Raw genomic sequence first — 57,671 nt, forward strand, 5'->3', positions numbered from 1 at the left:
CGCCCCGTCGACGGCCCCCCGGGGCGATGATCGTCGCGGGTGGTCGGCGGGCCCTCCGCGAGCGGAGTGCCAGGGTGCGTTGCCTAGACTGTGACCCGCACCCGGTGCCTCTCGACCCCGTGGTGCTCGTCCGCCTCAGCTGTCTCGCGGCGTCTCCGTCGACGCCGTGCCGGGTTGTGTTCCTGAACCCGTCGATTCTACAGGGCGGAGTCCTGAAATCGACGAAAGGCAGGAGACTGTGAGCAAGGCAGACCAGACCACCCAGGGCGTGCTGTCGAGAGCCTGGGCGTGGCTGCCCACGACGGTCGACTCGCGGGTGCGCTTCATCGCCTGGGCGTCGCTCGTCTGCCAGGTCCTGCTGATCGGCACCGGAGGCGCGGTGCGGCTCACCGGGTCCGGCCTGGGCTGCCCGACGTGGCCGCGCTGCACCGACGACTCCTTCGTATCGACGCCCGAGATGGGCATCCACGGCGTCATCGAGTTCGGCAACCGGCTGCTGACCTTCGTGCTCACGCTCGTCGTCATCCTCGCCTTCCTCGCCGTGCTGCGCATCCGCAGGGTGCGCCCTGAGCTCTTCCGCATCACCCTCGTCCAGGGACTCAGCATCCCGTTCCAGGCGGTCCTCGGCGGCATCACCGTCCTGACGGGCCTGAACCCGTACATCGTGGGGGCGCACTTCGTGGTGTCCGTCGTGCTGGTCGCCCTGACGACGGTGCTGGTGTACCGGGTGCTGCACGGTCCTCGCGGCACCCGCGCCGCGACTCCCCGGGGCTACGCCCTCCTGGCGCGGGCGGCGGCCGTCGTCGTGGCCGTCACTGTCGTCGTCGGCATCCTCACGACCGGCGCCGGGCCGCACGCCGGCGACGCCGCGACCCCCCGCAACGGCCTCGCTCCCGAGGTCATGGAGCACGTGCACAGCTGGCCCGCCTACGCGACCCTGCTGCTCACCGTCGCGCTCGTCGCCTGGACCCTCCGCGCGGGCCTCCCCCGGCGCTTCCCGCTCCTGCTGCTCGCCGTGGAGGTCGTGCAGATCGCCGTCGGGCTGCTCCAGGCCCGCACGGGGCTGCCGCCCGTGCTCGTCGGCAGCCACATGGTGCTGGCCGCGCTCCTCGTCGCCGCGATGACGGCCGTGCTGCTCTCCCTGACGAACGACCAGCAGCCCGACGAGGTCGAGGCGCCCGTCCGTGAGGCCGAGCTCCGCGTCTGACGCTCGCACCGCCTCCTCGGCGCCCTGCCCTGGTCTCGGGGCGGGGCGCCGTCGTCGTCAGCGGCGCAGGTCCAGCCGCATGATCGTGTCGACCCCGTCGTCTGAGACCGGGACGAATCCCAGGCGGCGGTAGAGCGACTCGACGCGGCTCCCCGTCAGCACGTCGAGGGTGACCGTGGGCGTGGTGACGGCGGCGACGGCCTCGGTGACGAGACGGGTGCCGAGGCCCCGGCCGCGCGCCTCCTCACGGAGGTAGAAGTGGCGCAGCCAGGTCGTCCCGCCCTCGGGGTGGACGGCGAGGCAGCCGACGACACGGCCCTCGGCGTCGACGACGACGGTGGTCTCGGACGGGACGAACTCGCGGACGAACCGGGCGCGGTTGTACGACGGGCGCCAGACGCCCGCCCGCTCGAGGTCGTCGCGGAGGGCGTGGAGCTTCAGGTCGGCCAGGGCGTCGACGTCGCCGGGGCGCGCCGGACGCGTGGACCAGCCGGGGGCGGGCACGGGCCTAGAAGGGCAGGAGCGGGTCGACGCCCACGGCCAGGAAGAGCAGCGTCAGGTAGGTGATGGAGCTGTGGAAGACGCGCATGGGACGGACCTCGGCGACCTGCTGGATGGCACGGCTGTAGAGACGGTGGGACTCCCAGATGAACCAGGCGCCGCTCGCGGCGGCGACCACGGTGTAGAGCACGCCCATGCCGGCCACCGGGACGAGGAGCAGCGAGCAGGCGACCGTGGCCCAGGCGTAGAGGATAACCTGCAGTCCGACCAGCGAGCGACCCCGCACGACGGCGAGCATCGGGACGTCGGCGGCGGCGTAGTCGTCGCGGTACTTCATCGACAGCGGCCAGTAGTGCGGCGGTGTCCAGAGGAAGATCACCATGAAGAGGATGACGGGGGGCCAGCTCAGGTCGTTCGTCACGGCCGCCCAGCCGATCAGGACGGGCATGCAGCCGGCGATGCCGCCCCAGACGATGTTCTGCGGGGTGCGGCGCTTGAGCCAGAGGGTGTAGACGACGACGTAGAAGAGGATCGCGCCGAGCGAGAGGGCCGCCGACAGCAGGTTGACGGTGAGGGCCAGCCAGACGATGGAGGCGACGCCCACCACGTACGAGAAGACGAGCGCCTCGCGGTCGGTCACCTCGCCGGTGACGAGGGGGCGGCCCTGGGTCCGCTTCATGATGCGGTCGATGTCGCGGTCGATGTAGCAGTTGAACGCGGAGGCCGAGCCGGCGCTGAGCGCCCCGCCGACGAGGGTGGCGAGCACGAGCCAGAGATTCGGGACGCCGCCCTGGGCCAGGAACATCGTCGGGGCCGTCGTGACGAGCAGGAGCTCCATCACGCGGGGCTTGGTGAGGGCCACGTACGCTCGAGCCTTGCGACGGAAGCCCCGGGGTGCGGTGTCGGGGCGGGTGTCGATGGCTGCGGTCATGAGTCCTCTAACGAGACGAACGGGGTGCCAGGAGAGTATAGGCGATGAACGTCCGCGTTGACACGGCACCGGGCGTCACCTGCGGGCACGCGACCTCGGTACGTCCCTATACTGGCAGGTGCTTGCCAGTTGCACGTCTGCTCCGCGCTGGATTCCCGACACCGGAACGAACACCTCCCTGTCCTGATCTCCACATCGTTGTGAACGTGCGGCCGCAGCCGACGACGTCTCGGCAGGCGCATGTCCGCGCGGGTCCGCATCGACCCCGCGCAGTTCGCAACAAGAAGGGTCAACTTCCAGTGGCAGATCTGCAATGGGAATCCATCGACAACAAGGCCGTCGACACCGTCCGCGTGCTCGCGGCCGACGCCGTGGAGAAGGTCGGCAACGGCCACCCCGGCACGGCGATGAGCCTCGCGCCCGCCGCGTACCTCCTCTTCCAGAAGGTCATGCGTCGTGACCCGAGCGACAGCGAGTGGATCGGTCGCGACCGCTTCGTGCTCTCGGTGGGCCACAGCTCGCTGACCCAGTACGTGCAGTTCTACCTGGGCGGCTACGGCCTCGAGCTCGACGACCTCAAGGCGCTCCGCACCTGGGGCAGCAAGACCCCCGGCCACCCCGAGTACGGCCACACCGACGGCGTCGAGATCACGACCGGTCCCCTGGGCCAGGGCCTCGCCTCCGCCGTGGGCATGGCGTACGCCGCCCGCTTCGAGCGCGGCCTCTTCGACCCCGAGGCCGCCGTCGGCACCTCGCCGTTCGACCACTTCGTCTACGTCATCGCCGGTGACGGCGACCTGCAGGAGGGCGTCACCAGCGAGGCCTCCTCGCTCGCCGGCCACCAGCAGCTCGGCAACCTCGTCGTGATCTACGACAGCAACCAGATCTCCATCGAGGACGACACGAACATCGCCTTCACGGAGGACGTCCAGAAGCGCTACGAGGCCTACGACTGGCAGGTCCAGGTCGTCGACTGGAAGAAGACCGGCGAGTACGTCGAGGACGTCGCCGCCCTCTTCGAGGCGATCGAGGCCGCCAAGGCCGAGACGAGCAAGCCCTCGCTGATCGTCCTCAAGACCATCATCGGCTGGCCCTCGCCCAAGAAGCAGAACTCCGGCAAGATCCACGGCTCGGCGCTCGGCGCCGAGGAGCTCGCGGGCCTGAAGGAGGTCCTGGGCTTCGACCCGGAGAAGACCTTCGACGTCGACCCCGCCGTGCTCGAGCACACCCGCGGCGCCGTCGAGCGCGGCCAGGCGCAGCACGCCGAGTGGCGCACCTCCTTCGACGCGTGGGCCACGGCCAACCCCGAGAAGAAGGTCCTCCTCGACCGCGTCCTCACGGGCGAGCTGCCCGAGGGGCTCGACGAGGCCCTCCCGGTCTTCCCCGCCGACAAGGAGGTGTCGACGCGTGCCGCCTCCGGCAAGGTGATCAACGCCATCGCCGGCGTCGTCCCCGAGTTCTGGGGCGGCTCGGCCGACCTCGCCGAGTCGAACCTGACGACCATCGCGGGCGGCGGCTCGTTCGTCCCCACCGAGTGGTCCACCCACGAGTGGCAGGGCAACCCCTACGGCCGCGTCCTGCACTTCGGCATCCGCGAGCACGCCATGGGCTCGATCATGAACGGCATCGCCCTGCACGGCAACACGCGCGTGTTCGGCGGCACCTTCCTCATCTTCAGCGACTACATGCGCCCCGCCGTGCGTCTCGCCGCGCTGATGAAGTCGCCCGTCACCTACGTCTGGACCCACGACTCCGTGGCCCTCGGCGAGGACGGCCCGACCCACCAGCCGATCGAGCAGCTCGCCGCCCTCCGCGCGATCCCCGACTTCGACGTGGTCCGCCCCGCCGACGCCAACGAGACCGCGTGGGCCTGGAAGACCATCCTCGACCGCCACAGCGGCCCCGCCGGCCTGGCGCTGAGCCGTCAGAACCTGCCGGTCTTCGAGCGCGGCACCGGCGACGCGGAGGGCGAGACCTTCGCCTCCGCCGCCAACGTCGCCAAGGGCGCCTACGTGCTCGCCGAGGCCCCGGGCGGCACGCCCGACGTGATCCTCATCGCGACCGGCTCCGAGGTCCAGATCGCCGTCGAGGCCCGTGAGGTCCTCCGTGGCGAGGGCGTGAACGCCCGCGTCGTCTCGGCTCCGAGCCTCGAGTGGTTCGACGAGCAGGACGCCGCGTACAAGGAGGCCGTGCTCCCCGCGGCCGTCAAGGCCCGCGTCTCGATCGAGGCCGGTGTGGCCATGCCGTGGCGCGGCATCGTCGGCGACGCCGGTCGCAGCGTGTCGATCGAGCACTTCGGTGCCTCGGCCGACTACAAGACGCTCTACCGCGAGTTCGGCATCACCACCGAAGCCGCCGTCGCCGCCGCCAAGGACTCGCTGGCCGCTCTCTGAGCGCCGGCAGAAAAGAGAAGAACGACATGACCGATTCGAACACCGCACAGCTCTCCGCCGCCGGCGTCAGCATCTGGCTCGACGACCTCTCGCGTGAGCGCATCAACTCGGGCGGGCTGCAGAAGCTCATCGCCGAGCGCAACGTCGTGGGCGTCACGACCAACCCGACGATCTTCGCCTCGGCCCTCGCCAAGGGCGAGGCCTACGACGACCAGGTCGCCCTCCTCGCCAAGACCGGCGTCAGCGTGACCGACGCCGTCTTCGAGATCACGACGGACGACGTCACCCGCGCGAGCGACATCTTCCGCGAGATCTACGACACGACGAACGGCTTCGACGGCCGCGTGTCGATCGAGGTCGAGCCGGGCCTGGCCCACGACGCGAAGGGCACCGTCGACCAGGCGATCAAGCTCGCCGCCAAGGTCGGTCGCCCCAACGCGCTCATCAAGATCCCGGCGACCGTCGAGGGCCTCGAGGCCATCACCGCCGTCATCGCGCAGGGCATCAGCGTCAACGTCACGCTGATCTTCAGCCTCGAGCGCTACCGCGCCGTCATCAACGCCTACCTCACCGGTCTCGAGCAGGCCAAGGCCGCCGGCATCGACATCAGCGAGATCCACTCGGTGGCGTCCTTCTTCGTGTCGCGTGTCGACACCGAGATCGACAAGCGCCTCGACGCCGTCGGCACCGACGAGGCCACGGCCCTCAAGGGCAAGGCGGGCGTCGCGAACGCCCAGCTGGCCTACGAGGTGTACACCCAGGCCTTCGCGACCGAGCGTGCCGCGGGCCTGCTCGCCGCCGGCGCCAACAAGCAGCGTCCGCTCTGGGCGTCGACCGGCGTCAAGGACCCGGCCGTCCTCGACACCACCTACGTCGTCGAGCTCGTCGCGCAGGACGTCGTCAACACCATGCCGGAGAAGACGCTCGAGGCGACGTTCGACCACGGCGAGATCCGTGGCGACACGATCTCGTCGTCGTACGCCTCGGCGAACGAGGTCATGGACGCGATCGCGGCCCAGGGCGTCTCGTACGACGAGGTCACCGAGCTGCTCGAGAAGGAGGGCGTCGAGAAGTTCATCGTCTCCTGGAACGAGCTGCTCGACACCGTCAGCGCTGCCCTCGAGGCAGCCGTCCCGACGGCCGGCTCCGCCGAGTGACCATCTCGATCGCTGTCCGCGGCGACGCCGCGGCCGCGGTCGAGCGGGTCGTCCCGCAGCTGGTCGGCGACCTCGTCGCCTCGGGCATCACGGCTCAGGTCCCCACCCTGTGGGGGCCCGAGGCGGAGCCCGAGGCGGCGCGGCGCCTCGGCTGGACCGAGGCCGTCGCCGTCTCGACGCCGCTCCTGGCCGAGATCGAGTCGCTCCGTGAGGAGCTCCGCACTCGTGGTCTCGACCATGTCGTCCTCTCGGGCATGGGTGGCTCCTCCCTCGCTCCCGAGGTGATCGCCCGGACCGCGGGCGTCGAGCTCACGGTGGTCGACGCCACGGAACCGGGGCAGGTACGACGGGCCCTGGGCGATCGTCTCGACCGCACCGTCCTCGTGGTGTCGTCGAAGTCCGGCTCGACGGTGGAGACCGACGCGCACCTCCGTGCCTGGACCGCCGCGTTCGACGCGGCAGGCCTCGACGCTGCCGAGCGCATCGTCGTCGTCACCGACCCGGGGTCTCCCCTGGAGGCCCGGGCTCGCGAGGCCGGGCACCGCGTGTTCCTGGCCGACCCCACGGTGGGCGGTCGCTTCTCCGCCCTCACGGCCTTCGGCCTCGTCCCGGCCGGTCTCGCCGGCGCCGACGTCCGGTCGCTGCTGTCCGAGGCCGGTGCGGTCTCGGTCGAGCTGGCGCAGGACGACGAGACCAACCCGGGCCTCGTGCTCGGCGCGGTGCTCGCCGGCACCTCTCCCCTCCGCGACAAGATCGCGCTTGTCGCCGACGGGACGCACATCGTCGGGCTCGCCGACTGGGCCGAGCAGCTCCTCGCCGAGTCGACGGGCAAGCGCGGGCGCGGCCTCCTCCCCGTCGTCGTCGGCCCTGGTGGTCGCGAGGTCCGGGGCGATCTCGCCGACGTCCAGATCATCCGCCTCGTGGCGGACGAGCTGGAGACCTTCGACGTGGCCGAGGGCGAGGTCGAGGTCTCCGCGTCGCTGGGCGGCCACTTCCTGCTCTGGCAGTACGCCGTCGCCGTCGCGGGTCGTCTCCTGGGCATCGACCCCTTCGACCAGCCCGACGTCGAGTCGGCGAAGGAGGCCACCCGGGAGCTGCTCACCGCTCGGCCCGAGACCGTGCCCCCCGCGTTCGTCTCGGGCGGCGTCGCCGTGCGTGCCTCGTCGGGGCTCGTCGTCGGTGGCTCGCTCGAGTCCGCCGTCGCCGCCCTGCTCGCGGAGCTGCCGGCGGACGGCTACGTCGCGATCCAGGCCTACGTCGACCGCCACGCGCACGCTGACCTGCTCGCGCTCCGCGAGTGGACCGCCGAGCGCGCCGAGCGGCCGACGACCTTCGGCTGGGGGCCCCGCTTCCTCCACTCGACGGGCCAGTACCACAAGGGCGGTCCGGCGACGGGGGTGTTCCTCCAGATCGTCCAGGGCACCGACGACGACCTCGCCGTGCCCGGCGCGCCCTTCACCTTCGGCGAGCTCCTCCACGCGCAGGCGGCGGGGGACGCGGAGGTGCTGGCCGCCCACGGACGGCCGGTGCTCACCCTCACGGTCGACGACCCGTCGGCCCTGCTCCCCGCGCTGCGGGGCGCCCTCCGCTGACGGTGGGCGGGCGCCGCGGCGCCCGCCCACCGTCAGCGGCACGCACACCACGATCACCAAGGAACGAGAGACAGATGTCACCGGTGGAGATCACGCCGGAGTCCAACCCGCTGAGGTTGCCCTCCGACCGCCGTCTGGCTCGCATCGCGGGCCCCAGCGGACTCATCATCTTCGGGGTCACGGGAGACCTCTCCCGCAAGAAGCTGATGCCCGCCGTCTACGACCTCGCCAACCGGGGCCTCCTGCCCCCGGGCTTCGCGCTGGTCGGCTTCGCCCGTCGCGAATGGGAGGGCCAGGACTTCGAGCAGGTCGTCTACGAGGCTGTGAAGCAGTACGCGCGCACCCCCTTCGACGAGGACGTCTGGCGTCAGCTCAAGGAGGGGTTCCGCTTCGTCCAGGGCGTCTTCGACGACGCCGAGGCCTTCACGCGGCTCAAGGACACCATCGAGGAGCTCGACCGTGAGCGGGGCACGATGGGCAACCACGCGTTCTACCTGTCGATCCCGCCCAAGGCCTTCCCGATGGTCACGGAGCAGCTGCGCAACTCCGGCCTGGCGGAGGAGAAGGACGGTGCCTGGCGCCGTGTCGTCATCGAGAAGCCCTTCGGCAGCGACCTCAGGACCGCCCGCGAGCTGAACGCCGTCGTCGAGAGCGTCTTCGACCCCGACTCGGTCTTCAGGATCGACCACTACCTGGGCAAGGAGACGGTGCAGAACCTCCTGACCCTGCGCTTCGCCAACCAGATGTACGAGCCCCTCTGGAACTCGAACTACGTCGACCACGTGCAGATCACCATGGCCGAGGACATCGGCGTCGGCGGTCGGGCCGGCTACTACGACGGCATCGGCGCCGCGCGCGACGTCATCCAGAACCACCTCCTGCAGCTCCTCGCGCTCACCGCGATGGAGGAGCCCGTCACGTTCGAGGCCTCGCACCTCCGTGCCGAGAAGGAGAAGGTCCTCTCGGCCGTCCGCATCCCGGAGGACATCGCGGCCGGCACAGCGCGGGGCCAGTACTCCGGCGGATGGCAGGGCGGTGAGAAGGTCCTCGGCTTCCTCGACGAGGAGGGCATGAACCCCGAGAGCGTCACCGAGACCTTCGCGGCGGTCAAGCTCGAGATCGCGACCCGGCGGTGGGCGGGCGTGCCGTTCTACCTCCGGGCCGGGAAGCGCCTCGGCCGTCGCGTCACCGAGATCGCCGTCGTCTTCAAGCAGGTCCCCGAGAACATCTTCGGGACGCAGACCTCGCTCGGCCAGAACGCCCTCGTCATCCGCGTCCAGCCCGACGAGGGAGTGACCCTCCGCTTCGGCTCGAAGGTGCCCGGCATCGGGACCCAGGTACGCGACGTCACGATGGACTTCGGCTACGGCCACGCGTTCACCGAGGCGAGCCCCGAAGCGTACGAGCGACTCATCCTCGACGTGCTGCTCGGCGATCCCCCGCTCTTCCCCCGTCACGAGGAGGTCGAGCTCTCCTGGCGCATCCTCGACCCGATCGAGGAGTTCTGGGCGACCCAGGGCCAGCCCGAGCAGTACCGCCCCGGCACCTGGGGCCCCCAGTCCGCCGATGACCTGATGGCCCGTGACGGCCGAACCTGGAGGCGTCCGTGATCGTCGACCTGCCCGACAGCACCATCAGCCGCGTCCAGAAGAAGCTGGTCAAGATCCGCGAGGAGGGCGGTGCGGTCGCTCTCGGCCGTGTGCTGACCCTCATCATCTCGACCCACCTCGGCGAGGAGGAAGAGGCCATCGAGGCGGCCAACGAGGCCTCCCGCGAGCACCCGATGCGCGTCATCGTCATCTCCACGTCCCGCGAGGAGACCACCGACGACGCGCGCCTCGACGCGCAGATCCGCGTGGGCGGCGACGCCGGGGCCAGCGAGGTCATCCTCCTGCGCGCCTACGGCGACACCGCGAGCGACGAGGAGGGCCTCGTGACGGGCCTCCTCCTGCCCGACGCGCCCGTCGTGGTGTGGTGGCCCCGTGAGCACCCGGACGTCGTGTCGGAGTCGGCGCTGGGGCGCATCGCGCAGCGGCGCATCACCGACGCGGCCAGCCAGCCCGACCCTCGACGGTCGATCATCGACCTCGGCGGCTCCTACGCCCCCGGCGACACGGACTTCGCCTGGACGCGGCTCACGCTGTGGCGCGCTCAGCTCGCCGCCGTGCTGGACCAGCCGCCCTACGAGCCCGTCATCGGAGTCCAGGTGAGCGGCGCGCCCGACTCCCCCTCGACCGTGCTGCTCGCGGCGTGGCTGCGCCTGCAGCTCCAGGTGACCGTCGAGGGCGACGAGACGATCGGCGCCACCGGCTCGAGCGGCATCCACGGCGTGCGTCTCGTCCGCGACTCCGGCGTCATCGAGCTGGAGCGCTCCGTCGTCGACGTGGCGACGCTGACACAGCCCGGCCAGCCGACGCACGACCTCTCGCTGCCACGCCGGTCGCTCCGTGACTGCCTCGCCGAGGAACTCCGTAGACTCGACGCCGACGACCTCTTCGGGAACGTCGTGAGGAACGGGGTCCGTCTGCTGGACGTCCCCGTCGAGAGCAACTAGGGCAGACTGACACTGTGACGAACGAACGCCGGGTGCTGGTTCACCCTGACAAGGAATCGCTGGGCGCCTCGGTGGCCGCGCGGTTCATCACCAAGATCATCGACGTGATCGAAGAGCAGAACTACGCCTCGGTCGTGGTCAGCGGAGGTTCGGTGAGCACCCTCGTGCTCGCCGCCATCAACGCCTCGCCGGCCCGCGACAGCGTCGACTGGTCGAAGGTCTCGATCTGGTGGGCCGACGAGCGGTGGGTCGAGGCGGGGCACCCCGACCGCAACGACCACCAGGCCGGCATCGACCTGCTCGACCACATCGGGCTGCTGCCCGAGAACGTGCACCGGTTCGCCGCCGTCGGCGACGCAGCCGACGTCGAGGCCGCCGCGGAGCTGTACCGCCGAGAGCTGCACGAGCACGCTCAGGCTGACGACCTCGCTCCGCGCTTCGACATCACCCTGCTCGGCGTCGGCCCCGACGGCCACGTCGCGTCGCTCTTCCCCGACGCACCGCAGGTGCGGATGACGGAGCCCACGGTCCTGGTCGTCGAGGACTCCCCCAAGCCCCCGCCCGTGCGGCTCACGCTGAGCCTGCCGGTCATCAACGAGTCGCAGCGCGTCTGGATGATCCTCGCCGGGGCCGAGAAGGCCTCGTCGCTGGGGCTCGCCCTCGCCGGCGCCGGCGCAGACCAGGTGCCCGTCGCCGGGGTCAAGGGCCGGAAGCGCACGGTCTTCTTCGTCGACCGCGACGCCGCCGCCGAGGTGCCCGAGAACCTCATCGCCTCCACGTACTGACACGGAACACGGCCGACGCCCCGTCCCTCCTCGCGGGGGGCGGGGCGTCGTCGCGTCCGCTCCTCGTCGGGGCGTGGCGCCCGCCGCCGGGGAGGCGCGGACCACGACGAAGCCCCCTGTCCGACCGGACAGGGGGCTTCGTCGTGGTGTCGCTGGTGGGTCAGGCCTTGCCGCGGCGGACGCGCAGCTGCTGCAGCGCCTCCTCGAGGAGCTGAGCGGCTTCCTCCTCGGTGCGACGCTCCTTCACGTAGGCGAGGTGCGTCTTGTAGGGCTCGAGCTTGGCGACGGTCGGCGGGTTCTCCTTGTCGCGACCGGCGGGGAGGCCCGTGGACGGCGAGTCGACGGTCTCGGGGATCTCGTCGTCGGGAACGTTGGCCGCGAAGTGACGGACGACCTCGTTGCCGAGGGCGTCCCAGTAGGAGATGGTGACTCGCTCGGCGTGGAAGCCGCGGTCCTGTTCGCCCATGGGGCCCGCACCGACGCGGGAGCCACGGATCGCGCTGCCGCCGGAGGCCATCAGCTCACCGCCGAGAACTTGGTGATGAGGCCGAGGACGACGATGCAGGTGATCCACACCAGGCCGAGGAACACGGTGATCCTGTTCAGGTTGCGCTCGGCGACGCCGGACGCCCCGAGGTTGCTCGTGACACCGCCGCCGAACATGTCGGAGAGACCGCCGCCGCGACCGCGGTGCAGCAGGATGAGCAGGGTCAGCAGGAGGCTCGTGATGCCGAGCAACACCTGCAGGATGACCTGGAGAATTTCCACGGAACGCCTTTCGATGCGGTGAGACCGTAGACGAGTATAACCGGAGCGTCGGGTCCGGCGGCTCGCCCGCGCGGGCGGGCTGCCGAACCCGACGTCCCGTCAGACGCCGACGTGCGAGCGGAAGCGGACGATGCTCGTGAACTCCGAGACGTCGAGGCTGGCTCCGCCGACCAGGGCGCCGTCGACGTCGGGCTCCCGCAGGAACGACGCGATGTTGGTCGACTTCACGGAGCCGCCGTAGAGGACGCGCGTCGAGGCGGCCCGGTCGGGGCCGGCGATCTCGACGAGCGCCTGGCGCAGGGCGGCGCAGACCTGCTGCGCCTGCTCGGGCGTCGCAGCCTGACCGGAGCCGATGGCCCAGACCGGCTCGTAGGCGACGACGATCTCGGCGTCGGCGGGGACCTCCGCCAGGGAGGCGCGGAGCTGGGCCACGGGGACCGCGCTCGGACCGTGCTCCTCCAGGTCGGCCGCGGTCTCGCCGACGCAGATCATCGGCACGAGGCCGTGGCGGTGGGCCGCCGCGACCTTGCTCGCGACGACGTCGTCGCCCTCGGCGTGGAGGGTGCGACGCTCCGAGTGCCCCACGAGCACGTACTGCACGTCGAGGGCCCGCAGGAACGCCCCGGAGATCTCGCCGGTGTAGGCGCCGGAGTCGTGGCTCGAGAGGTCCTGGGCGCCGAGGCCCAGCTCGAGCTTGTCGGCGTCGAGCAGCGTCTGCACGCTGCGGAGGTCGGTCGCGGGCGGGAAGACGACCGCCTCGACCGAGGAGAAGTCGTGCTTGGCGTCCTTGAGGCTCCAGGCGAGCTTCTGGACGAAGGCGATCGCCTGCAGGTGATCGAGGTTCATCTTCCAGTTGCCGGCGATCAGGGGCGTGCGCGTGGTCACCATCCGAGGACCTCCAGTCCGGGGAGCGTCTTGCCCTCGAGGAACTCGAGGCTGGCTCCACCACCGGTGGAGATGTGTCCGAACTGGTCGTCCGTGAAGCCGAGGGAGCGCACCGCGGAGGCGGAGTCGCCTCCGCCGACGACGGCCAGCCCGTCCACCTCCGTCAGCGCCTGCGCGACGACGCGGGTGCCCGTGGCGAAGGCGTCGAACTCGAAGACGCCCATGGGGCCGTTCCAGAAGACCGTCGACGACGAGGAGATGATCTCCGCGAAGGCCGCCGCGGTGTCGGGCCCGATGTCGAGCCCGAGGGCCTCCGGGCCGAGCTCGGACGACTCGATGCCGTCCACGGCGACCGTGGTGTGCTCGGCGTCGGCGGCGAAGGCCGAGGCGACGACGACGTCGGTGGGCAGCACGAGGCGGACCCCGCGCTCCTGCGCCTCGGCGACGTAGCCGCGGACGCGGTCGAGCTGGTCGGCCTCCAGGAGGCTCTTGCCGACCGGGTGCCCCTGGGCGGCCAGGAAGGTGAAGAGCATGCCGCCACCGATGAGGAGCGAGTCGACGCGCGGCAGGAGGTGCTCGATCACGCCGAGCTTGTCGCTGACCTTCGAGCCTCCGAGGACGACGGCGTAGGGGCGTTCGGGCTTCTCGGTCAGGCGCTCCAGGACCTCGAGCTCGGCGGAGATGAGCGTGCCCGCGGCGCTCGGCAGCAGCTGCGGGAGCTCATAGACGCTGGCCTGCTCGCGGTGCACGACGCCGAAGCCGTCGGAGACGAAGACGTCGCCCAGCTGTGCGAGCTGCTCCGCGAACGCGCGGCGCTCCCCCGCGTCCTTCGACGTCTCGGCGGCGCTGAAGCGGAGGTTCTCAAGGACGGTCACCTGACCGTCCTCGAGCTGGTCGACCGCGGCGGTGGCGTCGTCGCCGACCGTCTGGGCGACGAAGCCGACGCTCTTGCCGAGCAGCTCGCTGAGCCGCTGGGCCACGGGCCGGAGGCTGTACTTCTCGACCGGCTGACCGTCGGGTCGGCCCAGGTGGGAGATGACGACGACTCGTGCTCCCTGGTCGAGGAGCTGGTTCAGGGTCTGCAGCGACGCGCGGACGCGGCCGTCGTCGGTGATCTCGCCGTCCGCGAGGGGGACGTTGAGGTCGCACCGGACGATGACGCGCCTCCCGCCCAGGTCTCCGAGCTGATCGAGGGTACGGAGGGTCATTCTCGTTCTCTTCTCTGCGACGGAGGCGGTCAGGCTCGTGCCTGACCGCCTCCGGGGGGTTCGTGCTGGGGGGTGTTCGCTGACCGGCTAGAGGCGGTCGGCCACGTACTCGGTGAGGTCGACGAGGCGGTTCGAGTAGCCCCACTCGTTGTCGTACCACGACGTGATCTTCACCATGTTGCCGATGACCTTCGTCAGGCCCGAGTCGTAGATCGACGAGTGCGGGTCGGTGGTGATGTCGCTGGAGACCAGCGGGTCCTCCGAGTAGGCCAGGATGCCCTTCAGCTCGCCCTCGGCAGCGGCCTTGTAGGCGGCGTTGATCTGCTCGACCGTGACGGGGGTCGAGGTCTCGAGGGTGACGTCGGTGATCGAGCCGGTCGGCACCGGGACCCGCAGCGCGTAGCCGTCGAGCTTGCCGGCGAGCTCGGGGATGACCAGGCCGATGGCCTTGGCCGCACCCGTCGAGGTGGGGACGATGTTGACGGCCGCGGCGCGGGCGCGACGCGGGTCCTTGTGGGGGCCGTCCTGGAGGTTCTGGTCGGCGGTGTACGCGTGCACAGTCGTCATCAGGCCGCGCTCGACGCCGAAGTTGTCGAGGAACACCTTCATCAGGGGCGCCAGGCTGTTCGTGGTGCAGGAGGCGTTCGAGATGATGTGGTGCGAGGCGGGGTCGTAGATGCCCTCGTTGACGCCCAGCACGATGGTCGCGTCGTCGCCCGTGGCGGGCGCGGAGATCAGGACCTTCTTGGCACCGGCGGTGATGTGCTTGCGCGCGTCCTCTGCCTTGGTGAAGAAACCGGTCGACTCGATGACGATGTCGACGCCCAGCTCGCCCCAGGGGAGGTTCGCGGGGTCGCGCTCGGCGAGGACCTTGATCGGCTTGCCGTCGACGACGATCGAGTCGCCGTCGAGCTCGACCGTGGCGTCGAGGCGGCCCGTGATCGAGTCGAACTTGAGGAGGTGCGCGAGGGCCGCGTTGTCGGTGAGGTCGTTGACGGCGACGATCTCGATGTCGGCGCCCTTGGCGAGCGCTGCGCGGAAGTAGTTGCGGCCGATGCGACCGAAGCCGTTGATGCCGATCTTGACGGTCAAGGGAACTCCTGTTGATCAGGCGTCACGGGGACGCGTGGAGGGGGCGGGCGACCAGGCCCTCGGAGGGCTCTCAGACCAGTGCGGTCGGGGAGCCGGACCGTTTGTCACAGTACCAGCCGGGGGTGCGTGTGCGTCGTGATGAGACGTGCCCCGGCCGTGCCCCTAGCGGAGGTCGAGGTCGGAGGGCAGGCTGGCCTCCGTGCCGGCGACCCCGAGGTCGGAGGCCTTCTTGTCGGCCATGGCCAGGAGGCGACGGATGCGGCCGGCGACGGCGTCCTTCGTCATCGGCGGGTCGGCGTGGTGGCCGAGCTCGTCGAGGCTGGCGTCGCGGTGGGCGAGGCGCAGGCGGCCCGCGTAGGCGAGGTGCTCGGGGATGTCGTCACCGAGGAGCTGCATGGCGCGCTCGACGCGGGCGCAGGCGGCCACGGCGGCCTCGGCGGAGCGCCGCAGGTTGGCGTCGTCGAAGTTGACCAGGCGGTTGGCGGTGGCACGCACCTCGCGGCGCTGGCGCATCTCCTCCCACTCCCCCACGCTCTTGTGGGCTCCCATGACGGCGAGCATGGCGCTGATCGCCTCGCCGTCACGGACGAGGACGCGGTGCACGCCCCGGACCTCGCGGGCCTTCGCGGGCACGCCGAGCCGACCCGCCGCGCCGACGAGGGCCATCGCGGCCTCGTTGCCGGGGCAGACCACCTCGAGCGAGGCGGAGCGCCCGGGGTCGGTCAACGACCCCTGAGCGAGGAAGGCTCCGCGCCAGATCGCGGCCAGGTCGTCGCGCGACCCCGTCGTCAGCCGGTTCGGCAGCCCGCGGACGGGACGACGACGCTGGTCCATCAGGCCGGTCTGCCGGGCGAGCGTCTCGCCCGCCTCGTGGACCCGCACGAGGTAGTGCGCCGTGCGCCGGGCACCGGAGGCCCCGATCATCGAGACGTCGCTCCGGGCGCCGTAGAGCTCGGCGAGGTCCTTCCGGACCCGACGGGCGATGGCGGGGCTGTCGAGCTCGGCCTCCACCGCGATGCGCCCCGAGATGACGTGCAGCCCGCCGGCGAACCGCAGTATCGTCGCCACCTCGGCGGCGCGCACGGTCGTGCGGGTCACCTCGACCTTGGCGAGCTCTTCTTTGACGTCGGCGGTCTGTGCCACAGGTGCGGGTCCTTGTCTCTGTCGATGGTCGACGAGGCCACGGGGGCGTGCCTCCGGGGCTCGGTCGTCGAGGGGTGTCGGGCTGGTGGCGACGCCGTCAGGTCGGACGGACGGCCGGTGCCCGTCGGTGCGGACCCCGGCTCACTCACGACCGAGGTCGCGGTGCTTCACGCTGACGGCGACGCCGGGGAGGTCACGCAGGATCGCGGCCAGTTCGCCCACGAGGGTGACCGATCGGTGCTTGCCGCCCGTGCAGCCAATGGCGATCGTAGCGTGTCTCTTGTTCTCGCGCTGATAGCCGGCGAGCACCGGGCGGAGGGCCGCCGCGAAGGAGTCGACGAACTCGCGGGCGCCGTCCTGCGCCATCACGTAGCTCGTGACCGGCTCGTCGAGACCGTTCTGCGAGCGGAGCTCGGGCACCCAGAACGGGTTGGGGAGGAACCGCGCGTCGCCCACGCTGTCGGCGTCCGCGGGCAGGCCGTACTTGAAGCCGAAGCTGAGGACGGTCACCTGCACGCCGGGCCGCTCGGACTCGGCGAAACGCTCCGTCACGGCCGTCGCGAGCTGGTGGATGTTGAGCTCGGACGTGTCGATGATCACGTCGCTCGTCTCCCGCAGCTCCTCCATCCGGGCCCGCTCGGCGAGGATCCCGTCCAGCAGCGTGCCGTCGCCCTGGAGCGGGTGCGGCCGGCGGACCTGCTCGAACCGACGCACGAGCACGGCGTCGGTCGCGTCGAGGAAGAGGACCCGCACCTTGCTGGGCATGCTCTCGCGGAGCGTGCGCACCGCCTCCTGGGCCTCGGAGAAGAGGCGCCCGCCCCGGACGTCGACGACGGCGGCGATCTTCGGGAGGGAGTCCCCCGCACGCTCGGCGAGGTCGAGCAGCGGTCGGAGCATCTGGGCGGGCAGGTTGTCGACGACGTACCAGCCCAGGTCCTCCAGGGCGTTGCCGACGGTCGAGCGACCGGCCCCGGACATGCCGGAGACGATGAGGACCTCTTGCTGTTCTGACGCGTCGCTCATGGGGAGGTGACCTTCGATCGTGTCGGCACGGGGTGGGTGTGATCCTAGACGGCCGAGGTGGCCTGGTCCGGCTCGGGGCGGGCCTCGTCGGCCTCGGCGACCTCGGCGTCGCTCGTCGACCCGAGCCGCGCGACGACGGCCGCCGCGAGGGTCGGACCGATCCCCCGGATGGACGAGATCTCGTCCACGTCGGCCTGCTTGAGTCGCTTGACGGAGCCGAAGTGCTTGAGCAGCCCCGCCACGCGGGCGGGCCCGAGGCCGGGGATCTCCGCGAGCTGCGTCGCCACGTCGCGCTTCCGGCGCTGGCGCTGGAACGTGATGGCGAACCGGTGCGCCTCGTCTCGGATGCGCTGGATGAGGAACAGGGCGTCGGAGTTGCGGGGCAGGATGACGGGGAAGTCGTCGTCGGGCAGCCAGATCTCCTCGAGCCGCTTCGCGATGCCGCAGAGGGCGATGTCGGTCACGCCGGCGTCGTCCAGGGCACGGCGAGCGGCGGCCACCTGGGGCTGGCCACCGTCGACGATGAGGAGGTTCGGACGGTAGGCGAAGCGCTTGCGCTGCTCGCCGACCTCCTCGACCGGGGCGAGCTCGTCGTCGAGGCGGGCCAGCCGGCGGCTGAGCGTCTGGTAGATCGACTCGGTGTCGTCGGTGGACTGCGGGATGCTGAAGCGGCGGTACTGGTCCTTCCGCGGGAGGCCGTCCTCGAAGACCACCATCGACGCGACGATGTTGGTGCCCGAGAGGTGCGAGACGTCGTAGCACTCCATCCGCAGCGGCGCCTCGGTCATGCCCAGCGCCTCCTGGATGTCCGCCAGGGCGGTCGACCTCGTGGCGAAGTCGGCGCTCCGTCGCGTCTTGTACAGCATCAGCGACTGCTGCGCGTTGAGCATGGCCGTCTGCATGAGCGCGGCCTTCTCCCCCCGCTGGGCCGACCGCACCTGCACGCGCCCTCGGCCACGGACGTCGCCCAGCACGGCCTCGAGGGCCTCGACGTCGTCGGGCACGGCGCTGACGACGATCTCGCGGGGCACCTCGGCCCCGGCCGGGTAGCTGCCCTGGAGGACCTGCTCGACGAGGTCGCCGGAGGAGATGTCGATCTCCTTGTCGACGACCCAGCCCCGCGAGCCCCGGATGCGGCCGCCGCGGACGGTGAAGAGCTGGACGGCGGCGGCGAGCTCGTCCTCCGCCAGGGCGTACAGGTCGAGGTCGGCGGAGTCGCGGAGAACGACGGCGGACTTGTCGAGCACGGCCTCGAGGGCCTGCACCTGGTCGCGGTACCGGGCGGCGTCCTCGTAGCGCTGCTCGAGGGCCGCGGTCTTCATGGCCTTCTGCTTGTCGGCGATGACGCGCTTGTCGTAGCTGCCCATGAACTTGACGAACTCGTCGACGATGACGCGGTGCTCCTCGATCGAGACCCGGTGCGAGCACGGCCCGCCGCAGCGCCCGATCTGGCCCGGGAAGCAGGGCTTGCCGGTCTGCATCGCCTTCTTGTAGCTGCTGTCGGAGCAGGTGCGGATCGGGAAGACCTTGATCATCTGGTCGATGGTGTCGTGGACGGCCCAGATCTTGGGGTAGGGGCCGAAGTACTTCGCGCCCCTGATCTTCGGGTTGCGCGTCACCATGACCCGCGGCGCCTCGTCGCCCAGGGTCACCGCCATGAACGGGTACGTCTTGTCGTCGCGGAACTTGACGTTGAACGGCGGGTCGAACTCCTTGATCCACGTGTACTCGAGCTGCAGCGCCTCGATGTCGCTGCCGACGACCGTCCACTCCACCGACCGCGCGGTGAGCACCATGCGCCGGGTGCGCTCGTGCAGGGTCGGCAGCGGAGCGAAGTAGTTGCTGAGACGAGCACGGAGGTTCTTGGCCTTCCCCACGTACAGGACGCGGCCGCGCTCGTCCCGCCACCGGTAGACCCCGGGGTCGGTCGGGATCTCGCCCGCCGGGGGGCGCCAGGAGACGGTGTTGCTCATCGGGCCTCGACGGCCTCCCGGCGACGTGCGGCCGCTCCCTGGCGCCGCTTGGCGGCGGCGGGGCCGGGTGCGGCGTGGCCCTGCTCGAGGATCTCGGCGAGGAACACCCCCGTGTGGCTCTCCGGCACCGTCGCGAGGTGCTCCGGCGTGCCGGTGGCCAGCACGGAGCCGCCGCCCGCCCCGCCCTCGGGGCCCATGTCGATGAGCCAGTCGGCCGACTTGATCACGTCGAGGTTGTGCTCGATCGTGATGACGGTGTTGCCCTTCTCGACCAGGCCGTTGAGCACGAGGAGCAGCTTGCGGACGTCCTCGAAGTGGAGGCCGGTCGTCGGCTCGTCGAGCACGTAGACGCTGCGGCCGTTGGAGCGCTTCTGCAGCTCGGTGGCGAGCTTCACGCGCTGTGCCTCGCCGCCGCTGAGGGTCGTCGCGCTCTGGCCGAGGCGGACGTAGCCTAGGCCGACGTCGACGAGGGTCTTCATGTAGCGCGAGATCGCCGAGATGGGGTCGAAGAAGACCGCCGCCTCGCTGATCGGCATGTCGAGCACCTCGGAGATGTTCTTGCCCTTGTAGTGGACGGCGAGCGTGTCGCGGTTGTAGCGGGCACCGCCGCAGACCTCGCACGCGACGTACACGTCGGGCAGGAAGTTCATCTCGATCTTGATCGTGCCGTCGCCGGCGCAGTTCTCGCAGCGGCCGCCCTTGACGTTGAAGCTGAAGCGGCCCGGCAGGTAGCCCCGCGTCTTGGCCTCGACCGTCTCGGCGAACAGGTTGCGGATGCGGTCGAAGACACCCGTGTAGGTGGCCGGGTTCGACCGGGGGGTGCGACCGATGGGCGCCTGGTCGACGTGCACGACCTTGTCGAGGGCCTCGAGGCCCGTGACCCGGAGGTGCTTGCCGGGGATCTGGCGGGCGCCGTTGAGCTTGTTGGCCATGACCTTGTAGAGGATGTCGTTGACGAGCGTCGACTTGCCGGAGCCGCTGACGCCGGTGACCGCGACGAACGCGCCGAGCGGGAACTCGACGGTCACGTTCTTGAGGTTGTTCGCCTTGGCGCCCACGACCGTGATGACCCGGTCGGGGTCGACGGGGCGACGGCTCGTCGGCGTCTCGATCGAGCGGCGGCCGGAGAGGTAGTCGCCGGTGTAGGACTCGCGGTTCTCGAGGAGGTCCTCGTAGCTGCCGGAGTGGACCACGTGGCCGCCGTTGACCCCGGCGCCCGGCCCGATGTCGACCACCCAGTCGGCGGTCTTGATGGTGTCTTCGTCGTGCTCGACGACGATCAGCGTGTTGCCGAGGTCCTTCAGCTTGACGAGCGTGTCGATGAGCCGCCGGTTGTCGCGCTGGTGGAGGCCGATGCTGGGCTCGTCGAGGACGTAGAGCACGCCGGTGAGGCCTGAGCCGATCTGCGTCGCGAGCCGGATGCGCTGCGCTTCACCGCCCGAGAGGGAGCCCGCCGAGCGGGCGAGGGAGAGGTACGTGAGGCCGACCTCGAGGAGGAACTCGAGCCGCACGCGGATCTCGCGGAGCACCTGGGCCGCGATCCGTGCCTCGCGCGGAGTCAGGGTCAGGCCGTTCATGAAGGCGAAGGCGTCGGCGAGGCTGAGGTCGGCGACGTCGGCGATGCTCTGGTCGGCCACGGTGACCGCCAGCACCTCCGGCTTGAGGCGCTTGCCGCCACAGACGGTGCACGGGATCTCGCGGAGGTACTCGGAGTAGCGCTGGCGCTGGCTGTCCGTCTCCGCCTCGGCGTACTTGCGCTCGATGTAGGGCATCACGCCCTCGAAGCCCGTCGAGTACTTCATCTCACGGCCGAAGCGGTTCTTCCACTTCACGGTGACCTCGAAGTCGTTGCCCTGGAGCACGGCCTCGCGGATGCGCTCGGGCAGGTCCTTCCAGGGCGTGCGCAGGCTGAAGTCGAGGTCGATCGCCAGGCCCTCGAGGAGCTTCTGGAAGTAGTTGTAGAGGCCCTTGCCCGAGTTGGTCCAGGGCAGGATGACGCCCTCGGCCAGGCTCAGCTCGGGGTCGCCCAGCACGAGGTCGGTGTCGACCGACATGCGGGTGCCGATGCCCGAGCACTCCGGGCAGGCCCCGAAGGGAGCGTTGAACGAGAAGGTGCGCGGCTCCACCTCGGTCAGCTGCACGGGGTGGCCGTTCGGGCAGGAGAGCTTCTCCGAGAAGGTGCGGTACTTGCCCGCCGCGCCCGCGTCGGTGTCGACGAAGTCGACCGTGACCAGGCCGTCGGTGAGGCGGAGGGCCGTCTCGAGCGAGTCGGTGAGGCGCGTCAGACCCTCGGGCGAGGCGACGAGCCGGTCGACCACGACGGAGATGTCGTGCTTGACCTGCTTCTTGAGGGCGGGGGGCGCGGACAGCTGGACCTGCTCCCCGTCGACGATCGCGCGGGAGTAGCCCGCGGCCGCGAGCTCGGCGAAGAGGTCGACGAACTCGCCCTTCTTCTTCGAGACGACGGGGCTCAGGACCTGGAAGCGCGTGCCCGTCTCGAGGGTCATCAGCTGGTCGGCGATCTGCTGGACGGTCTGCCGGCTGATCTTCTCGCCGCAGACCGCGCAGTGCGCGATGCCGATCCGGGCCCAGAGCAGGCGCATGTAGTCGTAGATCTCGGTGATCGTGCCGACCGTGGACCTCGGGTTGCGGTTCGTCGACTTCTGGTCGATGGACACCGCGGGGCTGAGGCCCTCGATGAAGTCGACGTCGGGGCGGTCGACCTGGCCGAGGAACTGCCGGGCGTACGCCGAGAGGGACTCGACGTAGCGGCGCTGGCCCTCGGCGAAGATCGTGTCGAACGCGAGCGACGACTTGCCTGAGCCGGAGAGGCCGGTGAAGACCACGAGGCTGTCTCTCGGGATCTCGAGGTCGACGTTGTCGAGGTTGTGGACTCGGGCGCCGCGCACGCTGAGCACGGAGGAACCATCTACGGGAGAGATTGACACTCTTACCATTCTACGGAGACCACCGACACTGCCGGTCGGCCTGCTCCGTGGGAGGACGTGCCCTGCGTCACAGGGCGGGGTGGGTCTTGGTGAGGCCGGCGGAGACGGCCCAGAGCCGCTCGGCCGCCTGGTGGTCGCGGGCGTGCCGCTTCGCGGGGACCCTGGCCGGCGCCCCGGTCAGCTGGAACCAGCCGGCCGGACCCCAGTATTCCCCTCCGACGACGTCGGGGGCCGTGGCGGCGTGGACGAGCGGCTCGGCCCCCACCTCCTTGCCCTGCGAGAAGGTGTGCATCATGGAGGTGACCACGGCCGGCGGGCGGCGGGGCTCGACGACGGGCGGGCGGGGATCGCTGAGGCTCTCCCAGGCGAAGCCCGGGTGCGCCACGACGCTCGTGACGCTCGACCCCGCGGCACGGAGCCGACGGTCGAGCTCGAAGCCGAACGACATGACGGCGAGCTTCGACCGCGCGTAGGCCACGTAGCTCGAGTAGCTCGACACCATCATCGGGTCGTCGAGGTCGAGTCGCACCCACCGGTGGCTGATGCTGCCGAGGTGGACGACGCGGCCGGCCTGAGCTGCGTCGAGCGCGGGCATCAGGTGCGAGACGAGGGCGAAGTGGCCGAGGTGGTTCGTGCCGAACTGCAGCTCGAAGCCGTCGGCCGTCGTCTGGCGACGCCGCTGGCCCACGACGCCCGCGTTGGCGAGCAGGACGTCCACGGGGCCGCCTGCGGCGAGGGCGTCCGCCCCCGAGCGCACGGAGGAGAGGTCGGCGAGGTCGAGGTCGACCGTCTCGACGTCCGCCCCCGCGACGCGCTCACGGACGGCGTCCGCCGCGCGGACGGCGCGTTCCGGGTCACGGGCGGCGAGGACGACCCGGTGCCCCTGGGCGGCCAGGCGCTCGGCGGCGAAGTAGCCCAGCCCCGCGGTCGCACCCGTGACGACGACTCGGAGGCGGTCAGCGGACATGGCCCGCCGCCTCCATCTGTCGCAGGTCCTTCTTGAGGTCGGCGACCTCGTCGCGGAGCCGCCCGGCCAGCTCGAACTTCAGCTCGGCCGCGGCCTGGAGCATCTGCTCGTTGAGGTCGGCGATGATCGACTCGATGCCGTTGGCCGCCGCCGCGCCCTTGCCCTCGCGCCTGAGGTTCGGGGTGGGAGACCGCTTCTTGCCGTCGCGCCCGGCGAGGAGGGCCGCCGTGTCGGCGCCCTCCCGAGCCAGCGCCGCCGTGATGTCCGCGATCTTCTTGCGGAGCGGCTGCGGGTCGATGCCGTGCTCGGTGTTGTACGCGATCTGCTTGTCGCGACGTCGATCGGTCTCTTCGAGGGCCTGCTTCATGGAGGCGGTCATGACGTCGGCGTACATGTGCACCTGGCCGGAGACGTTGCGGGCTGCACGGCCGATGGTCTGGATCAACGAGGTCGACGACCGGAGGAACCCCTCCTTGTCGGCGTCGAGGATCGCGACCAGGGAGACCTCGGGCAGGTCGAGCCCCTCACGGAGCAGGTTGATGCCGACGAGGACGTCGTAGACGCCCTGACGCAGCTCGGTGAGGAGCTCGACGCGACGCAGGGTGTCGACGTCGGAGTGGAGGTACCGGACCCGGACCCCGGCCTCGGTGAGGAAGTCGGTGAGCTCCTCCGCCATCTTCTTCGTCAGCGTGGTGACGAGGACGCGCTCGTCGCGCTCCGTCCGGGTGCGGATCTCCTCCAGGAGGTCGTCGATCTGGCCCTCGGACGGCTTGACGACGATCTCGGGGTCGATGAGGCCGGTCGGGCGGATGATCTGCTCGACGACGCTGTCGGTGATGCCGAGCTCGTACTTGCCGGGCGTCGCGGAGAGGTACACCTTCTGGCCGACCCGGTCGAGGAACTCCTCGAACTTCAGGGGTCGGTTGTCGAGAGCGCTGGGCAGGCGGAAGCCGTGGTCGACCAGCGTGCGCTTGCGCGAGGCGTCGCCCTCGTACATGGCACCGATCTGCGGCACGGTGACGTGCGACTCGTCGATGACGACCAGGAGGTCGTCCGGGAAGTAGTCGAGGAGGCAGTGGGGCGCCTCCCCCGGACCGCGACCGTCGATGTGCGCTGAGTAGTTCTCGATGCCGTTGCAGAAGCCGATCTGCTCCATCATCTCGAGGTCGAACGTCGTCCGCATCCGCAGGCGCTGGGACTCGAGCAGCTTGCCCTGCTGGTCGAGCTCGGCGAGCCGACCCGCCAGCTCCTCCTTGATGGTGCCGATCGCCCGGTGCATGACGTCGGTGCCCGCGACGTAGTGCGAGCCGGGGAACACCGAGACGGCGTCGAGGGTCTTGACGACGTCACCGGTGAGCGGGTGCAGGGCGTACAGCGCCTCGATCTCGTCGCCGAACATCTCGATGCGGATGGCGAGCTCCTCGTACATCGGGATGATCTCGATGGTGTCGCCGCGCACGCGGAAGTTGCCCCGCGAGAAGTCGATGTCGTTGCGCTGGTACTGCATCGAGACGAAGCGGCGGATCAGCGTCTCACGGTCGATGCGCTGGCCCACCTGGAGCGCGATCATGGCCTCGAGGTAGCCCTCCGGGGTGCCGAGGCCGTAGATGCACGACACGGTGCTGACGACGATGACGTCGCGGCGGCTGAGCAGGGAGTTCGTGGTCGAGTGGCGGAGCCGCTCGACCTCGGCGTTGATCGAGCTGTCCTTCTCGATGAAGGTGTCGGTCTGCGGGACGTAGGCCTCGGGCTGGTAGTAGTCGTAGTACGAGACGAAGTACTCGACCGCGTTGTGCGGGAACATCTCGCGGAACTCGTTGGCGAGCTGGGCCGCGAGGGTCTTGTTGTGGGCGAGCACGAGCGTCGGACGCTGCACCTGCTCGACGAGCCACGCGGTGGTGGCGGACTTGCCCGTGCCGGTCGCGCCGAGCAGGACGACGTCGGTCTCACCGGCGTTGATGCGACCCGCCAGCTCGGCGATGGCCGCGGGCTGGTCGCCGCTCGGTTCGTACTCGCTGACGACCTCGAACGGGCGGACACTTCGGGTCGGTTCCATGCCTCCGAGTCTACGAGTCGCCACCGACAGACGGCCCGGGGGCGGCCCCCGCCTTCGCCGCTGACAGCGAACGGAGCCGGTCGAGCACGGCGTCGGCCTGCTGCAGGGTCTGCTCCAGCGACCCCGAGGAGTCGACGACCAGGTCGGCGACGGCGAGCCTCTCGTCGTCGCCCGCCTGCGCCGCCACCCGGCGCCGCGCCTCCTGCTCGGGCATCCCGCGGAGCTGCACGAGCCGGGCGACGCGGTCCTCGGCAGGGGCGTGGACCACGACGACGACGTCGAACTCCCCTGCTCCCCGCGTCTCGACGAGCAGGGGGACGTCGTAGACGACGACTCGGGCGGGGTCGTCGGCCACCGCCTCGGCCATGCGCCGGCGAGAGAGCTCCCGGACGGCGGGGTGGGTGATCGCCTCGAGGTCACGGCGGGCCCCCGGGTCCGAGAACACCAGGGCCCCGAGGGCCGGACGGTCCAGGCTGCCGTCGGCAGCCAGGACGCCGCCGCCGAACCTCTCCGCGATCGCGGCGAGGCCGGGGGTGCCGGGCTCGACCACCTCGCGGGCGAGGAGGTCGGCGTCGACCACGGCCGCGCCCCGCTCCGCGAGACGACGGGACACGACGCTCTTGCCGGCGGCGATGCCCCCGGTCAGCCCACAGACGAACATCCGCCGAGGCTACCCGGTGAGGCACCGGCGAGCCCGGGAACGCCGCGAGGCGGCCCCCTCTCGGGGACCGCCTCGTGGTCAGGTCTGCTGCACCGTCAGGTGCGGCGTGACTAGTTGTTGTTCGACAGCTTCTCGCGCAGAGCGGCGAGCGACTCGTCGTCGGCGAGCGTGCCGGCGCCGGCCGACTCGCTCGAGAACGTCGAACCGGACGGCACGTCGAAGGTGGTCTCCTCGGCGAGCGACGCCGCGACCTGCTTCTTGTGGGCCTCCCAGCGAGCCTGGGCGGCAGCGTAGTCCTGCTCCCACTTCTCGCGCTGGGTCTCGAAGCCCTCGCGCCACTCGTTGGTCTCCGGGTCGAAGCCCTCGGGGTACTTGTAGTTGCCCTGCTCGTCGTACTCGGTGAGCATGCCGTAGAGCGCCGGGTCGAACTCGGTGCCCTCGGGGTCGACGCCCTCGTTGGCCTGCTTGAGGCTCAGCGAGATGCGACGGCGGTCGAGGTCGATGTCGATGACCTTGACGAACACCTCGTCGCCGACGGCGACGACCTGCTCGGCCAGCTCGACGTGCTTCGCCGACAGCTCGGAGATGTGCACGAGGCCCTCGATGCCGTCGGCCACGCGGACGAACGCACCGAACGGCACGAGCTTCGTGACCTTGCCGGGCGCGACCTGGCCGATGGCGTGCGTGCGGGCGAAGACCTGCCACGGGTCCTCCTGCGTCGCCTTGAGCGAGAGCGACACGCGCTCACGGTCGAGGTCGACCTCGAGGATCTCGACGGTGACTTCCTGACCGACCTCGACGACCTCGCTGGCGTGCTCGATGTGCTTCCAGCTGAGCTCGGAGACGTGCACGAGGCCGTCCACGCCGCCCAGGTCGACGAAGGCGCCGAAGTTGACGATCGACGAGACGACGCCCTTGCGGACCTGGCCCTTGTGGAGGTTGTTGAGGAAGGTGGTGCGGCTCTCGGACTGCGTCTGCTCGAGGAGCGCACGGCGCGACAGGACCACGTTGTTGCGGTTCTTGTCGAGCTCGAGGATCTTCGCCTCGATCTCCTGGCCCAGGTAGGGCGTGAGGTCGCGGACGCGGCGCAGCTCGATGAGCGACGCGGGGAGGAAGCCCCGGAGTCCGATGTCGACGATGAGGCCGCCCTTGACGACCTCGATGACCGTTCCGGTGACGACGCCGTCGGCGTCCTTGATCTTCTCGACGTCGCCCCAGGCACGCTCGTACTGAGCGCGCTTCTTGGACAGGATCAGACGGCCTTCCTTGTCCTCCTTCTGGAGGACGAGGGCCTCGACGGTGTCGCCGACCTCGACGACCTCCGTGGGGTCGACGTCGTGCTTGATCGAGAGTTCGCGCGAGGGGATGACGCCCTCGGTCTTGTAGCCGACGTCGAGGAGGACCTCGTCGCGGTCGATCTTCACGACGGTGCCCTCGATGAGGTCGCCGTCGTTGAAGAACTTCAGAGTCTTCTCGACCGCGGCCAGGAAGTCATCAGCGGATCCGATGTCGTTGATGGCGACCTGCTTGGGTGCCTTGGTCGTTACGGTTGTCATGTAGTTAGTGCTCCAGTGAAAGCATGGATCGGGCCGCGGTCGTCCCGAGGAGTGTCTCGTCGGGGGGAGTCGGCCACGGCGGGCGGACAGATCGGCGCAGGAAGCGCCTCCACATCATAGCTCCGTGCCCGGGCACGCGGCAACGACCGAGGCCCCGCGCGCCGCGCCTCCCCCGGGTGGCCGACACCTGTCAGCGCAGGAGGGCGCGTCGGAGCGTGTCGAGGCCCACTCCCCCGAGCTGGAGCGCCTCGCGGTGGAAGGCGACGACGTCGAGGGAGCCCCCGGCGCGGCGCGTCCGCTCGGCCCGCAGCTCCTCCCAGATGCGCTGCCCGACCTTGTACGAGGGCGCCTGCCCGGGCCAGCCGAGGTACCGGTCGACCTCGAACCTCACGAACGACTCGTCGAGCGAGACGTTCTCGGTGAGGAACCGCAGGGCGTGGGCGTGGTCCCACCGCTGCGTCGTGCCCGGGACGGTCTTGCCCAGGTGCACGCCGATGTCGATGACGACGCGCGCCGCCCGCATCCGCTGCCCGTCGAGCATGCCGAGGCGGTCGCCCGGGTCGGCGAGGTGGCCGAGCTCGTCCATCAGCCGCTCCGCGTAGAGGGCCCAGCCCTCGGCGTGGCCGGAGGTGCCGGCGAGCTGACGGCGCCAGGTGTTGAGCGTGCCCCGGGCCCAGACGGCCTGCCCGATCTGGAGGTGGTGGCCCGGGACGCCCTCGTGGAAGACCGTGGTGGTCTCACGCCAGGTGCTGAACCGCGTGACGCCCTCGGGCACCGACCACCACATGCGGCCCGGCCGGGAGAAGTCGTCGCTCGGACCCGTGTAGTAGATGCCGCCGTCCTTCGTCGGCGCGATGCGGCACTCCAGCCGGCGCAGGGGCTCCGGGACGTCGAAGTGGGTGCCCGCCAGCTCGGCCACCGCACGGTCGCTGAGGCCCTGCATCCACTGCTGGAGCGCGTCGGTGCCCTCGAGCTGCCGCGAGGGGTCCTCGTCGAGGACGGCGATGGCCCGGGCCACCGAGGCACCCGGCTCGATCTGCCCGGCCACCGCCTCCTGCTCGGCCGCCGTCCGCGCGAGCTCGTCGAGCCCCCACTCGTAGGTCTCGTCGAGGTCGATCGTCGCGCCGAGGAAGCGCCGCGAGTGCAGGGCGTAGGCGTCCCGGCCCACGGCGTCGTCGACGCCCGCGGCGGGCAGCAGCTCGTCGAGCAGGAACGACCGCAGGCCGAGGTAGGCCGCGCCCGCCGAGCGCGCGCCCTCCTGCAGGTCTCGGACGAGCCCGTCGGAGGCGCCGCTCCCGTCGGCGAGGACCGGTCGCGCGGTCAGCTCGGTGAAGAAGCCTTCCGGATCGCCGATCCGCGCGCACTGCTCCGCCACGGCCTCGACCTGGCGACGGGCCGGGACGACGCCCTCCCGCACCCCGAGCCGGAGCGTCTCGACGTACTGGGCCACGGCACGGTCGACCCCGGCGAGCCTCGAGGCCACGTCGGACCACTCCTCGGCGCTGTCGGTCGGCATGAGGTCGAGGACCTCACGGATGCCCTGGGCGGGGGACGCGATCACGTTCAGGTCACGCAGCTCGAGCCGCTGCTCGGCCTGCTCGAGGTCGAGCTCCAGCTCGCTCCGGAGGTCGTCGCGCGTCACGAGGTCGACGTCGTCGACCGCCGGTGCCGCCTCGAGGTCGCGGAGGGCCGCGCGGACCGCCTCCACGCGGCGCTCGTGGCCCCGGGGCGAGTAGTCGCCGTACTCGCCCGTCCGGCCCTCACGGCCGATCCAGGTCGCCACGGTCGGGTCGAGGTCGACCAGCGTGTCGACCCAGCCCTCGGCGACGGCGTCGACCTGCGTGGGCGCGCGGCGGGCGGGGGGCGTGGGCTCGACGGTCATGCGCCGAGCCTAGCCAGGCCGGGGACGACGGAGGGCGCCGACGACCGGGGTCGTCGACGCCCTCCGGGGCGGGTGGCGCTACTCGGCGTCGAGGTCCGTCTCGAGCAGCGCGGCGAGCTCCTCGAGGGCGGCGTCGGCGTTGTCGCCCTCGGTCGCCAGCGTGACCTGCTCGCCGTGGCCGATGCCCAGCGAGAGCACGCCGAGGATGCTCGCGGCGTTGACGCTCTTGCCGGCCGCGGTCGTCAGCGTGACCTTGGCGCCGGTCTTGCCGGCGGCCTGGCTGAAGAGCGAGGCGGGACGGGCGTGCAGCCCGACGCTCGAGGCGATGGTGACGGTACGTTCGGGCATTTCTTCTCCTTGGTCGCGACCGAGCCGGTCGGGTCGTCGGTCGGGTGGACGGCCGGGGCCGTCAGGGGTGGGGCGTCGTGGGTCAGTCGTCGTCGTCGTCGGTCGCGGCGAGGAGCTCGTAGACCTCGGCGGACGTCGTCGCTCCGCGGAGGGCGGCGGCCGAGTCCGGGTCCATGAGGATGCTGGCCAGCTGGCTGAGGATGGCGATGTGGCCGTTGCCCTTCGCAGCGATGCCGACCGCGACGCTGACCTCGTTGCCGTCCCAGTCGACCGGGGTCGGGAAGCGCAGGACGACGAGGGCGTCGGCCTTCACGCTGTCCTTGCCGGCGAGCGTGCCGTGCGGGATCGCCACGCCCTCGCCGACGTAGGTCGAGACGCTCTGCTCACGCTGGAACATCGCGTCGACGTAGCTCTCGTCGACGGCTCCGGCCTCGACGAGGGCCCGACCGGTCGCCCGGATGGCCTCGTCGCGGTCGGCCGCGGTCTCGTCGAGGCGGATCGACGACTCCGCGAGGAGGGCCGTCAGGGCCGGGGCCTGCTCGTCGCTCACGCTCAGACCTCGACCGTCGAGCCGTCCTGGATCGCCTTGACGATCTTGGCGACGTTCGGGTCGCCCATGAAGAGCTGGAACGGGACGACGGGGACGTTCGGCACGACGCCGCGGGCGCGCTCGGCGAGGTTGTTCTGGGTCACGACGACGTCGGCGTCGGCCGGGATGCTGGCGACGGGCGAGTGCTCGACGGTGACGCCGCTCTTCTTGAGCTGCTTCTTCAGCGTCGAGGCGAGCATGACGCTGCTGCCCATGCCGGCGTCGCACGCGACGATGAGCTTCTTGATGGAGGAACCGTCGAGGGTTGCCATGTCAGTCTCCTTGTTTCATCGGGGTCGGGGGGCCGGCCGATCGGCCGGCCCCCCGCGGTGTCAGTTGGACGTCGGTGCCGACGTCCCCTTGCTGGTGGCCTTGTTGGCGGCGGTGGCCGCCTGTGCGTCGGCCAGGGCCTGCTCCTGCGCTGCCGCGTCCTCGGCGGCCGCCTCGCGGTTCTCCTTGCGGCCGAAGCCCATGAGGAAGGCGGAGACGACGAACGAGACCGCAGCCGAGAGCAGGATACCCAGGTAGATCGGGAGGATGTCCCCTCGGGCGGCGACGAGCGTGTAGGCGATGATGCTGCCCGGCGAGGCGGGGCCGACCAGGCCGACGCCGAAGAGCGAGAAGACCGTGATGCCGGTGGCGCCGCCGAGGATCGCGGCGACGAGCAGCACGGGCTTCATCAGCACGTACGGGAAGTAGATCTCGTGGATGCCGCCGAAGAAGTGCACGACGATCGCGGCCGGGGCCGAGGGGCGGATGGCGCGCGGTCCGAAGAAGAGGAACGCGAGCAGGATGCCGAGGCCCGGGCCGGGGTTCGACTCGAGCATGAAGAGGATCGACTTGCCGGTCTCCTGCGACTCGATGCCGCCGAGGGGGGTCAGCACGCCCTGGTTGATCGCGTTGTTGAGGAAGAGGATCTTGGCGGGCTCGATGATGATCGACGCGAGCGGGAGCAGCCCGCGCTCGACGAGGAAGTCGACTCCGGAGCCGAACACGCCGGTCAGCCAGGTCGTGACGGGGGCGAGGCCGAAGAACGCCCCGACCGCCACGGCGGCGCCGATGATGCCGAGCGAGAAGTTGTTGACGAGCATCTCGAAGCCGGACTTGATGCGGCCGTCGACGAGCTTGTCGAACTGCTTCAGCAGCCAGGCGGCGAGGGGGCCGACGATCATGGCGCCGAGGAACTGCGGCACGTCGGTCGCGACGATGACGCCCATGACGCCGACGGCGCCGATGACGGCACCGCGCTGGCCGTGGATCATGCGACCGCCCGTGTAGGCGATGAGGATCGGCAGCAGGTACTTGATGATGGGACCGACGAGGCCGGGCCACGGCGTGCCGTCGGACATCTCGCCGAAGCCGCCGAGCTGGGGCACCGGGGTCCAGCCGGTCTGGATGAAGAGGGCGGTGATGAGGCCCCAGGCGATGAACGCGCCGATGTTCGGCATGATCATGCCCGCCAGGAAGCCTCCGAAGCGCTGGACGCGCGCTCGGACGCCGGTCCCGGAGACCGTGGGGGTGAATTCGGACATGGTTGTCAGTTCTCCTTCGTGCTCACTGCGGAGTGTCGATGGGGGTGCGGGTGGGGTGGTGCGGTGCTGCAGGGTGCGGTGGTGCGGTGGGGTGGGAGTCGGGGGGCGGGGCGACGGGACGCGCGGGGCGCGTCACACGATCAGCACGCGGGGGCCGGAGCGCTCGACGTCGTCGGCGAGGTCCGCGTCGACCGCGCCGTCGGTCACGACGGTGTCGACCTCGTTCAGGGGAGCGACCCTCGCGAAGTCCTCGCGTCCGAACTTGGAGTGGTCGGCGAGGACGACGGTGCGCCGGGAGGCGGCCATCAGGGCCTTCTTGACCCGCGCCTCCGCGATGTCCGGCGTGGTGAGGCCCCGCTCGGCCGAGATGCCGTTCGTGCCCATGAAGGCCACGTCGGCGAAGACCTCGGCGATCTGGGCCAGCGTCCACTCGCCGACGGCGGCGAGGGTCCTGGCCCGGACGAGCCCGCCGAGGAGGTGGAGCGTGATCGTCGGTCGGCCCACGAGGGCGTTCGCCACCGCGAGCGAGTGCGTGACGACGGTGAGCTCGCGGTCGTCCGGCAGGAGCTCGGCGAACCGCACGGTGGTGGTGCCGGCGTCGACGATGACGGAGCCCCCGTCGGGGAGCTCGTCGAGGGCGGCCCGTGCGATGCGCTCCTTCTCGACGGCCGCCGAGCCCACGCGGTCGGCGACGGGGCGCTCGATGCCGAGCCGCTCGACGGCGATCGCTCCCCCGTGCACGCGGCGCAGGACGCCCCGCCGCTCGAGGGCCGTGAGGTCGCGACGCACGGTCTCCGGCGTGACGGAGAGCTCCCGGGCGAGGCCGGCGACCTCGACGCGGCCGCGCTGACGCGCCGTGTCGAGGATCTGCTGGTGACGCTCGGGTGCGTACATGGATCGGGACTCCGTTGTCGGACGTGCTGGCTCGCGAGGGGGGTTCGGGAAGGGGGCGCGATGGTGGGGCGCGGCCCCGCCGGTCGTGACCGGCGGAGTCATACAAGTCCGTTCGGGTCCGGAGGTCAAGCTCCCCGGGCGTGTCGTGTCCGATCGTGCCCGGTTCGGGGTACAGATCAGGCCCCGCACAGGGCCAGGGCCGTGGCTGCGCCCACGCCCAGTACGCAGGGGAGTCGCGGATCAGGCTCCGGAGGGCGTGACGTCAGTGCGCGGCCGCGTCCCAGCTCTCGCCGAGCCCGACGCTGACGTCGAGCGGGACCCGGAGCTCGGCCGCGCCGCTCATCCGGCGCTCCACGATGTCGCGGACGACGTCGACCTCGCCGGAGGCGACCTCGACGATGAGCTCGTCGTGGACCTGGAGCAGGACGCGCGACGCCATCTCCCGCTGGTCGAGCTCCGCCCGGACCCCGAGCATCGCGCGCTTCATGATGTCGGCCGCCGAGCCCTGGATCGGGGCGTTGAGCGCGGCGCGCTCGGCGTTCTCGCGGAGCACCCGGTTGGGCGACTTGAGGTCGGCGAACGGGCGGCGGCGGCCGAAGATCGTCTCGGTGTAGCCGTCCTCCCTGGCCTTCTCGACGACGTTGCGCAGGTACTCGCGGACCGCGCCGAAGCGCGCGAAGTAGTCGGTCATCAGCTGCTTCGCCTCGCCGCTCTCGATGCGCAGCTGCTTGGACAGGCCGAAGGCGCTGAGGCCGTAGGCGAGTCCGTACGACATCGCCTTGACCTTCGTGCGCATGAGGGGCGTGACGTCGGCGGGCTCGACGTGGAAGATCCGCGCCCCGACGAAGCGGTGCAGGTCCTCCCCCGCCGCGAAGGCCTCGATGAGCCCCTCGTCGCCGGAGAGGTGCGCCATGATCCGCATCTCGATCTGCGAGTAGTCGGCCGTCAGCAGGGTCTCGTACTCGGGCCCGTGGACGAAGGTCGACCGGATCTCCCGGCCCACGGCGGCCTTGACCGGGATGTTCTGGAGGTTCGGGTCGACGGACGAGATGCGCCCCGTCGTCGTGCCCGTCTGGTCGTAGGTCGTGTGGATGCGGCCGTCGTCGGCGATGGACTTCTCGAGGGTGTCGATGATCTGCCGGAGCTTCGTGACGTCGCGGTGCTGCAGGAGGAGGCCGAGGAACGGGTGCGGGTGCTTCTCCTGCAGGTCGGCCAGCGAGGCGGCGTCGGTCGAGAAGCCCGTCTTGGTGGCCCGGGTGCGGGGCATCTCGAGCTGCTCGAAGAGCACCTCCTGGAGCTGTTTGGGCGAGCCGAGGTTGACCTCGCGCCCGATCTCCGCGAAGGCCGCCGCGGCGAACCCGCCGGCGCTCTCGGCGAGGCGGCTGGAGAGGGCGACCAGTGCGTCGCGGTCAGCCGCGACCCCGGTCAGCTCCATGTCGCCGAGGACGGGCACGAGCGGCAGCTCGAGATCGATGAGGACGGACCGCGACCCCTCGTCGAGCGCCTCCGTGAGGGACTCGGAGAGGCGGAGCGTGTACCAGGCCTCCGTCGCGACGCTGACCTGCTCGTCGGCCGGGACGAGCTGGTTCGGGTCGGCGACGGGGAGCGTCTCGCCCAGCTGCTCGTAGACGAGGTCGGTCAGGGCGAAGGACGTGCGGCCGGGCCGGAGCAGCCACGCGGCGACGCGCGTGTCGCCGACGATGCCGGTGAGGCGGAGGCCCGCCCGGGAGAGCGCCTTGTAGGCGCGCTTCGAGTCGTGCAGGACCTTCGGCGACGCGTCGTCGAGCCAGGCCTCGAGGGCCACGTAGTCGCCGCGGCCCGTGGCCCACGGGACGTACGCGGACTCGTCGTGCGACGAGATGCCCAGGCCGACCACGCCGTCGGCGCCGTACTCGACGGCGAGGCCGACGGGGGAGGACGGGTCGGCGGCGTTCTTCCGCAGCCAGTGAGCCAGCTCTTCGTCGACCAGCGTGCGCACCACGGGCAGGCCCGCCGGCGCGGCGACGACCGTGCCCTCGGCGGAGCCGTCGGGACGGGCCGGCCCCTCGCCCTCGCTGAGCTTGAGCACGCGCTCGAGCAGCGTGCGGAACTGGAGCTTGTCGAAGAGCTCGCGGACGGCCTCGTCGTCCACCGGGCGGCGTTCGAGGTCGGCGGGGCCCACGGGCAGCTCGACGTCGGTGACCAGGCGGTTCAGGCGGCGGTTGCGGATCGCGCGCTCCTTCTGCTCGCGGAGCTTCCCGCCGACGACGCCCTTGATCTCGTCGGCGTGCGCGATGACCTCGTCGAGGCTGCCGTACTGGGTGATCCACTTGACGGCGGTCTTCTCGCCGACCTTGTCGACGCCGATGAGGTTGTCGCTGGTCTCGCCGACGAGGGCCGCGACCTCCGGGTACTGGTGGGGCTCGATGCCGTACCGCTCGAAGACCTTGTCGCGGTCGTAGCGGGTCAGCTCGCTGACGCCGCGCGCCGACGGGTAGAGGAGGGTGACGTCGTCGTTGACCATCTGGATGGCGTCGCGGTCACCGGAGACCACGAGGACGCGGTAGCCGTCGCCGCGACCGCGCACGGCTAGGGTGGCGAGGATGTCGTCGGCCTCGAAGTCCTCCTTCGTGATGGTCGTGATGCCCATCGCGTGGAGGGCCTCCTGCAGGAGGGGGATCTGCCCCACGAACTCGACCGGGGTCTCCGACCGCGTGCCCTTGTACTCGGGGTACTCGCGGGTGCGGAACGAGAAGCGGGAGATGTCGAACGCGACCGCGAGGTGGGTGGGCTTCTCCGCCTTGAGCAAGCTCAGCAGCATCGAGATGAAGCCGTGGATGGCGTTGGTGTGCTGGCCCTCCCGGTTCACGAAGCTGTCGACGGGCAGGGCGTAGAACGCCCGGAACGCCAGGGAATGACCGTCGATGACCAGGAGGGTAGGCTTCGTTTCGTCCGACACCCCGTCAGCCTAGCGGCCGGGTCCGACAGGCTCCCCGGTCGTCCGGGCCGCGCCTCCGGGCCGCGCCTCCGGGTCCGTGCCTCCGGGTCCGTGCCTCTGAGTCCGTGAGCACGTGCTCCGCCGGGGCCGACCCCCGATCGACCGGAGCCCCGTGACCGACGCGACCCCCGCCTCCCCCCGTCCTGCCGCGCCCGCCTCCGACGCCGACCGCACCGTGTCCTCCGAGGCGGTGCTCAGCGACGAGGCCGTGGAGCTGTTCCGTCGCCGGGGCGTCGGCGCCCTGGCCGAGAAGATGGGGATCGAGATCCTCGAGATGAGCGCGGAGCGGGCCGTCGGGCGGATGCCAGTCGCCGGAAACACGCAGCCGGTGGGGATCCTGCACGGCGGGGCGCACGTCGTGCTGGCGGAGACCCTCGGCTCCGTGGCCGCGAACGTGCACGCGGGAGCGGGGCGCCTCGCGATGGGGATCGAGCTCAACGCCAGCCACAGCCGATCGGCCGCGACGGGCTGGGTGACCGGCACGTGCACGGCGGTCCACCTCGGGCGCACGCTGACGACGCACCAGGTGGTCATGACCGACGACGACGGGCGGCTGCTCTCGACCGTCCGCATCACGAACTACCTCACCGACTCCCGCGGCTGAGCTCGGCGCCCCTCGACGACGAAGGGCCCGCCCCGTGGGGGCGGGCCCTTCGTCGAGGGAAGCCGGGTGAAGCTACTTCTTCGCGCTGAGCTGCTCGATGATGGCCTGCGCCACGTCGTGCATGGTCAGACGGCGGTCCATCGAGGCCTTCTGGATCCAGCGGAAGGCCTCCGGCTCGGTGAGGCCCATCTTCTCGTTGAGGAGGCCCTTGGCCCGGTCGACGAGCTTGCGGGTCTCGAAGCGCTCGACCAGGTCGGCGACCTCGGCCTCGAGGGTGATGATCTGCGTGTAGCGCGAGAGGGCGATCTCGATCGCGGGCAGCAGGTCGTTGGGGGTGAAGGGCTTGACGACGTAGGCCAGCGCGCCGGCCTCGCTCGCCCGCTCGACGAGCTCCTTCTGGCTGAAGGCCGTCAGGAGGACCACGGGGGCGATGTGGTTCTTGCTGAGCGTCTCGGCGGCGGAGATGCCGTCGAGCTTGGGCATCTTGACGTCCATGATGACGAGGTCCGGGCGGAGCTCCGTGGCGAGGGCGACAGCCGTCTCGCCGTCTCCGGCCTCGCCGACCACCTCGAATCCGTTGTCGCGGAGGATCTCGACGATGTCGAGCCGGATGAGGGACTCATCTTCGGCCACGACGACGCGACGGGGTGCTGCTGAGGTTGCTTCCTGGTCACTCACGAAGCAGAGCCTACGGTATTCTCGACCCGGTCGTCGTGAGCCGGATTGGCGGAATGGCAGACGCGGGGCACTCAAAATGCTCTGTCCGAGAGGGCGTGCGGGTTCGACCCCCGCATCCGGCACCGTCGCGACCAGGCCGCACCGAGTCGTCCTCGCGACGTCGGCGGCCCGCCTCCGCCCCTCTGGGCCGGGCGTGTCCTGCGCTCCTGGCCGTGGTTCGTTCACTGTCCGGTGAGCGACGCGCACTGTCCGAGTCGGTCCCGTCCACGACTTTGTCGGCCGAGTTGGTGTTCTCGGGGGTCTCGTGCACTACGCTGGAGTGACTGGTTGTTGTGTTACGCATTTGTATCTCGCGACGTGCCGGGGCGAGCTCCTCTCGAGGGGCACGGTCTGGCTGCGGCGTTCTCAGAGGGAGCGGACAAAAAGGCACCGCGACGAGCGATCCCGAAGTCGGGATCGACAACTCTGATTGAAGGAACAAGAAAAATGGCTACAGGTACCGTTAAGTGGTTCAACTCCGAAAAGGGCTTCGGCTTCATCACCCCCGACGACGGATCCACTGACGTCTTCGCGCACTTCTCCGCGATCGCCGGCGACGGCTACCGCAACCTGGAGGAGAACCAGAAGGTCGAGTTCGAGACCGCTCAGGGCAACAAGGGCCTCCAGGCCGAGAACATCCGCGTCATCTGACTCGGCGGCGTCCACTGAGACGCCGACAGCCGACGACCTGGTCGTCAGCGACACGAAGCCCCGATCTGCTCCGGCAGGTCGGGGCTTCTTGCATGCCCTCGGCCGCTCGGGGCCAGACGGGCCGCGGCCTCAGGGGGCAGGGAGCCCGAGGAGTCGCGCGACCGGCTCGTAGTCCGCCTCCGCTGATCGGAGGTCGGCCTCGGCCCGGCGGATGCGTGCCGTGGCGTCCGCGGGATCAGTGTCGGCGTCGTCCGCCGCGGAGCCGGGACGTGCACCGCTGAGCAGTGCCTCGCGGGCGTCGCGGTACCTCATGACCAGAGCCGACCAGAGGGCGAGCTCGTCGCCGGTCGCGTCGTCGGGGGCGGCCGCCGCGACGTCGTCGGGGACCTCCACCGCCGCGACCCTGGTGTCCCGCTCCCCTCCGGAGCGCGTCGACTCGCTCATCGCCTCCCCCGTGCTCGCTGACGACAGTGCGGCGCCAGCACCCGCGTCGACGAAGAGCCGTCGAACGCCGACGGCGAGGACTCCCCCGACCAGGGCCCCCGAGGCGCTCGTCGCCGCGAGCCCGACCAAGGAGGTCACCTCCCACGCCGCCACCGCGACCACGAGGATCGCCCCCGCTCCGACCACGGCCCCGGTCGGGCCCCAGCGCTCACGTCGGCGTGGGCCCCGTGGAGGACGGCGCGTCACCGAGAGCGACCTCGACAAGGCGTCCCGGGCCTCGGCCACGGAGACGTCGCTCCAGGTGGGCACGACGAACAGCCGCCCGTCGAGGCGGAAGCACCGGGGGTGACCGGGAGGGACGGGCATGGGCGCAGACTACGCCCGTCGACTGCGGGGCCCGGCGGACGAGAGGAAGACCTCCTCGGCGATCGACCTCGTCGACCGGCCCCCTGACGACCGTGAGGCCGGGCCCTCTCGGGCCCGGCCTCACGGTCGGTGCGGTGCCGCCTAGGAGACGGGCGGCGGGGTCTTGGCCGCGTAGGCCGGAGCCGCCTCGCCGTGGGCGTCGCCCACTCGGTGCACCCGGAGGTCGTTCGTGGAGCCGGCGATCCCGGGAGGGGACCCGGCGATCACGATGACCTTGTCGCCGGCGGCGCAGAGGTCGTTCCCCAGCAGGATGTCGTCCACCTGGTCGAACATCGCGTCGGTGTGGGTGACGTTCTCGACGAGGAACGAGCGCACGCCCCAGCTGAGGGCCATGCGACGGCGCGTCGCCTCGTTGGGCGAGAAGGCCAGGATCGGGATGGGGTGGCGGAGGCGCGACATGCGTCGCACGGAGTCGCCCGACTCGGTGAAGACGCAGAGGAACTTCGCCTCGACGAACTCGGCGACGTCGGCGGCGGCCAGGGTGATGGCCCCGCCCTGGGTCCGCGGGCGGGTGCCGAGCGGCTGGATGCGCTCGAGACCGTGCTCCTCCGTCGAGGCGACGATCCGGGCCATGGTCTGCACCGTGATGACGGGGTACTCCCCCACGCTCGTCTCGCCGCTCAGCATGACGGCGTCGGCGCCGTCGAGCACGGCGTTCGCGACGTCGGACGTCTCCGCCCGCGTCGGGATCGGGCTGGAGATCATCGACTCGAGCATCTGCGTGGCGACGATGACGGGCTTGGCCATGCGGCGTGACAGCTCGACCGCGTGCTTCTGCACGATCGGGACGGCCTCGAGGGGCAGCTCGACGCCGAGGTCGCCGCGGGCGACCATGATGCCGTCGAAGGCCTCGATGATGGCCTCGAGGTTGTCGACCGCCTGGGGCTTCTCGATCTTGGCGATGACGGGGACGCGTCGCTCCTCCTCCGCCATGATCTCGTGCACGCGGGTGACGTCGTCGGCGTCGCGGACGAACGAGAGCGCGATGTAGTCGGCGCCGAGGCGGAGGCCCCAGCGCAGGTCGGCCTCGTCCTTCTCGGAGAGGGCCGGCACGTTCACCGCGACGCCGGGCAGGTTGATGCCCTTGTTGTTCGACACGGTGCCGGCCACGACGACCTCGGTCGTCACGACCGTGCCGTCGGTCTCGAGGACGCGCAGCTTGACGCGGCCGTCGTCGATGAGCAGCGGATCGCCGGGGGCGACGTCCTGCGGGAGGCCCTTGAAGGTCGTGCCGCAGAGCTCCTTCGTGCCGAGGACGTCCTCCACGGTGATCTTGAAGACGTCGCCGACGGCGAGGTCGTGGGGGCCGTCGGCGAACTTGCCGAGGCGGATCTTGGGGCCCTGGAGGTCGACCAGGACGGCGACGGGCCGCCCCGCGTCGTCGGCGGCCTGGCGGACGTTGCCGTACACGCCCTCGTGGACGTCGTAGCTGCCGTGGCTGAGGTTCATCCGCGCGACGTCGACACCTGCGTCGATGATCGCTCGGATGTTCTCGTAGCTCGACGTCGCCGGCCCGAGGGTGGCGACGATCTTTGCGCGTCTCATGGGTTCCTTACTGGTGGGGTGAGGGTGGTGGGACGATCCGGCCCGTGCCACCACCCTATTCCCGCTGGTGGACGGACTCAGACCGAGAGGGAGCGATCCGTCGGCTTCACGGGGAACGGCAGGACGGTCGTGCCCTCCAGGTAGGCGTCGACGGCGGAGGCGGTGGCCCGGCCCTCGGCGATGGCCCAGACGATCAGCGACTGGCCACGACCGGCGTCGCCCGTCACGAAGACGCCCGGCTGGGTCGTCTGGTAGCGGGCGTCGCGCTCGAGGACGCCGCGGCCGTCGAAGGGCAGCCGCAGCTGCGCCTCGAGCTCGTCGCGCTCCGGGCCCGTGAAGCCGAGCGCGAGCAGCACCAGGTCGGCCGGGATCTCCCGCTCCGTGCCCGCGCGGGGCACGCGACGACCGTCCACGTACTCGGTCTCCGCGACGCGGATGGCGCGGACCTCGCCGACCTCGTTGCGCAGGAACTCCACGGTGGAGGCGAGGTACATGCGCTCGCCGCCCTCCTCGTGCGCGCTGGCCACCTCGAACAGGGTCGGGAACATGGGCCACGGCTGGGCCTCGGGGCGCTCCTCCGGGGGCTGCTGGCCGATCGCGAGGTTCGTCACGGAGAGGGCACCCTGGCGGTGTGCCGTGCCGATGCAGTCGGCGCCCGTGTCGCCGCCGCCGAGGACGACGACGTGCTTGCCCTCGGCCGTGATCTGGTCGCTCACCGTGTCGCCGGCCCCGGCCTTGTTCTGCTGGACCAGGTACTCCATGGCGAAGTGGATGCCCGAGAGGTCGCGACCCGGGATGGGCAGGTCGCGCGGGACCGTCGCCCCGGTGGCGACCACGACGGCGTCGTAGCGCGCGCGCAGGTCGTCCCAGGTGATGTCGCGACCGATCTCGACGCCGGCGCGGAAGCGGGTGCCCTCGGCGGTCATCTGAGCGAGCCGCTGCTCGATCTGCTTCTTCTCCATCTTGAAGTCGGGGATGCCGTAGCGGAGCAGGCCGCCGATCCGGTCCTCGCGCTCGTAGACGGCCACGGTGTGCCCCGCGCGGGTCAGCTGCTGGGCGGCGGCGAGGCCCGCGGGCCCGGAGCCGACCACGGCGACGGTCTTGCCGGTGAGGCGCTCCGGGGGGTGCGGAGTCACCCAGCCCGACTGGAACGCCTGGTCGATGATGCTGACCTCGACCTGTTTGATGGTCACGGGCGGCTGGTTGATGCCGAGCACGCACGACGACTCGCAGGGCGCCGGGCAGAGCCGGCCGGTGAACTCGGGGAAGTTGTTCGTGGCGTGCAGGCGCTCGACGGCCTGGCGGCCCTCGCCGCGCCACATCAGGTCGTTCCACTCCGGGATCAGGTTGCCGAGCGGGCAGCCCTGGTGGCAGAACGGCACGCCGCAGTCCATGCAGCGGCCGGCCTGGCGACGGAGCTCGCCGCTCTCCTGCTGTTCGTAGACCTCTTTCCAGTCCATCAGCCGCACGGACACGGGACGACGCTTCGGGAGCTCGCGCTTCTGGGTCTTGAGGAACCCCTTCGGATCAGCCACCGGTCACCTCCAGGATTCTCTTCCAGGTCTCGTCGCCATCGGGGTCGAGACCCTCGTCGACGGCCGTCTGCCGGGTGGCGAGGACGGCGGCGTAGTCGCGGGGCAGCACCTTGACGAACTCGGAGACGGTCGTCTCGAGGTCCGCGAGCATGCGCTCCGCGACCGGGGAGCCCGTCTCGGCGAGGTGCCGGGCGAGCAGGTCGGAGAGGATCTCGACGTCGGCGCTGCCGAGGTCGTGGAGCTGGAGCTCGCCCGAGGCGAGCGACTCCGTGTTGACCCTCTCCGGGCGGAGCCGGTGCACGTAGGCCGTGCCGCCCGACATCCCCGCCCCGAGGTTCCGGCCCGTGTCGCCGAGGATGACGGCGAGGCCGCCGGTCATGTACTCGAGCGCGTGGTCCCCCACGCCCTCGACCACGGCGCTGGCGCCGGAGTTGCGGACCAGGAAGCGCTCACCCACGATCCCACGGATGAACATGCTGCCCCGGGTCGCCCCGTAGCCGATCACGTTGCCGGCGATCACGTTCTCCTCCGCGACGAACGTGCTCGCGCGGTCGGGACGGACGACGATCGACCCGCCGGAGAGCCCCTTGCCGACGTAGTCGTTGCTGTCGCCCTCGAGGCGGAGCGTGATGCCGGAGGGCAGGAACGCTCCGAGGGACTGGCCGGCCGACCCGGTCAGCGTCACCTCGATGCTCCCCTCGGGCAGCCCGTTCTCGCCGTGCCGGACGGTGACCTCGTGGCCGAGCATGGTGCCCACGGCGCGCTCGGTGTTGCGGATGGGGAGGTCGATCTCGACGTGGCCGCCGTTCTCGAGCACGTCGGCGCTCCTCGCGATGAGGGCCACGTCGAAGTGCTGGTCCAGCTCGTGCTCCTGGCCCCGCAGGTTGCGGCGGGGCTCGTCGTCGTCGAAGGTCGGGCCGACGAGGACGGGGGCGAGGTCGAGGCCCGACGCCTTCCAGTGGTCGACGGCGCGGTCGACGTCGAGGACGTCGTTGCGGCCGATGGCCTCGTCGAGGCTCCGGAACCCGAGCGACGCGAGGATCTCGCGGACCTCCTGCGCCAGGAACTCGAAGAAGTTCACGACGAACTCCGGCTTGCCGGAGAAGCGGGCCCGGAGCTCCGGGTTCTGGGTCGCGACGCCGACCGGGCAGGTGTCGAGGTGGCACACGCGCATCATGATGCAGCCCTCGACGATCAGCGGGGCCGTCGCGAACCCGAACTCCTCCCCGCCGAGGAGCGCGGCGATGACCACGTCGCGGCCGGTCTTCATCTGGCCGTCGACCTGCACGACCACGCGGTCGCGCATGCCGTTCAGCATGAGCGTCTGCTGGGTCTCGGCGAGGCCGATCTCCCACGGGGTGCCCGCGTGCTTGAGCGAGTTGAGGGGGCTGGCGCCCGTCCCGCCGTCGTGGCCCGAGACGAGCACGACGTCGGCCAGGGCCTTCGTGACGCCCGCCGCGACGGCTCCGATGCCGGACTGGCTCACCAGCTTGACGTGGACGCGCGCGGCCGGGTTGGCCCGCTTGACGTCGAAGATCAGCTGCTTGAGGTCTTCGATGGAGTAGATGTCGTGGTGCGGCGGCGGCGAGATGAGGCCGACGCCGGGGGTCGCGTGGCGGGTACGGGCGACCCACGGGTAGACCTTCGTCGGCGGGAGCTGGCCGCCCTCGCCGGGCTTCGCACCCTGGGCCATCTTGAGCTGGATGTCGGTCGCGTGCGTCAGGTACATGCTCGTGACGCCGAAGCGGCCCGAGGCGACCTGCTTCACCGCGCTGCGCCGCTCGGGGTCGAGCAGCCGCTCGACGTCCTCGCCGCCCTCGCCGGTGTTCGACTTGCCGCCGAGGCGGTTCATCGCGATGGCGAGGGTCTCGTGCGCCTCCTTCGAGATGGAGCCGTAGCTCATCGCCCCGGTGGAGAACCGCTTGACGATCGACTCGATCGGCTCGACCTCGTCGAGCGGCACCGGGGTGCGGACGCCGTGCTTGAAGGTGAAGAGCCCGCGGAGCGTCATGAGCTCCTCCGCCTGGTCGTCGACGAGCTTGGTGTACTCGCGGAAGATGTCGTAGCGACGCGTCCGGGTCGCGTGCTGCAGTCGGAAGACGGTGTCGGGGTTGAAGAGGTGGCGCGGGCCCTCGCGGCGCCACTGGTACTCGCCGCCGGTCGCGAGGCGCTCGTGGGCAATGACCGAGCCGTCGGTCGGGTAGGCGCTCGTGTGGCGGTCCTTGTTCTCGGCCGCGATCACGTCGATGCCGACCCCGCCGAGCATCGTCGACGTGCCGGTGAAGTACGTGTCGACGAACTCCTGGCTGAGGCCGACGGCCTCGAAGGCCTGGGCGGCAGCGTAGCTGGAGACCGTGGAGATGCCCATCTTGGACATGATCTTGAGCACGCCCTTGCCGAGCGCCTTGATCAGGTTGTGGACGGCGTCCTCCGGCGTTATGCCGGTGATCATGCCCGCCCGCACGAGGTTCTCGCAGGTCTCCATGGCGAGGTAGGGGTTGATCGCGGAGGCGCCGTAGCCGATCAGGGTCGCGACGTGGTGCACCTCGCGGACGTCGCCGGCCTCGACGATCAGGCCGACCTTCATGCGGTTCTCGGTCCGGATGAGGTGGTGGTGGACCGCGGCGATCATCAGCAGGGACGGGACGGGAGCGAAGTCCTGGTTGGAGTCGCGGTCGGAGAGGACGATGAACTGCGCGCCCGCCTCGATCGCGTCGTCGACCTCGTTGCACATCGCAGCGATGCGCTTCTCGAGGGCGCGCGGCCCTTTGTCGGCCCGGTACAGACCGCGGATCGTCGTCGTGACCCGCGAGCCGGGGCTGGGGTCGATGTGCTGGATCTTCGCGAGCTCGTCGTTGTCGATGACCGGGAAGTCGAGGATCACCTGGCGAGCGTGCTCGGGGGTCGCCGAGAGGAGGTTCCTCTCCGGACCGAGCCCGAGCGCCAACGACGTGACGACCTGCTCGCGGATGGAGTCGAGGGGCGGGTTCGTCACCTGCGCGAACTGCTGCGTGAAGTAGTCGAAGAGGAGGCGGGGCCGCTCGGAGAGGACGGCGATCGGGGTGTCGCTGCCCATGGCCCCGAGGGGCTCGGCGCCCGTCTTCGCCATCGGGGTGAGGAGGATGCGGACCTCCTCCTCGGTGTAGCCGAAGGTGCGCTGGCGCCGGGTGACCGAGGCGGGGGTGTGCACGATGTGCTCTCGCTCCGGCAGGTCGGAGAGGTGGATCCGGCCCTCGGCCAGCCACTCGCCGAAGGGAGCGGACGCGGCGAGCTCCGCCTTGATCTCGTCGTCCTCGATCAGGCGGCCGGCCTCGGTGTCGACGAGGAACATCTTTCCGGGGCGCAGACGGCCCTTGCGGACGACCTTCGCGGGGTCGAGCTCGGGCAGGACGCCGATCTCGCTGGCGAGCACGACGAGCCCGTCGTCGGTCACGAGGTACCGACCCGGGCGCAGGCCGTTGCGGTCGAGCGTCGCGCCCACGACGGAGCCGTCGGTGAACGTGATGGCCGCGGGGCCGTCCCACGCCTCCATGAGCATCGAATGGTACTCGTAGAAGTCGCGGAGGGAGGGGTCGATGTCGACCTGGTTCTCCCAGGCCTCGGGCACCATCATCATCACCGAGTGGGGCAGCGAGCGGCCGGTGAGGCTGAGCAGCTCGACCACCTCGTCGAACGACGCGGAGTCGCTCGCGCCCGGGCTGACGATCGGGAGCAGAGGCTTGAGGTCGCCGATCAGCTCGGACTCGAGCTGCGACTGACGAGCGCGCATCCAGTTGCGGTTGCCCCGGACGGTGTTGATCTCGCCGTTGTGGGCGATCATGCGGAAGGGCTGGGCGAGCGGCCAGGACGGGAACGTGTTCGTCGAGTACCGCGAGTGGACGATGGCGAGCTTCGACGCGAAGCGCTCGTCGCTGAGGTCGGGGTAGAACGGCTCGAGCTGCAGCGTCGTGACCATGCCCTTGTAGACCATGGTGCGGCTTCCGAGCGACGTGAAGTACGCGGACAGCTTCGCCTCGGCGCGCTTGCGCAGCCGGTACGCCTGACGGTCGAGGGCGACGCCCGCGAGCGGAGCCCCGTCGGCGTCGCGACGGCGGCTGCTGACGAAGACCTGCTCGAACGCGGGCATGGCGTTGCGGGCCAGGGTGCCGAGCTGCTCGGGGCGCACGGGCACCTCACGCCAGCCGAGGACGTCGAGCTGCTCGAGGTCCGCGATGCGCTCGATGCCGGTCTTCATCTCGGCGCGCTCCTGGTCGTCGAGCGGCAGGTAGACGATGCCGACGGCGTACTCGCCGGCGGAGGGCAGGGAGAAGTCGACGACCTCGCGGAGGAACGCGTCGGGCACCTGGCAGAGGATGCCGGCGCCGTCGCCCGTGCCGGCGTCGGAGCCGATGGCTCCGCGGTGCTCGAGGTTGCGCAGTGCGCCGAGGGCGGCGTCGATGATGTCGTGGCCCGGGGTGCCGCGGAGGGTGGCGACCATGGCGAGGCCGCAGGCGTCCTTCTCGTTGCTGGGGTCGTAGAGACCCTGCGCCGCAGGGACCGTGCTGAACTGCTGGTGGGCTGGCGTGAGCGCCATGTGATCCGTCCTCACGAAGAGATCCTGTACGAGTCGGGACGTCGTCGGCCCGGGCGGGCGGCGTCGTCGCGAGAGCGCGAGACGCCGGCGGTGCTGGCCGGACGAGGTGTGGTCGTCTGGCGTGCGGCGCAGCAGAGGCTTCCCGGGACCGCTTGTGGCGGTCGTGAGGCGGTGTGCGACGCGGAGGATGCTCGTGAGCAGTCAGCGGGAGGTGCCTGTGGCGGCACCGGCCCCGTGGAGCTCAGGAACGTGGCGTGGTCTCGGTCTTGTCGGCCGAGGACCCCGCGGAGACCAGCTCGGGTTCGTCGTCCTCCGTGTACGTGTCGGAGGAGTCTACCTCAGACTGACGCTCGGCCGGCGACCGCCCGGGGAGGTACGCGCCGGGCACCCGGCCGGTGTGACGGCGTGAGGCGACCACCCAGATGACGACGCCGAGGACGATCGCCGCGAACGACATCCACACGTTGGTGCGGATGCCCAGGAACAGGAGGCTCGGATCGGTGCGGATGGACTCGAAGACGGATCGGCCGATGCCGTACCAGACCAGGTAGAAGGCGAGCCCGCGGCCCCACTGCAGCGGCGTGCGACGCTCGATCAGCAGCAGGACGGCGACGCCGGCGAGCATCCAGATGATCTCGTAGAGGAACGTGGGGTGGAACAGCGTGCCCTCGGGCAGCCCGGTGGGCCACGCGGCGTTGCTCTGCTCGATCTCGAGGCCCCAGGGAAGGTCGGTCGGCGTGCCGAACAGCTCGTGGTTGAACCAGTTGCCGAGCCGCCCGAAGGCCTGGGCGACGAGGAGGCCCGGCGCCAGCGAGTCGGCGAAGACCGAGAACCGCAGACCCGTCGCCCGGCAGCCCAGCCAGACCCCGACGGCCCCGAAGAGGAGCGCTCCGTAGATGGCGAGCCCGCCCTCCCACACCGCGACCACGTGCCACAGCGGCTGACCCGCGAAGTAGTCGGCGGGGTGGGTGACGACGTGGAAGAAGCGGCCCCCGACGATGCCGAGGGGCACGCAGAACAGCATGACGTCGATGACGACGCCGTTCTCGGCCCCGCGGGCGCGCAGGCGCTGGTTCGTGATGAGGCCCGCGACGACGATGCCCACGAGGATGCAGATGGCGTAGGCGTGGATGCGCAGCGACCCGGGCACGGAGGCGCCGAAGGTCGAGTTGATCCAGTTCGTGAGGTCGAAGTACTGCCAGTCGGCGGACGGGCTCGGGATGCTCAGGGGGACGAACACGGGCGGGGGCGCCTTTCAGGGGGAACGACAGGACGTCGGCAGGCCGACGCGGAACGACTCTAGCGCGGCCGTCCGTCAGGGACGGACGGCGGCGCCGGAGGAGAGGTCGGCGGCGACGGTCGCGAGGCGGTCGAGGCCACCCTCGGCGAGGGCCCGGACGAACGCCGAGCCGATGATGGCCCCGTCGGCGTACTCGAGGACCTCGCGCACCTGCTGCGCCGTGGAGATGCCGAGCCCCACGCAGGCGTTCTCGACCCCGGCGGCCCGCAGTCGGTCGACCAGGGTGTGCGCCGCCGAGTCGACGTCGGTGCGGGCACCCGTGATGCCCATGGTCGAGACCGTGTAGACGAACCCACGGCTGCGCTCGACGGACTGCCGGAGGCGCGCGTCGCTCGACGACGGAGCCGCCAGGAACACCCGGTCGAGCCCCGCGGCCTCGGAGGCCTCGAGCCAGGCGCCCGCCTCGTCGGGGATGAGGTCGGGCGTGATGAGCCCGGCCCCGCCGGCGGCGGCGAGGTCGTCGGCGAAGCGCTGGACGCCGTACTGCTCGACGGGGTTCCAGTACGTCATGACCACGACCGGAGCCGCGGTGCGGGCGGTGATCTCGCGCACCGCGGTGAAGACGTCGCGCACGCGGAAGCCCTCGGCGAGGGCACGCTGCGTCGCCGCCTGGATCACCGGGCCGTCCATGACGGGGTCGGAGTACGGGAGGCCCAGCTCGATGACGTCGACGCCGTTCTCGGCGAGGACGACGGCGGCGTCGATGCTGGTCTGCAGGTCGGGGAAGCCGACCGGGAGGTAGCCGATGACGGCGCCGGTGCCGGCGTCGCGACGGGCACGGATGGCGGCGGAGACCTTGCTGGCCGTCTCGGGGGCGGAGGCGACGTCGCTCACAGCTGCTGCGCCTCCTCGTCGAGGACCCCGAAGTACCGGCTGGCGGTCGCGACGTCCTTGTCGCCGCGGCCGCTCATCGACACCAGGATCGTCCAGTCAGGGTGGCGCTGGCCGAGCTTGATCGTGCCGGCCAGGGCGTGGGCCGTCTCGATGGCGGGGAGGATGCCCTCGGTCTGCGTGAGCAGCTTGAAGGCGGCCATGGCCTCGGCGTCGGTCACGGGCTCGTAGTGCGCCCGGCCGCTCTCGGCGAGCCAGGCGTGCTCGGGCCCGACGCTCGGGTAGTCGAGCCCCGCGGAGATGGAGTGGCTCTCGAGTGTCTGGCCGTCTTCGTCCTGCATGAGGTACGACTTCGTGCCCTGGAGGTTGCCGATCCGGCCCAGCGTGATCGAGGCGGCGTGGCGGCCGGTCTCGACGCCGTCGCCGCCGGCCTCGTAGCCCCAGAGCTCGACCGACGGGTCGTCGAGGAACGCGTGGAAGATGCCCATGGCGTTCGAGCCCCCGCCGACGCACGCCGTGACGGCGTCGGGCAGGGCGCCGGTGAGGGCGAGCACCTGCTCACGCGCCTCCTCGCCGATGATCTTGTGGAAGTCGCGCACCATCGCCGGGAAGGGGTGCGGACCCGCGACCGTGCCGAGGACGTAGTGCGTCGTGTCGACGCTGGCGACCCAGTCGCGCATCGCGTCGTTGATGGCGTCCTTCAGGGTGCGCGAGCCCGTGGTGACCGAGACCACCTCGGCGCCGAGCAGGCGCATGCGGGCGACGTTCAGGGCCTGGCGCTCGGTGTCGACCTGGCCCATGTAGACGACGCACGACATGCCGAAGAGGGCCGCGGCCGTCGCCGTGGCGACGCCGTGCTGGCCGGCCCCGGTCTCGGCGATCAGCCGGGTCTTGCCCAGCTTGCGGGCCAGGAGGGCCTGGCCGAGCACGTTGTTGATCTTGTGCGAGCCCGTGTGGTTCAGGTCTTCGCGCTTGAGGATGACGCGGGCGCCGCCCGCGTGCTCGGCGAACCGGGGCACCTCGGTGATGATCGAGGGGCGGCCGGTGTAGGTGGCGTGCAGGGCCCGGAGCTCCGCCTGGAACTCGGGGTCGACCGCCGCCGCCTTGTAGGCGGCGTCGAGCTCGTCGAGCGCCGCCACCAGGGACTCGGGGACGAAGCGGCCCCCGAAGGAGCCGAAGTAGGGCCCCGTCTCGTCGCGCAGTGCCATCTAGACCTCCAGGAAGCTGGTGAGTGCGGCCGCGGGGTCGCCGTGCGTGACGAGGGCCTCGCCCACGAGCACGACGTCGGCACCGGACCGGCGGTAGTGGGCCACGTCGGCCGGGGACGCCACGGCGCTCTCGGCGACGCGGGTGACGCCGTCGGGGACGAGCCCGGACAGGCGGCCGAAGAGGTCGCGGTCGAGCTCGAACGTGGCCAGGTCGCGGGCGTTGACGCCCAGGACCTCGGCCCCGGCGTCGAGGCCGCGGGCGACCTCGTCGGCCGAGTGGGTCTCGATCAGGGCCGTCATGCCGAGCTGGCGGACGAGGTCGTGCAGCTCGACGAGCCGGGCCTGCTCGAGGCCGGCCACGATGAGCAGGACGATGTCGGCGCCCGCCGCTCGGGCCTCGAGCACCTGGTAGGGCTCGGCGATGAAGTCCTTGCGGAGGACGGGGACGTCGACGGCGGCCCGGACGGCCTCCAGGTCGGCGAGCGTGCCCTTGAAGCGTCGCCCCTCGGTGAGGACGCTGATGGCGCTGGCGCCCCCGCGGGCGTAGGCGGCGGCGAGGGAGGCGGGGTCGGCGATGGCCGACAGGTCGCCGCGCGACGGGCTGGCGCGCTTGACCTCGGCGATCACCTTGACGCGCTCGGCCGGGGCCAGTGCGGCCCGGGCGTCGAGGGCGGGCGGGCGGGCGAGGGCAGCGGCCTCGACCCGCTCGAGGGGCAGCGTGGCGCGGCGGGCCTGGGCGTCGGCCAGGGCGCCCGCGAAGAGGTCGTCGAGCACCTAGTTGTGCGCCTTCGGCACGTAGCGGTGACCGCCCACGCCGTAGCCCGCGCGCTTGAGCACGAGGCCGACGACCAGGCCGACGACGACGAGGCCGGCGGCGGCCCAGACGACCCACTCGACGGCGAAGAAGAAGGCCACGGTGCCGATGGAGAACGCGACGAGCATGATCACGACGGCCGTCCAGGCCGCGGGCGAGTTGCCGTGGCCGAGGTCGTCGGCGGTCTCGGTGCTGTCGTTCTTCGTCTGCGTGCTCACGGTGCTCCTTGGATCAAGACGGGACGGGCCCACTCTACCGGTCGTGCCCCGGGAGGTCAGGACGCCGCAGGGGGTCGTCGTCGCCGTCCACGCCCTCGTCGGCGCTCCCGCCCGTGGGGTCGTCGCCCCCGGACAGCGAGTCCCAGGCGGCGGCCGGGTCGTCGGCGGGGTCGGCGGCGACGAGCCGCGTGGCGCTGTACTTGCGCCCGGCCCGGGGCCAGGCCCCGGAGAGCAGGACGACGGAGGCGCCCAGCACGGCGACGAGGACCCCCGCGACCAGCGCCACCGCCGGCCACGGCGTCGCCACCGCGTTCGAGACGAGCTGGTGCAGCGACTCGTCGCCGTCGACGCCCGTGGCGTCGGTGACGGCGCTGCCGGCGGCGCGGACGGGATCGCCGAGGGCGACGGAGGCGGTGGTCGCGATGCTCGCCCCGAGGAGCACCTGCAGGGCGCCGAGGACCACGCGGAAGACACGACCGGCGATCGTCAGGGCCCCGGCCGAGGCGAGCACGGCCAGCGCGAGGGCCGAGAGCGGAGCGGCGGCGACGTCGCCCGCCGCGGTGAGCCGGAGCTCCCCGCCCTGCGGCGACTGGACCACCAGGTCGAACCACGGCTGGGTCCAGGCGAGCAGCGCCAGGCCCGCGAACAGCACTCCGGCGAGGATCGAGACGAGCTTCAGGCGCCCGCCCCGCATCAGCGGAGCCTCGTCATGGCGTTGGCCACGGCGACCGCCCGGAGGGGCGCCGCGGCCTTGTTGCGCGCCTCCTGGTTCTCGGCGACCGGGTCGCTGTCGGCCACCAGCCCCGCCCCGGCCTGGACCCGGGCGACGCCGCCCTGGATGAGGACCGTGCGGATGGCGATCGCGACGTCGGCCGAGCCGGCGAAGTCGAAGTAGCCGACGACGCCGCCGTAGACGCCGCGCTGGGCGGGCTCCAGCTCGTCGATGATCTCGAGGGCACGGGGCTTGGGCGCCCCCGAGAGCGTGCCGGCCGGGAAGGTCGCCCGGAACGCGTCGATGGCGTCGTGGCCGGGGGCCAGGTCGCCCTCCACGCTCGACACGAGGTGCATGATGTGGCTGAACCTCTCCACCTGCATGAACTCGGTGACCTCGACGGTGCCCGGCGTGCAGACCTTGAGCAGGTCGTTGCGGGCGAGGTCGACGAGCATGAGGTGCTCGGCGCGCTCCTTCTCGTCGTGCTCGAGGCGGTCGGCGAAGGCGAGGTCGGCCTCGGGCGTGTCGCCGCGGGGCGCGGAGCCCGCGATGGGGTGCGTGAACACGCGGCGGCCCTCCACCTTGACCAGGGCCTCGGGCGACGAGCCGACGATCCAGTAGGGCTCCCCCGCCGCGTCGGCGAGGCTGACCAGGTACATGTACGGGCTCGGGTTCAGCGTGCGCAGCACCCGGTACACGTCGAGCGGCTCGGCGGTCAGCTCGTGGTCGAAGCGCTGCGACACCACGACCTGGAAGACGTCGCCGTCGCGGATGAACTGCTTGGACCGCTCGATCGCGGCCGCGTACTCCTCGTCGGTCGAGCGGCGGACCGGCGTCGGCTCGACGGTGAGGTCGACGTCGGAGAGGTGCGCCTCGGTGGGCACCGCGAGCTCCGCCTGCAGGCGGTCGAGCCGCGCCTGCGCGTCGGCCCAGAGCGTGTCGGCGTCGTCGGTGCCGTCGGCCAGGACGGTGGCGATGAGGAGCACGGCCCCGGTGCGGTGGTCGAGCGCCACGAGCTCCGAGACGAAGCTCAGGGCCTGAGAGGGCACCTCGAACTCCGCGGGCGGAGCGTCGGGCAGGTGCTCGAGCTCACGGACGGCCTCCCAGCCGACGAAGCCGACGAGCCCGCCGGTCAGCGGCGGCAGCCCGTCGATGCGCGGGGTCGCCCACCGGTCGTGGAGCGCGCTCAGCACCTCGAGGGGCGCCCCGGTAGCGCCGCCCAGGGCTCGCTCCTCCGAGAGGCCGTGGTCGAGCCACCGCGGGCGCCCGGCCTCGGTCGTGAGGACGCCGAACGAGGAGACCCCGACGAACGACCAGCGCGACCAGATGCCGCCCTGCCCGGCGGACTCGAGGAGGAAGGTGCCGGGGCGGCCCGCGGCGAGCTTGCGGTAGATGCCGACCGGGGTCTCGCCGTCGCCGAAGAGGTCACGGACGACCGGCACCACCCGGTGGTCGGGCAGCAGGGCGTCGAACGCCGGCCGGGTGGTCGAGGTGCGCCCGCTCACGCGGCGGCTCCGTCGAACGGCCCGGTCGCGGCGGCCGGGGCGGAGGCGGTGACGGGGTCGAGCGGGTCGACGTCGAAGCACGACCGGGCGCCCGTGTGGCAGGCCGCCCCGACCTGCTCGACGGTGACGAGCAGGGCGTCGTCGTCGCAGTCGAGAGCGGCGGCACGGACGAACTGGGCGTGGCCCGAGGTGTCGCCCTTCCGCCAGTACTCCTGTCGGGAGCGCGACCAGAAGGTCACCCTCCCCTCGGTCAGGGTCCTGCGGAGCGCCTCCGCGTCCATCCAGCCCATCATGAGGACGTCGCGCGACACGGCGTCCTGGATGATCGCGGGCAGCAGGCCGGCGTCGTCGAAGCGCGCGCGGGCGACCACGGGCTCGACGGTCTCTCGGGTGAGCGTCGTGCCGGCGCGGTCGTCGTCGCCGTCCGCGGGAGGCGTGGGCTGGTCGGTCATGGGGGCTCCCGGGGTCATCGGACGACGGCGCCGGACGCCGCCAGCTCGCGCTTGACGTCGCCGACGGTCAGCTCGCGGGCGTGGAAGACGGAGGCGGCGAGGACGGCGTCCGCACCGGCCGCGATGGCCGGGGCGAAGTGCTCGACCGCACCCGCGCCTCCGGACGCCACGACGGGCACCCGGCTGTTCTCGCGCATGAGGCGGATGAGCTCGAGGTCGAAGCCCTGCTTCGTGCCGTCGGCGTCGATCGAGTTGACGAGCAGCTCGCCCGCGCCCCGCTCGACCGCTTCTCGCGCCCAGGCGACGGCGTCGAGGTCGGTCTCGGTCCGCCCGCCGTGCGTCGTCACGACGAAGCCGGACGCCGTCCGTGACGAGCGCTTGACGTCGAGGGAGAGGACGACCGCCTGGGCGCCGAAGCGGTCGGCGATCTCGCCCACGAGGTCCGGGCGCGCGATCGCGGCGCTGTTGACGCCGATCTTGTCGGCGCCGGCGGCCTGCAGCCGGGCGACGTCGTCGGCGGAGCGGACTCCCCCGCCCACCGTCAGCGGGATGAAGACCTGCTCGGCGGTGGCGCGCACGACGTCGTAGGTCGTCGAGCGCTCGTCGACCGTGGCGGTCACGTCGAGGAAGGTGATCTCGTCGGCGCCCTGCTCGTAGTAGGTGCGCGCCAGCTCGACGGGGTCGCCCGCGTCGCGCAGGTCGAGGAAGTTGACGCCCTTGACGACACGGCCCGCGGCCACGTCGAGGCACGGGATGACCCGGACGGCGAGCGACGGATCGGAGGCCGTCACGGTCAGAGCCTCGCGGCGTGGATCGGGCTGACCAGGATGGCCCGGGCGCCCAGGTCGTAGAGGGCGTCCATGACCTGGTTGGTGTCGCCGCGCGGCACCATCACCCGGACGGCCGCCCAGTCGCGGTCGTGCAGCGGGGAGACCGTCGGGGACTCCATGCCCGGCGCGACCGCGGTCGCCGCCTCGAGCTGCGTGAGCGGCACGTCGTAGTCCATCAGGACGTACTGGCGGGCGACGAGCACGCCCTGGAGGCGGCGGTGCAGCACGCTCAGGCCCTCGACGGCCGGGTCGCTGGCGATCAGCACCGCCGTCGACTCGAGGATGACCGGGCCGAAGATCTCGAGCCCGGCGGCGCGGAGGGTGCCCCCGGTCGAGACCACGTCGGCGACCGCGTCGGCCACGCCGAGCTGCACGGCGCTCTCCACCGCGCCGTCGAGGCTCACGAGCGTCGCGGAGACGCCGTGCTGCTCGAGGAAGCTCCCGACGAGACCGGCGTAGCTCGTGGCGACGCGGGTGCCCTCGAGGTCGCGGACGTCGCCGAAGCGGCCGGGAGGGCCCGCGAAGCGGAAGGTGGAGCCGCCGAAGTCGAGCGCGGCGACCTCGTGCGCCGGCGAGTGGCTGTCGAGCAGCAGGTCACGGCCCGTGACGCCGACGTCGAGGGCGCCGGAGCCGACGTAGGTCGCGATGTCGCGGGGGCGCAGGTAGAAGAACTCGACGCCGTTGCGCGGGTCCTCCACGTGGAGGGTGCGGGTGTCACGACGGCCGGTGTAGCCGGCCTCGCTGAGCATGGCGGAGGCGGTCTCGCTGAGGGAGCCCTTGTTGGGCACTGCTACGCGGAGCATGGTCTGGGTCGTTCCGATCTGACGCCGCGGGTCGGCGGCGAGCTGCTGGTCGGCCGGGGGCGTGCCCGGCGGCGCGACTCGGGTGGTGGGGACGAGCTCAGAGATGTCGCCACACGTCGTCGGGCGTCAGGCCCTTGGCGATCATCAGCACCTGCACGTGGTAGATCAGCTGGGAGATCTCTTCCGCAGTGGCGACGTCGCCCTCGTACTCGGCGGCCATCCACACCTCGGCGGCCTCCTCGACGATCTTCTTGCCGATCTGGTGGACGCCGGCGTCGAGCTCGGCGACGGTGCCGGAGCCCGCGGGCCGGTCACGGGCCTTGTCGCTGAGCTCGGCGAACAGTTGGTCGAAGGACTTCACGACGACAAGGCTACCGTCGCGGCGGCGGCCCGCAGTGCCGCGATGCGCTCGGCGGGGTCGCCCCCGTAGACGGCCGAGCCGGCGACGACGGTGTCGGCCCCGGCCGCGACGGCCGTCACGATCGTCTCGGTGTCGATGCCGCCGTCGACCTCGAGCCAGACGTCGAGGCCGGAGGCGCGCACGGCCTCCCGGGCGCGGGCCAGCTTGGGCATCGTGTCGGCCTGGAAGGACTGGCCGCCGAAGCCGGGCTCGACGGTCATCACCAGGATCATGTCGAACTCGTCGAGGGTCTCGAGGTACGGCTCGACCGGCGTGCCGGGCTTCACGGCGATGCTCGCGCGCGCGCCCGAGCTGCGGATCGCCCGGGCGGTCGCCACGGGGTCGGCCGCGGCCTCCGCGGAGAACGTGACGGAGAAGGCGCCGAGCTCGGCGTACCGGGGCGCCCAGCGGTCGGCGTCGTCGATCATGAGGTGGACGTCGAGCGGCACGGGGCTGACCTGCCGCAGCCGCTCGACGACGGGCAGCCCGATCGTGAGGTTCGGCACGAAGTGGCCGTCCATGACGTCGACGTGGACGAGGTCGGCGGTCGCGATGCGGCCGAGGTCGCGCTCGAGGTTGGCGAAGTCGGCCGAGAGGATGCTGGGGCTGATGCGAACGGGCACGGGAGGAGCCTACCGGCCCGCTCCCGGCAGGGCCCCGACCCCGCCGCCCCTCAGCCGAGCTTGCGGACCAGGGCCGTGAACATCGCGTCGGTGCCGTGGCGGTGCGGCCAGAGCTGCACGTACGGCGCGCTGGCGAGGTCGACGGGCCGGCCGGCCACCTCGGCGAGCGTCGCGGTGGCGTCGAGGACCTCGACGTCGTCGCGGCGGGCCGTGCCCGTCTCGACGATCGCCCGGGTCTCGGCGAGGTGCGGCGAGCACGTCACGTAGGCCAGGAGCCCGCCGGGGGCCAGGGCGTCGAGCGCGCTCGCGAAGAGCTCGGCCTGGAGGGAGGTGAGGTCGCCCACGTCGCTCGGCTGCTTCCGCCAGCGCGCCTCCGGCCGCCGCCGCAGGGCGCCGAGCCCGGTGCAGGGCGCGTCGAGCAGGATGCGGTCGTACGAGCCGGGCTCCTCCGTGCCGAAGCGCCTCGCGTCGCCCTCCCGCACCTCGACGCCCCCGGGCACGACCTCGAGGGCCTGCCGCACGAGCCCGACGCGCGCGGGCACCAGTTCGTTGGCGACGAGCGTCGCTCCGGCGCGGGCGGCCTCGGCCCCCAGCAGGGCCGCCTTCCCCCCGGGGCCGGCACAGAGGTCGAGCCAGCGCTCGCCCGGCGCGGCCGGGTGGTGCCGGGTCAGGAGGAGCGCGGCCATCTGGGAGCCCTCGTCCTGCACGCGGGCGCGCCCGGCGCGGACGGCCGGGTGCTGCGAGGGGTCTCCCCCGGCGCTCGTGGCCGCCAGCGGCGACAGCTTCCCGCTCGGCGGGCCGAGCTCGTCGACCTCGGCGAGGCCGGGCAGGGCGACCAGGCTGACCCGGGGGGCGTCGTTGTCGGCCGCGAGCAGGTCGGCGAGCTCGTCGACGCGGCCCTCCGCGGCGAGGGCCCGGCGGAAGGCCCGGATCACCCAGGTCGGGTGCGACCACTCCGCCGACAGGCGGTCGTCGTCGCTGGTGGCGGCGTCGAGCACCCGCTGCCGCCACTCCTCGGGCGTGCTGCGCGAGACCGCCCGGAGGACCCCGTTGACGAACCCGGTGCCCGACCGGCTGCCGACCTGTCGCGCCAGCTCGACGGACTCGTCGACGGCGGCGTGCACCGCGACCCGGGTCGAGAGCAGCTGGTGCACCCCGAGGCGGAGCACGTCGAGGAGCGCGGGGTCGACGGCGTCGGCGGGCCGCCGGGCGGCCAGCGCGATCACGCGGTCGTAGTACCCCCGGAGCCGGAGCGTGCCGTACGCGAGCTCGGTCGCGAGGCCGGCGTCGGCGGGCTGCAGCCGGGCCCGGGCGATCCGCTGCGGCAGGAGGAGGTTCGCGTAGGCGTCGTCCTCCTCCACCGCCCGCAGCACGTCGAGGGCGATCTGGCGGGCGGGCTGGACGCGGCTCACGCGGGTCCTCCTGTGGGGGTCGAGGCATCGGCGGGGGCGGACGCGGAAGGGGCAGCGGCGGAGGCGGACGCGGAGGCGGAGGGGGCCGCGGCGCGGAGCAGGGGCCCCGGGTCGGAGGCCAGGCCGCGCCACCAGTCGGCGCCCGGCATCGGCTTCTTCCCGGGAGGCTGCACGCGGACGAGCTCCAGCGGCGAGCTCGCGGTGCCGACGACGAGACGTCGACCACGGAGCTCGAGCCGGCCCGGCGCGGGGGCGGGCGCGTCCGTGTCGTCGACCCGCGCCTCCAGCACCTTGAGGCGGCCCTCGCCGAGGGGCAGGTGGGCCCCCGGCTCGGGCGTGGTGCCGCGCCACCGGTCGAGAACCGCGGGCGCGGGGGCCGCGAGGTCGAGCGCGCCGTCGTCGAGCGTGAGCTTGGGGGCGGTCGTGACCTCGCCGACCTGCGGCGT

50 protein-coding genes and 1 tRNA gene (1 of these 51 cut by a window edge) are annotated in these 57,671 nt (G+C 71.5%); 10 read left to right on the forward strand and 41 right to left on the reverse strand.

Annotation, left to right across the window (positions count from 1 at the left end):
- The first annotated feature begins 238 nt into the window (after positions 1-238).
- The gene (locus IFT45_RS08330) at positions 239-1,207 is read left to right on the forward strand and encodes a heme A synthase (protein ID WP_371810920.1); all 969 of its coding nucleotides are present in this window, start codon (positions 239-241) and stop codon (positions 1,205-1,207) included.
- 57 nt (positions 1,208-1,264) lie between these two features.
- On the opposite strand, the gene IFT45_RS08335 is transcribed toward IFT45_RS08330, so the two are convergent.
- Positions 1,265-1,711, reverse strand: a complete 447-nt coding sequence (locus tag IFT45_RS08335) for a GNAT family N-acetyltransferase (RefSeq protein WP_192045704.1) — start codon at positions 1,709-1,711, stop codon at positions 1,265-1,267.
- A 4-nt stretch (positions 1,712-1,715) separates the two neighbouring features.
- Positions 1,716-2,639 (reverse strand): heme o synthase, encoded by a 924-nt coding sequence (locus IFT45_RS08340; protein WP_056054843.1) that lies wholly within the window; start codon positions 2,637-2,639, stop codon positions 1,716-1,718.
- Between the two features lie 299 nt (positions 2,640-2,938).
- Here IFT45_RS08340 and tkt point away from each other — a divergent pair, with 299 nt between their 5' ends.
- The 6 genes from tkt to pgl all read left to right on the forward strand — a co-directional run bounded on the left by tkt (position 2,939) and on the right by pgl (position 11,120).
- Positions 2,939-5,032, forward strand: a complete 2,094-nt coding sequence (gene tkt / locus IFT45_RS08345) for a transketolase (RefSeq protein WP_056054840.1) — start codon at positions 2,939-2,941, stop codon at positions 5,030-5,032.
- A gap of 26 nt (positions 5,033-5,058) precedes the next feature.
- On the forward strand, positions 5,059-6,189 hold the full coding sequence (tal, locus tag IFT45_RS08350) for a transaldolase (protein WP_167259197.1): 1,131 nt from the start codon (positions 5,059-5,061) through the stop codon (positions 6,187-6,189).
- Positions 6,186-7,781 (forward strand): glucose-6-phosphate isomerase, encoded by a 1,596-nt coding sequence (locus IFT45_RS08355; protein ID WP_192127645.1) that lies wholly within the window; start codon positions 6,186-6,188, stop codon positions 7,779-7,781. The genes tal and IFT45_RS08355 overlap by 4 nt, the downstream gene beginning before the upstream one ends.
- A gap of 74 nt (positions 7,782-7,855) precedes the next feature.
- Positions 7,856-9,391, forward strand: coding sequence for a glucose-6-phosphate dehydrogenase (gene zwf, locus IFT45_RS08360; protein WP_056054834.1), 1,536 nt, complete (start codon positions 7,856-7,858; stop codon positions 9,389-9,391).
- Complete coding sequence (locus IFT45_RS08365) at positions 9,388-10,335, forward strand: glucose-6-phosphate dehydrogenase assembly protein OpcA (protein WP_056054831.1); 948 nt, start codon at positions 9,388-9,390, stop codon at positions 10,333-10,335. Before zwf ends, IFT45_RS08365 begins: the two co-directional genes overlap by 4 nt.
- A 14-nt stretch (positions 10,336-10,349) precedes the next feature.
- Positions 10,350-11,120 carry a 6-phosphogluconolactonase gene (gene pgl / locus IFT45_RS08370; protein WP_056054829.1) on the forward strand — a complete coding sequence of 257 codons (771 nt, stop codon included), beginning with the start codon at positions 10,350-10,352 and terminating at the stop codon, positions 11,118-11,120.
- 160 nt (positions 11,121-11,280) lie between these two features.
- Here the strand turns inward: pgl and IFT45_RS08375 are convergent, their stop codons facing one another.
- The 20 genes from IFT45_RS08375 to polA form a co-directional block, all read right to left on the reverse strand.
- Entirely contained in the window at positions 11,281-11,637 is a 357-nt protein-coding gene (locus tag IFT45_RS08375) for an RNA polymerase-binding protein RbpA (protein WP_056054826.1), read from the reverse strand.
- Positions 11,637-11,888, reverse strand: a complete 252-nt coding sequence (gene secG, locus IFT45_RS08380; protein ID WP_056054823.1) for a preprotein translocase subunit SecG — start codon at positions 11,886-11,888, stop codon at positions 11,637-11,639. The genes IFT45_RS08375 and secG overlap by 1 nt, the downstream gene beginning before the upstream one ends.
- A gap of 99 nt (positions 11,889-11,987) precedes the next feature.
- On the reverse strand, positions 11,988-12,776 hold the full coding sequence (tpiA, locus tag IFT45_RS08385) for a triose-phosphate isomerase (protein WP_056054820.1): 789 nt from the start codon (positions 12,774-12,776) through the stop codon (positions 11,988-11,990).
- Entirely contained in the window at positions 12,770-13,981 is a 1,212-nt protein-coding gene (pgk, locus tag IFT45_RS08390; protein ID WP_192127647.1) for a phosphoglycerate kinase, read from the reverse strand. Before pgk ends, tpiA begins: the two co-directional genes overlap by 7 nt.
- An 87-nt stretch (positions 13,982-14,068) precedes the next feature.
- Positions 14,069-15,073, reverse strand: a complete 1,005-nt coding sequence (gene gap / locus IFT45_RS08395) for a type I glyceraldehyde-3-phosphate dehydrogenase (protein WP_056054816.1) — start codon at positions 15,071-15,073, stop codon at positions 14,069-14,071.
- Between the two features lie 162 nt (positions 15,074-15,235).
- Entirely contained in the window at positions 15,236-16,216 is a 981-nt protein-coding gene (whiA, locus tag IFT45_RS08400; protein WP_056054813.1) for a DNA-binding protein WhiA, read from the reverse strand.
- Between the two features lie 141 nt (positions 16,217-16,357).
- On the reverse strand, positions 16,358-17,239 hold the full coding sequence (gene rapZ / locus IFT45_RS08405; protein WP_056054810.1) for an RNase adapter RapZ: 882 nt from the start codon (positions 17,237-17,239) through the stop codon (positions 16,358-16,360).
- A gap of 44 nt (positions 17,240-17,283) precedes the next feature.
- The gene (gene uvrC / locus IFT45_RS08410; protein WP_192045702.1) at positions 17,284-19,212 is read right to left on the reverse strand and encodes an excinuclease ABC subunit UvrC; all 1,929 of its coding nucleotides are present in this window, start codon (positions 19,210-19,212) and stop codon (positions 17,284-17,286) included.
- Entirely contained in the window at positions 19,209-22,169 is a 2,961-nt protein-coding gene (gene uvrA / locus IFT45_RS08415; RefSeq protein ID WP_192127649.1) for an excinuclease ABC subunit UvrA, read from the reverse strand. The genes uvrC and uvrA overlap by 4 nt, the downstream gene beginning before the upstream one ends.
- A 58-nt stretch (positions 22,170-22,227) precedes the next feature.
- A complete protein-coding gene (locus tag IFT45_RS08420) occupies positions 22,228-23,127 on the reverse strand; it encodes an SDR family NAD(P)-dependent oxidoreductase (protein WP_192127650.1) in 900 nt (299 codons plus the stop codon).
- A complete protein-coding gene (uvrB, locus tag IFT45_RS08425; protein WP_056054801.1) occupies positions 23,117-25,183 on the reverse strand; it encodes an excinuclease ABC subunit UvrB in 2,067 nt (688 codons plus the stop codon). The genes IFT45_RS08420 and uvrB overlap by 11 nt, the downstream gene beginning before the upstream one ends.
- A 10-nt stretch (positions 25,184-25,193) precedes the next feature.
- Complete coding sequence (gene coaE, locus IFT45_RS08430) at positions 25,194-25,844, reverse strand: dephospho-CoA kinase (RefSeq protein WP_185232665.1); 651 nt, start codon at positions 25,842-25,844, stop codon at positions 25,194-25,196.
- Between the two features lie 110 nt (positions 25,845-25,954).
- The gene (rpsA, locus tag IFT45_RS08435; RefSeq protein ID WP_056054793.1) at positions 25,955-27,400 is read right to left on the reverse strand and encodes a 30S ribosomal protein S1; all 1,446 of its coding nucleotides are present in this window, start codon (positions 27,398-27,400) and stop codon (positions 25,955-25,957) included.
- Between the two features lie 190 nt (positions 27,401-27,590).
- Positions 27,591-29,282 carry a DUF885 domain-containing protein gene (locus IFT45_RS08440; RefSeq protein WP_192127651.1) on the reverse strand — a complete coding sequence of 564 codons (1,692 nt, stop codon included), beginning with the start codon at positions 29,280-29,282 and terminating at the stop codon, positions 27,591-27,593.
- A gap of 78 nt (positions 29,283-29,360) precedes the next feature.
- Positions 29,361-29,630: an HPr family phosphocarrier protein gene (locus tag IFT45_RS08445; RefSeq protein WP_185232661.1), complete on the reverse strand. Its 270-nt coding sequence runs from the start codon at positions 29,628-29,630 to the stop codon at positions 29,361-29,363.
- Positions 29,631-29,712: 82 nt separating this feature from the next.
- Entirely contained in the window at positions 29,713-30,180 is a 468-nt protein-coding gene (locus IFT45_RS08450) for a PTS sugar transporter subunit IIA (protein ID WP_235491174.1), read from the reverse strand.
- A 2-nt stretch (positions 30,181-30,182) separates the two neighbouring features.
- Positions 30,183-30,491, reverse strand: coding sequence for a PTS lactose transporter subunit IIB (locus tag IFT45_RS16740; protein ID WP_167259182.1), 309 nt, complete (start codon positions 30,489-30,491; stop codon positions 30,183-30,185).
- Positions 30,492-30,551: 60 nt separating this feature from the next.
- Positions 30,552-31,751, reverse strand: coding sequence for a PTS mannitol transporter subunit IICB (locus IFT45_RS08455; RefSeq protein WP_167259181.1), 1,200 nt, complete (start codon positions 31,749-31,751; stop codon positions 30,552-30,554).
- 132 nt (positions 31,752-31,883) lie between these two features.
- Positions 31,884-32,645 (reverse strand): DeoR/GlpR family DNA-binding transcription regulator, encoded by a 762-nt coding sequence (locus tag IFT45_RS08460; protein ID WP_192127652.1) that lies wholly within the window; start codon positions 32,643-32,645, stop codon positions 31,884-31,886.
- Positions 32,646-32,907: 262 nt separating this feature from the next.
- Complete coding sequence (gene polA / locus IFT45_RS08465; protein ID WP_192045700.1) at positions 32,908-35,583, reverse strand: DNA polymerase I; 2,676 nt, start codon at positions 35,581-35,583, stop codon at positions 32,908-32,910.
- A 292-nt stretch (positions 35,584-35,875) separates the two neighbouring features.
- On the opposite strand from polA, the gene IFT45_RS08470 reads away from it, so the two are divergent.
- Entirely contained in the window at positions 35,876-36,226 is a 351-nt protein-coding gene (locus tag IFT45_RS08470) for a PaaI family thioesterase (RefSeq protein ID WP_082514462.1), read from the forward strand.
- Between the two features lie 72 nt (positions 36,227-36,298).
- On the opposite strand, the gene IFT45_RS08475 is transcribed toward IFT45_RS08470, so the two are convergent.
- Positions 36,299-36,904 carry an ANTAR domain-containing response regulator gene (locus IFT45_RS08475; protein WP_055797432.1) on the reverse strand — a complete coding sequence of 202 codons (606 nt, stop codon included), beginning with the start codon at positions 36,902-36,904 and terminating at the stop codon, positions 36,299-36,301.
- Between the two features lie 39 nt (positions 36,905-36,943).
- Between IFT45_RS08475 and IFT45_RS08480 the strand changes: the two genes are divergently transcribed.
- Both IFT45_RS08480 and IFT45_RS08485 read left to right on the forward strand, forming a co-directional pair.
- Positions 36,944-37,026, forward strand: a tRNA-Leu gene (locus IFT45_RS08480).
- A gap of 364 nt (positions 37,027-37,390) precedes the next feature.
- Positions 37,391-37,594, forward strand: coding sequence for a cold-shock protein (locus IFT45_RS08485; RefSeq protein ID WP_056054766.1), 204 nt, complete (start codon positions 37,391-37,393; stop codon positions 37,592-37,594).
- Between the two features lie 129 nt (positions 37,595-37,723).
- Here IFT45_RS08485 and IFT45_RS08490 read toward each other — a convergent pair whose 3' ends face one another.
- The 18 genes from IFT45_RS08490 to IFT45_RS08575 form a co-directional block, all read right to left on the reverse strand.
- Positions 37,724-38,404, reverse strand: a complete 681-nt coding sequence (locus tag IFT45_RS08490) for a hypothetical protein (RefSeq protein WP_192045699.1) — start codon at positions 38,402-38,404, stop codon at positions 37,724-37,726.
- 141 nt (positions 38,405-38,545) lie between these two features.
- Positions 38,546-40,009 carry a pyruvate kinase gene (gene pyk, locus IFT45_RS08495; RefSeq protein ID WP_167259177.1) on the reverse strand — a complete coding sequence of 488 codons (1,464 nt, stop codon included), beginning with the start codon at positions 40,007-40,009 and terminating at the stop codon, positions 38,546-38,548.
- 77 nt (positions 40,010-40,086) lie between these two features.
- Positions 40,087-41,544, reverse strand: coding sequence for a glutamate synthase subunit beta (locus IFT45_RS08500; RefSeq protein WP_056054757.1), 1,458 nt, complete (start codon positions 41,542-41,544; stop codon positions 40,087-40,089).
- Positions 41,537-46,117: a glutamate synthase large subunit gene (gene gltB / locus IFT45_RS08505; RefSeq protein ID WP_192127653.1), complete on the reverse strand. Its 4,581-nt coding sequence runs from the start codon at positions 46,115-46,117 to the stop codon at positions 41,537-41,539. The genes IFT45_RS08500 and gltB overlap by 8 nt, the downstream gene beginning before the upstream one ends.
- Positions 46,118-46,358: 241 nt before the next feature.
- Positions 46,359-47,357, reverse strand: a complete 999-nt coding sequence (gene lgt, locus IFT45_RS08510; RefSeq protein ID WP_056054754.1) for a prolipoprotein diacylglyceryl transferase — start codon at positions 47,355-47,357, stop codon at positions 46,359-46,361.
- Positions 47,358-47,432: 75 nt separating this feature from the next.
- Positions 47,433-48,251, reverse strand: a complete 819-nt coding sequence (trpA, locus tag IFT45_RS08515; protein ID WP_056054751.1) for a tryptophan synthase subunit alpha — start codon at positions 48,249-48,251, stop codon at positions 47,433-47,435.
- Positions 48,248-49,456 (reverse strand): tryptophan synthase subunit beta, encoded by a 1,209-nt coding sequence (trpB, locus tag IFT45_RS08520; protein WP_167259173.1) that lies wholly within the window; start codon positions 49,454-49,456, stop codon positions 48,248-48,250. Before trpB ends, trpA begins: the two co-directional genes overlap by 4 nt.
- Positions 49,457-50,230, reverse strand: a complete 774-nt coding sequence (gene trpC / locus IFT45_RS08525; protein ID WP_056054748.1) for an indole-3-glycerol phosphate synthase TrpC — start codon at positions 50,228-50,230, stop codon at positions 49,457-49,459.
- Entirely contained in the window at positions 50,231-50,488 is a 258-nt protein-coding gene (locus tag IFT45_RS08530; protein WP_056054745.1) for a DUF6704 family protein, read from the reverse strand.
- A 34-nt stretch (positions 50,489-50,522) separates the two neighbouring features.
- Positions 50,523-51,182 (reverse strand): Trp biosynthesis-associated membrane protein, encoded by a 660-nt coding sequence (locus tag IFT45_RS08535; protein ID WP_056054741.1) that lies wholly within the window; start codon positions 51,180-51,182, stop codon positions 50,523-50,525.
- On the reverse strand, positions 51,182-52,705 hold the full coding sequence (locus IFT45_RS08540) for an anthranilate synthase component I (RefSeq protein ID WP_185232645.1): 1,524 nt from the start codon (positions 52,703-52,705) through the stop codon (positions 51,182-51,184). Before IFT45_RS08540 ends, IFT45_RS08535 begins: the two co-directional genes overlap by 1 nt.
- The gene (gene hisI / locus IFT45_RS08545; protein ID WP_082514356.1) at positions 52,702-53,157 is read right to left on the reverse strand and encodes a phosphoribosyl-AMP cyclohydrolase; all 456 of its coding nucleotides are present in this window, start codon (positions 53,155-53,157) and stop codon (positions 52,702-52,704) included. Before hisI ends, IFT45_RS08540 begins: the two co-directional genes overlap by 4 nt.
- Positions 53,158-53,171: 14 nt before the next feature.
- Positions 53,172-53,948 carry an imidazole glycerol phosphate synthase subunit HisF gene (gene hisF / locus IFT45_RS08550; RefSeq protein ID WP_056054731.1) on the reverse strand — a complete coding sequence of 259 codons (777 nt, stop codon included), beginning with the start codon at positions 53,946-53,948 and terminating at the stop codon, positions 53,172-53,174.
- A gap of 2 nt (positions 53,949-53,950) precedes the next feature.
- Positions 53,951-54,790: an ATP phosphoribosyltransferase gene (hisG, locus tag IFT45_RS08555; RefSeq protein ID WP_056054728.1), complete on the reverse strand. Its 840-nt coding sequence runs from the start codon at positions 54,788-54,790 to the stop codon at positions 53,951-53,953.
- Between the two features lie 97 nt (positions 54,791-54,887).
- The gene (locus tag IFT45_RS08560; RefSeq protein ID WP_056054725.1) at positions 54,888-55,151 is read right to left on the reverse strand and encodes a phosphoribosyl-ATP diphosphatase; all 264 of its coding nucleotides are present in this window, start codon (positions 55,149-55,151) and stop codon (positions 54,888-54,890) included.
- Positions 55,148-55,813, reverse strand: a complete 666-nt coding sequence (gene rpe / locus IFT45_RS08565) for a ribulose-phosphate 3-epimerase (RefSeq protein WP_192045694.1) — start codon at positions 55,811-55,813, stop codon at positions 55,148-55,150. The genes IFT45_RS08560 and rpe overlap by 4 nt, the downstream gene beginning before the upstream one ends.
- A 50-nt stretch (positions 55,814-55,863) precedes the next feature.
- Entirely contained in the window at positions 55,864-57,225 is a 1,362-nt protein-coding gene (locus tag IFT45_RS08570) for a transcription antitermination factor NusB (RefSeq protein WP_192127654.1), read from the reverse strand.
- Positions 57,222-57,671, reverse strand: partial view of a formyltransferase family protein gene (locus IFT45_RS08575; protein WP_192127655.1) — the final stretch only. Its footprint extends 567 nt past the window's final position; 450 of the gene's 1,017 nt are visible here — the last part of the coding sequence; its start codon lies off the right edge, out of view; the stop codon is at positions 57,222-57,224. The genes IFT45_RS08570 and IFT45_RS08575 overlap by 4 nt, the downstream gene beginning before the upstream one ends.

Origin of the sequence: Frigoribacterium sp. CFBP 13707 (assembly GCF_014842245.1) — a bacterium.
Classification (GTDB): Bacteria; Actinomycetota; Actinomycetes; order Actinomycetales; family Microbacteriaceae; genus Frigoribacterium; species Frigoribacterium endophyticum.

Bases quoted from the DNA above. Each gene is read 5' to 3' on its own strand.
- IFT45_RS08340 (WP_056054843.1), bottom strand. From the start codon at position 2,639: ATGACCGCAGCCATCGACACCCGCCCCGACACCGCACCCCGGGGCTTC.
- tal (WP_167259197.1), top strand. From the start codon at position 5,059: ATGACCGATTCGAACACCGCACAGCTCTCCGCCGCCGGCGTCAGCATC.
- zwf (WP_056054834.1), top strand. From the start codon at position 7,856: ATGTCACCGGTGGAGATCACGCCGGAGTCCAACCCGCTGAGGTTGCCC.
- IFT45_RS08375 (WP_056054826.1), bottom strand. From the start codon at position 11,637: ATGGCCTCCGGCGGCAGCGCGATCCGTGGCTCCCGCGTCGGTGCGGGC.
- tpiA (WP_056054820.1), bottom strand. From the start codon at position 12,776: ATGGTGACCACGCGCACGCCCCTGATCGCCGGCAACTGGAAGATGAAC.
- pgk (WP_192127647.1), bottom strand. From the start codon at position 13,981: ATGACCCTCCGTACCCTCGATCAGCTCGGAGACCTGGGCGGGAGGCGC.
- rapZ (WP_056054810.1), bottom strand. From the start codon at position 17,239: ATGAGCGACGCGTCAGAACAGCAAGAGGTCCTCATCGTCTCCGGCATG.
- uvrC (WP_192045702.1), bottom strand. From the start codon at position 19,212: ATGAGCAACACCGTCTCCTGGCGCCCCCCGGCGGGCGAGATCCCGACC.
- uvrA (WP_192127649.1), bottom strand. From the start codon at position 22,169: ATGGTAAGAGTGTCAATCTCTCCCGTAGATGGTTCCTCCGTGCTCAGC.
- IFT45_RS08420 (WP_192127650.1), bottom strand. From the start codon at position 23,127: ATGTCCGCTGACCGCCTCCGAGTCGTCGTCACGGGTGCGACCGCGGGG.
- uvrB (WP_056054801.1), bottom strand. From the start codon at position 25,183: ATGGAACCGACCCGAAGTGTCCGCCCGTTCGAGGTCGTCAGCGAGTAC.
- coaE (WP_185232665.1), bottom strand. From the start codon at position 25,844: ATGTTCGTCTGTGGGCTGACCGGGGGCATCGCCGCCGGCAAGAGCGTC.
- rpsA (WP_056054793.1), bottom strand. From the start codon at position 27,400: ATGACAACCGTAACGACCAAGGCACCCAAGCAGGTCGCCATCAACGAC.
- IFT45_RS08440 (WP_192127651.1), bottom strand. From the start codon at position 29,282: ATGACCGTCGAGCCCACGCCCCCCGCCCGCCGCGCGCCCACGCAGGTC.
- IFT45_RS08445 (WP_185232661.1), bottom strand. From the start codon at position 29,630: ATGCCCGAACGTACCGTCACCATCGCCTCGAGCGTCGGGCTGCACGCC.
- IFT45_RS16740 (WP_167259182.1), bottom strand. From the start codon at position 30,491: ATGGCAACCCTCGACGGTTCCTCCATCAAGAAGCTCATCGTCGCGTGC.
- IFT45_RS08455 (WP_167259181.1), bottom strand. From the start codon at position 31,751: ATGTCCGAATTCACCCCCACGGTCTCCGGGACCGGCGTCCGAGCGCGC.
- IFT45_RS08460 (WP_192127652.1), bottom strand. From the start codon at position 32,645: ATGTACGCACCCGAGCGTCACCAGCAGATCCTCGACACGGCGCGTCAG.
- IFT45_RS08470 (WP_082514462.1), top strand. From the start codon at position 35,876: ATGGGGATCGAGATCCTCGAGATGAGCGCGGAGCGGGCCGTCGGGCGG.
- IFT45_RS08485 (WP_056054766.1), top strand. From the start codon at position 37,391: ATGGCTACAGGTACCGTTAAGTGGTTCAACTCCGAAAAGGGCTTCGGC.
- IFT45_RS08490 (WP_192045699.1), bottom strand. From the start codon at position 38,404: ATGCCCGTCCCTCCCGGTCACCCCCGGTGCTTCCGCCTCGACGGGCGG.
- pyk (WP_167259177.1), bottom strand. From the start codon at position 40,009: ATGAGACGCGCAAAGATCGTCGCCACCCTCGGGCCGGCGACGTCGAGC.
- gltB (WP_192127653.1), bottom strand. From the start codon at position 46,117: ATGGCGCTCACGCCAGCCCACCAGCAGTTCAGCACGGTCCCTGCGGCG.
- trpB (WP_167259173.1), bottom strand. From the start codon at position 49,456: ATGGCACTGCGCGACGAGACGGGGCCCTACTTCGGCTCCTTCGGGGGC.
- IFT45_RS08535 (WP_056054741.1), bottom strand. From the start codon at position 51,182: ATGCGGGGCGGGCGCCTGAAGCTCGTCTCGATCCTCGCCGGAGTGCTG.
- hisI (WP_082514356.1), bottom strand. From the start codon at position 53,157: ATGACCGACCAGCCCACGCCTCCCGCGGACGGCGACGACGACCGCGCC.
- hisG (WP_056054728.1), bottom strand. From the start codon at position 54,790: ATGCTCCGCGTAGCAGTGCCCAACAAGGGCTCCCTCAGCGAGACCGCC.